Consider the following 55,908-nt stretch of genomic DNA (forward strand, 5'->3'; position numbering starts at 1 on the left):
GTGCCCCGCCTCGCCACCGGACCCGTCACCGCCCCAGCCGCCGCCCCCGCCACCGGACCCACCACCCCCGCCGTCGCGGTGACCCGGCGGCCCGCCGAGGGGTCGCTGCACTCCTGGGACCTGTCCACCGGAGTCGACGGGCCCGGCACCCGCTTCGTCGCCTTCCTCTCCGGCTGCCCCCTCACCTGTCTCTACTGCCACAACCCCGACACCTGGCGGATGCGGGCCGGCCGGCGCACCTCCGCCGACGACGTGATCGCCGAGGCCGCCCGGTACGTCCGCTTCATCTCCGCCTCCGGCGGCGGCGCCACCGTCTCCGGCGGCGAGCCCCTCCTCCAGCCGGTCTTCACGGGCGAACTCCTGCACCGCCTGAAGCACGAGCTCGGCCTCCCCACGGCCCTCGACACCTCGGGCTTCCTCGGCACCCGCGCCACCGACGCCCTGCTGCGCGACACCGACCTGGTGCTCCTCGACATCAAGGCCTGGAACCCCGCCACGTACCGGAAGGTCACCGGACGCCCGCTGGGACCCACCCTGGACTTCGCCCGGCGCCTCGCCGACCTCGGCCGGGAGGTCCACGTCCGCTTCGTCCTCGTCCCGGGCCTCACCGACGACCCCGCCGAGGTCGAGGGGATCGCCGCCTTCGCCGCGGGTCTCGGCAACGTCTCCCGCGTGGACGTCCTGCCCTTCCACAAGCTGGGCGAAGTGAAGTGGCGGGCACTCGCCATGCCGTTCACCCTGCACGGCACGCCGTCCCCGACCTCCGGTCAGGTCGCCGGGGTCCGTGAGGTCTTCCGCTCCCACGGTCTGAACGCCGTCTGAGCGACGCCCACACCACGCCGCCCCGCAAAAGGGGCGAAAGGGGCCATCCGGCCTTAACGTGGCCGCGTGACCGAGCCACCGCAGACCGCCGAGCCGACCCCTCCGACGGGCGGGCCCGCCCCCGCCTCCGGCGCCACCGACGCGGCCGCGGCGGACCCCCCGACCCAGAGCCCCGGCGCCGTGCGGCGCCGTGCCTCCCTGGTCGGCGCGGTCGTCTCCGCCCTGCTGATCGTCGCGATCGTCCTCGGCAGCCGTCTGCTCCGCGACTTCGACTCGGCCCTCCTGCCCTACGCCGTCGCCACCGTCTTCCTCGCCTTCGGCGTCGCCTACCGCTACACCGTCTGGATCTCCGCCCCCGGCGCCCGCCGCCTCTTCCGCAAGGGCTGGGGCTCCTTCTTCTCCGTCGCGAACTTCCGCCGGGCACCCACCGCGCTGCCCCGGATGATCGCCACCTACCTCGGCTTCCAGAAGTTCCTCGGCGCCCGCTCCCACGCCCGCTGGGCCGCCCACCAGCTCATCTTCTGGGGCTGTCTGCTCGCCGCCGCGATCACCTTCCCACTCACCTGGGGCTGGTTCACCTTCACCTCCTCCACCGGCGCCGGCCCCGGCTACGAGATGCGGATCTGGGGCTTCAAGGTCCTCGGCTTCGACTCGCTCGGCATCCTCGGCTGGCTCATGTTCCACGGCCTCGACATCGCCGCCGTCCTCGTCATCCCCGGCGCCGGCTACTTCCTCTGGCGCCGCATGAAGGACCGGGGCGCCATCACCGGCCAGCGCTTCGCCTACGACCTGGTCCCCCTGCTCGCCCTCATCGTCATCTCCGTGACCGGGCTGCTGCTGACCTTCTCGTCGATCTTCCTGCACGGCGGCGGCTACGAGTTCCTCGCCGTCCTCCACATGGTGTCCGTCGTCTTCACCCTGATCTACATCCCCTTCGGGAAGTTCTTCCACATCGTGCAGCGGCCCGCCGCCGTCGGCATGCAGCTCTTCAAATACACCTCCCGCCGCAAGGACGAGGGGGGCGAGGTCTTCACCTGCCGCCGCTGCGGACAGGCCATCGACACCGCGCCGTACGTGGAGAACCTCCAGGGCACCATGCGCGACCTCGACCTCGGCTTCGAGGACTGGGCCGAGTACTGCCCCCGCTGCAAGCGCGTCCTGCGCGGCACCGCCTACCTCGACCACGTGAAGAAGGGCTTCAAGTGAGCGCCACCGACCCCGCGGCCGCCCCCGGTGCCGTCCCCGGGCGGACCCTGCCGCTCGACCCCTCCCTCGCCCCGCCCGGCTCCCGCAACTTCCGCGACGCCGGAGGCATCCCCGCCGACCGCTGGCACGCCGACCAGAACGGGGAGACCCTCGTCCCCACCCACTGCTGCTTCTGCGGCGTCCAGTGCGGCATGTACCTGCGCGTCGACCGCCACGGCAAGGTCTTCGGCGTCGAACCCCGCAACCACGACATCAACCGGATGCGGCTCTGCCCCAAGGGCATCAACGCCTACCAGCAGGTCAACCACCCCGACCGGCTCACCGCCCCCCTCATGCGCCTGCGCCGCGACGAGGAGTTCCGCGAGGTCAGCTGGGAGGAGGCCCTCGACCACACCGTCGCCGAGATCCGCCGCATCCAGGCCGAGTACGGCGACGACGCCTTCGGCCTCCTCGGCGGCGCCAGCCTCTTCTCCGAGAAGACCTACCTCGTCGGCAAGTTCGCCCGGGTCGCCCTGAAGACCAAGCACGTCGACTACAACGGACGCCTCTGCATGGTCTCCGCCGCCGGCGCCAACAAGCTCGCCTTCGGCATCGACCGCGCCGGCAACCCCTTCTCCGACATCCTCCTCAGCGACTGCCTCCTCATCGCCGGATCCAACGTCGGCGAGTGCTTCCCCGTCATGACCCAGTACGTGTGGGGAGCCCGCGACCGGGGCGCCGCCCTGATCGTGATCGACCCCCGCGAGACCGCGATCGCCCGCACCGCCGACATCCACGTCGCCCTCAAGCCCGGCACCGACTCCGCCTTCTTCAACGCCGTCCTGAACGTCGTCGTCGCCGAGGGCCTCACCGACGAGGCCTACCTCGCCGCCCACGCCACCGGCTGGGACGAGGTCAGGCGGACCGTCGCCGAGTACCCGCCGTCCCGCGCGGCGCGGATCTGCGGCGTCCCCGAGGAGCAGATCGTCCAGGTCGCCCGGGTGTTCGCCGGCGCCGACCGGGCCATGGCCTGGCACGCCCGGGGCATCGAGCACCACTCCCAGGGCGTCGAGAACTGCCTCACCGTCATCAACCTCTGCGTCGCCACCGGCAACATCGGCAAACCCGGCGCCGGATACGGCACCATCACCGGCCAGGGCAACGGCCAGGGCGGCCGCGAACACGGCCAGAAGTCCGACCTCCTGCCCGGCGGCCGCTCCATCACCAACCCCGAGCACCGCCGCCAGATCTGCGAGATCTGGGGCATCGACGAGACCGAACTCCCCTCCGCCGGCACCTCCATGATGGAGATGGTCTGGCAGATGCAGCGCGAGGAGATCCGCGGCCTCATCGGCGTCTGCAACAACCCCTTCGTCTCCCTCCCGAACTACGCCACCGTCAAGAACGGCTACGACACCCTCCAGTTCCACGCCCAGTTCGACTTCTTCCTCTCCGAGACCGCCGCCAACGCCCACGTCGTCTTCCCCGTCACCGTCTGGGCCGAGGACGAGGGCGTCATGGCCAACGCCGAGGCCCGCGTCGTCAAGCACAACAAGGCCCAGGAGCCCCCCGCCGGCGTCCGCACCGACACCTGGGTCATGTGCGAGCTCGCCCGCCGGCTCGGCGCCGGCGACAAGTTCGACTTCCCCGACTCCCGCTCCGTCTTCGAGGAGCTCCGCGTCGCCTCCGCCGGGACCGTCAACGACTACTACGGCATCACCTACGAGCGGCTGGAGGAGACCGGCGGCATCGCCTGGCCCTGCCCCACCACCGACCACCCCGGCACCCCCCGGCTCTTCGAGGACGGCCGCTCCTACCACCCCGACGGGAAGATCCACCTCCAGGTCGTCGAGTGGCACCCGCCCATGGACCCGTACAGCGAGGAGTTCCCCCTCTCGCTCACCACCGGCCGCACCGTCGCCCACTTCCTCTCCGGCAACCAGACCCGCCGCCTCGCGGGCCTCGTCGAACAGACCCCCCGCCCCTGGGTCGAGGTCCACCCCTCCCACGGCTTCCGCAACGGCGACCCCGTCCGCGTCGTCACCCGCCGCGGCAGCGAGGTCTTCCCCGCCCTCGTCACCGACGCCATCCGCCCCGACACCGTCTTCGTGCCCTACCACTGGCCCGTCCCCACCGCGGCCAACGCCCTCACCATCGACGCCCTCGACCCCCGCTCCAAGATCCCCGAGTACAAGGTGTGCGCCGCCCGCGTCGAGGCCGCCGAACGCATCGACGAGGTCCCCGCCCCGCCCACGCCCCCCGGACAGCCGGCCTACCCCGAGGCCCAGGTCTCCCGCACCGACCCGCTGCCCCCCACCTCCCCCCAGGGCCGCGGCACCGCCGAGAGGAGCTGACCCGCACATGATGGGCCGCACGATCTTCATCGACCCCGGCCGCTGCATCGGCTGCCAGGCCTGCGTCTCCGCCTGCCGCGAATGCGACTCCCACCGCGGCAAGTCGATGATCCACCTCGACTACCCCGACGAGGGCCACTCCGTCGCCTCCCTCCCCACCGTCTGCATGCACTGCGAGGACCCCGTCGCCCCCTGCGCCGAGGTCTGCCCCGCCGACGCGATCCTCGTCACCCCCGACGGCGTCGTGCAGCAGGCCGACACCACCCGCTGCATCGGCTGCGCCAACTGCGTCAACGCCTGCCCCTTCGGCGTGCCCAAGATCGACCTCCAGGCCAAGCTCCAGCTGAAGTGCAACCTCTGCTACGACCGCACCGCCTACGGCCTCGCCCCCATGTGCGCCACCGTCTGCCCCACCGGCGCCCTCTTCTACGGCACCGTCGAGGAGCTGCGGGCCGAACGCCCCGGCGTCCAGGTGGCCGACTCCTTCACCTTCGGCACCACCACCGTCTCCACCGGGGTCGCGATGGTCGTCCCCGCCGACAAGGTCCAGTGGCCGGTGCCCGGCGGGCTCCCCGTCGTGGAGATCAACGGAAGGGACGTCCGTTGAGCGTCACCGATCCCCAGCCCCCCGCGCCGGACCCCCGCACCGACGCGGCCCAGGACGCGCTCCACGACCGGATCGCCGCCGACTCCCTCACCACCCGCCGCGACTACCTGCGGATCGTCGCCACCGTCTCCGGCGGCCTCGCCGTCGGCGGGATCGGCGTCGCCTCCGGCATCCTGCACCGGCACGGCGACGGCGAAGGCGCCCCCGAGCCGAAGCGGATCGCCGACCGGATCCTGCCCGGCGACTCCCTCGCCTTCCGCTACCCCGGCGCCGACGACCGCGCGGTCGCCGTCCGCCTGGAGGACGGCACCCTCGCCGGCTACTCCGCCGTCTGCACCCACCTCGCCTGCGCCGTCCTCTGGCGCAGGGACCGGGGGAGCGAGGGCGAGCTGTACTGCCCCTGCCACGAGGGCGTCTTCAACGCGCGTACGGGAGAGGTCACCGCCGGCCCGCCGCCCCGGGGACTCCCGAAGGTGCTCCTGGTGGAGGAGGCCGACGGCAGCGTCTGGGCGGTCGGCACCGCCCGCTCGGGCGAGAGCGCCCGCGAGGGCCTCTGCCGCGAACTCGGCCCGGACCGCCCGGACCTCGCCGCCCGCCTGGGCTGCCCCGGAGCCTCCGCCGAAGGCGCGGGCGCGGGGACGGGATCGGGCGCGGGGACGGGATCGGGTACGGGTACGGGCGCGGGATCAGGTGCGGGTACGGGCGCGGGATCAGGTGCGGGCGCTGGCGCCGGCACGGGCGCGCGGGTGCCGGAGAGGAGCGAGCGGACATGAGCGAGAGCGCCTTCCCCCGCGATCCGGAGGTCCCGGGACCGGCGGAGCCGCCCCGGCCCCCCGCCTACACCCCGGGCAGCGTCCAGCCGCGCCTGAACCGGCCCCTGCACGAGCGCTACCCGCAGATCCGGCCCACCAGCGGCTACGGCGACCCCCGGATCCGGCACACCGGACCGGGGCCGGGAGCCGGCGCGGAGCAGGAGCCCGAGCGCTCCTCGAAGCTGAACGCCCGTCTCGCCCTGGCGCTCTCGGTCGTCGTCGGCCAACTCTGGGGCCTGACGATCGTGGTGAACGAGTGGATGTCGGGCGACACCGGCACCGCCTGGTGGGGTGCGGGCTTCCTCGTCCTGTCGTTCCTCGTGGTGCTCGGCCTCTGGCTGCTCGACCCGAAGGACCGCTGAGGCCGGGCGGAGGACCGGGTGGAGGACCGGATGGGGCGGGGCCCCGGATCTGACGGGCGCGGAGCGGGGCGGCGGGCGTACCCTGAAAGGATGAGCACCGCCCCCGCCCACGGCCCGCGAGACACGGAGCGACCCGGCACGCCCGCCCGCCCCCAGGGCAGGCCCCGGCCGGCCATCGTCTTCGACGATCCGCTGGACCGCCAGTCCGCGGACGACACGGACCGCGGGTGGGGCGAGCGGCCTCCCAACGGCGGCGACAGCGCCGCCGACCTCGCGCGCTTCCTCGACGAGAAGCCGCCGCACCACCTCTGAACCCGGCGCACGACGCCGGTCAGGAGGTGGGGTGTGTCCCCGTGCCGCCACCGGAGCCCGAGCCGGGACCCGTTCCCGCGCCCGTCCCCGTCGAGGGGCCGCGCTGGGCGACCAGGTGGTCGCGGATCTCCTTGAGCACCTCCAGCTCGCTGACCTCCAGGGTCTCCTGCACGCCCTCCTTCGCCCTGTCGTGCGCGGCGCGCTTCGCGAGGATCTTCGCCATCGGCAGGACCATCAGGAAGTAGACGACGGCCGCGGTGATCAGGAAGCTCAACACCGCGCTGAGCACCAGGCCCCACTGGAGCTGGATGCCCTGCACCTCGCCGTCGACCACCTCGCAGGTGCCCTTGATGCAGGACGAGTAGCTCTCCAGGTCCTTCGTGCCGAAGGCGCCCACGATCGGGTTGATGATGCCCTTGACCACCGAGTTCACGATGTTCGTGAACGCGGCGCCGATGACGACCGCCACCGCCAGATCGATCACGTTGCCGCGCATGAGGAAGGCCTTGAAGCCTCCCAGCACACTTTCCTTCTTCTCGGCCACCGAAGTGCCTTTCGTCTCCGTCACTCGTGCTGCGTGCCGTGCCATTACGCCGTGCCCGGCGCGAGGGCGTCCAATCCGTACACACGGGACGGTTACTCGGCAGGCTGTCCGTGCGAATCAGCACACCGTCACCGCCAGCCGGGACGTGACCCCGGCGCCCGCCAGCGTCGCCGCCGTCGCCCGGGGCACGGAGAGGACGACGAGCGCCCCTCCGTCCGGACCGTCCCCGTCCGCCCGCGGGACCTCGGCGACCCGGGCGCCCGACGCGACCACCCGGGCCCCGCCGTCCCCGCCGGGCGGCGCGTGGGGCGCGGCGATCACGTCGACCCGGTCCCCGGGCCGCAGCAGCCGTACGGTCGCGGCGTCGGCGATCCGTACCGGAGCGGACACCAGGGGAGCGGCCGGCACGGGGCGTGCGGGGGAGACGGCGGTGGCCCTCGTGCCCCCGGGGGACGGCCCGCCGCCCGGGACGGCCGCCGCCACGGCGAGCGCCGCCGCCATCAGCGCCAGGAGCACCACCGGCATCCGTCGCCCCCGGCGCAGCGCCCCGCGCAGTCGCGGCCGGGCGCCCCGTACCCGTACGGGCTCGAAGGGCGGCACCGCGCACGGCGCCGGCACGGAGACGGGGGAGGCGGGAAAGGGGAGGAGGGAGCTGTTCGTGGTCGTCACGGGACACCGCCTGTCCGGAGTGGGAAGGAAGGAGGGGAAGCGGCTCCCACTCTCCCCGCCCCGCTCCCACCCCGCTCCGGCCTGGGGATCACCCGGCCCCTGTGGAAAACTCCCTCACTCCCCCGAGGGAACTCCGGACCTGCCTGAGGCGACTCCGGACATACCTGAGGGGACTCCGGACACGCCTGAGGGCCCCGTCGCATGCGACGGGGCCCTCAGGAGGAACAGAGATCAGGCGGCCGAGCTTCCGGTGCTCGACGAGGACGCCGAGGAGGAGGAAGAGGACGACGACGCGGTCGAAGCGGCGGGCTTCGCGTCCGACGACGAGCCGGACGAGCCCGAAGAGGCCGTCGTGGACGTCGAGGGCTTCGACGAGGCCGGCGAGCTGCTGGACGAGGAGCCGCGGCTGTCGTTCCGGTAGAAGCCGGATCCCTTGAAGACGATGCCGACGGCCGAGAACACCTTCTTCAGGCGGCCCTTGCAGCTGGGGCACTCGGTCAGCGCGTCATCGGTGAACTTCTGCACCGCCTCGAGGCCTTCGCCGCACTCGGTGCACTGGTACTGGTAGGTCGGCACTTGACTTCCTCCTGGCACTCACACTCATCGAGTGCTAACGACGATCCATAGTGACGCATTCCGTGGCCTCAGTCCACCGCCACCGGCACGCGGTGACCGATACCACGCGCCGCGACCCGGCCCGACTCGCGCGGCTTCAGCCGCGACCGCAGCAGCACCAGCGTGGTCAGGGCCAGGGCCGTGCCCGCCATCGGCACCAGGAATCCGGTGCTCGCGCCGTGGGCGTCGGCGAGGCGTCCGGCGACCGTGACGGCCGCCGCCTGGCCCAGCGCGACGGCGCCGGTAAGCCAGGTGAAGGCCTCCGTGCGGGCCGAGGCCGGGATCAGGGTCTCGACGATGGTGTAGCCGGTGATCAGGGCGGGGGCGATGCACAGGCCCACGACCAGGCCCAGGGCGCCGAGGAGCAGCACCGAGTGCGCGGACCACAGCAGGGACGCGGCGACGGTGAGGCCCGCGTAGCCCAGGATCAGACGGCGGCGGGGGCCGGTCTTCCAGGCGACGGCGCCCATGGCGAGGCCCGCGAGCATGTTGCCGGCGGCGAAGACCCCGTACAGCAGGCCGTTGGCGCCGGGGTTGCCGATCTCCTCGCTGAAGGCGGTGAGGGAGACCTGCATGCCGCCGAAGACGGAGCCGATGCCGAGGAAGGCGACGATCAGGACGCGGACGCCGGGCACGGAGAGCGCCGAGCGGTGGGGCCCGGCGGCGTGGGCCGCGGCCAGGCCGTACGCGGGCTGGGTGGCGCGCTGCGCGGCGAAGAACAGGCCGCCGACGAGGGTGAGGCCGGCCTCGGCGATCAGACCGGCGGCCGGGTGGACGCCGGTGCACAGCGCGGTCGCGAGGACCGGGCCGACGACGAAGGTGAACTCGTCCGTGACGGACTCGAAGGCCGCGGCCGTCGGCATCAGCGGGGTGCCGTCGAGCTTGGCCGCCCAGCGGGCCCGGACCATCGGTCCGACCTGCGGCACGGAGGCGCCGGCGGGCACGGCGGCCAGGAACAGCGCCCAGAGCGGGGCGCCGGCCAGGGCGAGGGCCACGAGCAGCGAGACGGACGCGGTGTGGACGAGGACGCCGGGGACCAGGACGGCGCGCTGGCCGAAGCGGTCGGCGAGCTTGCCGCTCTGCGGCGCGAAGAGCGCCATGGAGACGCCGGTGACGGCGGCGACCGCGCCGGCGCTGCCGAAGGAGCCGGTGGTGTGCTGGACGAGCAGGACGATGCCGATGGTCAGCATCGCGAAGGGCTGCCGGGCGGCGAAGCCGGGGAGCAGGAAGGACAGCGCACCGGGGGTGCGCAGCAGCTGCCCGTAACCGGGTCGCTCGTCCGTGCCGGGCCGCTCGTCCGCGCGGGTCTTCTCCGCGTCGACCGTGCCCGTGTTGACCGTGGACACCACGGTCCTTGCCTTTCCGCCGCCTGGTAGCGCGCCCCGTGCACGGTGGTGCGGGTGTCGCCGAGAGCTGTCCTCATGCGCGGAACTGCGGTAGATACCGGGCCGGCCCCACTGCGGAGGGGCGCCACGGCCGCCATACGGTCGCGCCAGCTCTGCGTCAGGCAGAGTTGGTTCGATCAGGTGTGCCTTCATGGTACAGGGAGGGAACGCCTCCCGCCTGGGAAACGCTCCCTCCCCCGAATCGATTCCTGCGATCGCAGGGCTCGTGTGCGCCATGTCTCAGTCGTCAGCCGGTCGGCTTCTTCTGGCGCTGACCGGACCCGGCCCGCTGACCCGACCCGGCCCTCTGACCGGTCCCGCCCCGCTGACCCGACCCGCCCCGCTGACCGGACCCGCCCCGCTGCCCCGCCCGGTGGAAGCGCGTCTCCGTGCCCGGTGGCGGCCCGAGCGCCGTCGAGCCGCCCCCCGTGCCGAGCCAGCCGGCGAGCTTGCCGCCCTGGCCGACCGCCCGCAGGCGCCGTTCCGTGGCGTCCCGTACGGGATCGGTGGCGACGACCAGCAGTTCGTCGCCGTGCCGCAGGACGGTCGCGGGCCCCGGTACGAAGCTCTTCTCCTCCCGTACGACGAGGGTGACCGCCGCTCCCGCCGGGAGGCGCAGTTCGGCGACCTCCACGCCGTGCATCCGGGAGCCGTCCGGGATGGCGACGGAGAGCAGGTGGCCGCGCAGCCGCTCCAGGGGGGCGGACTCGACGCCGAGGTCGGAGGCGTCCGAGGAGGCGCCGAGCCTGAGCGCCTTCGCCAGCCAGGGCAGCGTCGGGCCCTGGATGAGGGTGTAGACGACGACCAGGACGAAGACGATGTTGAAGATCCGTTCGCTGCCCTCGACCTTGGCCACCATCGGGATGGTGGCGAGGATGATGGGGACGGCTCCGCGCAGGCCGGCCCAGGACATGAGGGCCTGCTCCTGCCAGGGGATCCGGAACGGCAGCAGGCTGACCAGGACCTCCAGGGGCCGCGCGACCATCGTCAGGATCAGGCCGATGACGACGGCGGGCCAGAAGTCGTTGACCAGGTCGTGCGGGGTGACGAGCAGGCCGAGCAGGACGAACATGCCGATCTGCGCGATCCAGCCGAGGCCCTCGGCGAAGCCGCGGTTCGCGGGCGCGTGCGGCAGCTTGGCGTTGCCGAGGATCATCGAGGCCAGATAGACCGCGAGGAAGCCGGAGCCGTGGGCCATGGCTCCCGCGGCGTACGCGACGACGGCGATGGCCATGACGGCGATCGGGTAGAGGCCGGAGGCGGGCAGGGCGACGTGCCGCAGCCCGTAGGCGCCGAGGAAGCCGACCGCGATGCCGACGGCCGCGCCGATGGCGAGTTCCAGGGCGATCTCGCCGAGGAGCACGTACCAGTGGTCGATCGGTCCGGCGGTGGAGAAGGCGACCACGAGGATGACGACGGGGGCGTCGTTGAAGCCGGACTCGGCCTCCAGGGTGCCGGTGACCCGTGAGGGCAGGGGCACCTTGCGCAGTACGGAGAAGACCGCGGCGGCGTCGGTGGAGGAGACGACGGCGCCGATGATCAGGGCCTGCCGCCAGTCCAGGCCCACGAGGTAGTGGGCGCCGGCGGCGGTGACGCCGACACTGACCGCGACGCCGACGGTGGAGAGGACGGCCGCGGCCGGAAGGGCCGGCCTGACCTCCTTCCACTTCGTGCCGAGGCCGCCCTCGGCGAGGATCACGACGAGGGCCGCGTAGCCGATGACCTGCGTCAGCTCGGCGTTGTCGAAGGCGATGTTGCCGATGCCGTCCTGCCCGATGGCGACGCCGATCCCCAGGTACAGCAGGAGGCTGGGGAGGCCGCTCCGGGACGAGATCCGCACGGCCGCGACGGCGATCAGCAGCACGAGCGAGCTGACGAGCAGGAGTTCGTTGAGCTGGTGGACAGTCAGTGGCCGATCCTTCCCCTCACATGCAGCTGGATCGTTCCTCCAGCGGACGACACTTCGTTACCTTACCTAATCTTTAACGTTTTCTTGACGGCTTCCGTGTGGCCCGTCCGCTCACCAGTACGGTTCTCTTCCTGACACCGCGTCCGAGCCGTCCGGACGCTGCGCCTAAGGTGGCACCCGTACTCCAGGACCACCCTGCCCCTCGAAGGACAGCGATGCCCTCCAACACGTCCGCGCCCCCCGCCAAGAAGAAAGGGCGGCGTGCCCGCCTGCTCCTCGTCCTCCTGGTCCTCGTGCTGGTCGCGGGCGTCGGGGCCGGCGGCTACTGGGGTGTCAGCACCGTCCGGGGCTCGTTCCCGCAGGCGACCGGCGAGATCCGCCTCGACAGCCTCTCCGGTCAGGTGGAGGTGAAGCGGGACGCCCAGGGGATCCCGCAGATCTACGCCGACAACGAGACGGACCTCTTCCGCGCCCAGGGCTACGTCCAGGCGCAGGACCGGTTCTACGAGATGGACGTCCGCCGCCACGTGACCGCGGGCCGGCTCTCCGAGATGTTCGGCGAGGGCCAGGTCGAGACGGACTCCTTCCTGCGCACCCTCGGCTGGCGCCGGGTCGCGCAGGAGGAGTACGACAAGGTCCTGTCGGCGGAGACCAAGAAGTACCTCCAGGCGTACGCGGAGGGCGTCAACGCCTACCTGAAGGACCGGGAGCCGGGCGACGTCTCCGTGGAGTACGCGGCCCTGGCCCTCACCAACGACTACGCGATCGAGCCGTGGACGCCGGTCGACTCGGTGGCCTGGCTGAAGGCGATGGCCTGGGACCTGCGCGGCAACATGCAGGACGAGATCGACCGCTCGCTGCTCACCAGCCGGCTGACCCCGGCGCAGATCAAGCAGCTCTACCCGGAGTACCCGTACGCGCTCCACCAGCCGATCGTGGACGGCGGGAAGGTCGACGGGTCCACCGGCAAGTTCGACCCCGCGGGCGGGGGCGACGGCGACGACCCGGGCACGGGCGAGACCCCGGGCACCGACCCGGCCGGCTCCGGCGACTCCTCGCAGGGGATGTCGTCCCAGCTCGCCGCCCTCTCCGAGGTCCTCGACGGCGTCCCGGCCCTGCTCGGCCCCAACGGCAACGGCATCGGCTCGAACTCCTGGGTCGTCGCCGGGAAGTACACGACCTCCGGCAAGCCGCTGCTCGCCAACGACCCGCACCTCGCGCCGCAGCTGCCGTCCCTCTGGTACCAGATGGGCCTGCACTGCCGCTCGGTCTCGGCCACCTGCCGCTACGACGTCTCCGGCTACACCTTCTCCGGCATGCCCGGTGTGATCATCGGACACAACGACAAGATCGCCTGGGGCCTCACCAACCTCGGCGCCGACGTCACCGACCTCTACCTGGAGAAGATCGGCCCCGACGGCTACCTCGTCGACGGCAAGGTCAAGCCCTTCACCGTCCGCGAGGAGACCATCAAGGTCGCCGGCGGCGCCGACCGCAAGATCACCGTCCGCTCCACCGAGCACGGCCCGCTGGTCTCCGACCGCTCCACCGAACTGGAGACGGTCGGCCAGAAGGCCCCCGTCGGCAACGCCGCCCCCGACCGCGGCACCGGCTACGGCGTCTCCCTCCAGTGGACCGCCCTCCAGCCCGGGAAGTCGATGGACGCGATCTTCGCCATCGACCGCGCCAAGGACTTCGACACCTTCCGGGCCGCCGCCAGGAACTTCGAGGTCCCCTCGCAGAACCTGATCTACGCCGACACCGAGGGCCACATCGGCTACCAGTCGCCGGGCAAGATCCCGCAGCGCACCAAGGGCGACGGCACCCTGCCCGCGCCCGGCTGGGACTCCTCGTACAGGTGGAAGGGCTACATCCCCTTCGAGAAGCTGCCCTACGAGCTCGACCCGGAGCGCGGCTACATCGTCACCGCCAACCAGGCCGTGATCGACCCGAAGAAGTACCCCGACCTGCTCACCAAGGACTGGGGCTACGGCTCGCGCAGCCAGCGGATCAACGACCTGATCGAGTCGAAGACCAAGGACGGCGGGAAGATCTCGCCGGACGACATGCGGACCATGCAGACGGACAACCGCAGCGAGATCGCGACCCTGCTCAACCCGCTCCTGCTCAAGATCGACATCGCCGACCCGCACGTCCGCGAGGCCCAGAAGCTCCTGGAGGGCTGGGACTACACCCAGGAGCCCGACTCGGCCGCCGCCGCCTACTTCAACGCGGTCTGGCGCAACGTCCTCAAGCTCTCCTTCGGCAACAAGCTGCCCAAGGAGGTGCGCGCCGAGGGCGACTGCGTCAACGTGCGCCCGGCCGACGCCACCGGCCCGGTCGACGAGCAGAACAAGCTCGTCCGCGAGTGCGGCCAGCGCGACCCCGACTCGGCGCAGCCGGACGGCGGCGACCGCTGGTACGAGGTCGTCCGCCCGCTCCTCAAGCAGGAGAAGAGCGAGTGGTGGGCCACCCCGGGCAGCCGCACCGACCAGGCCACCGAGACCCGTGACCAGCTGCTCGCCCGCGCCATGAAGGACGCGCGCTGGGAGCTGACCGCCAAGCTCGGCAAGGACGTCTCCACCTGGAGCTGGGGCCGGCTGCACCAGCTGACCCTGAAGAACCAGACCCTCGGCACCGCCGGGCCCGGCGTCGTGCAGCAGCTCCTCAACCGCGGCCCGTGGAACCTGGGCGGCGGCGAGGCGGCCGTCGACGCCACCGGCTGGAACGCGGCCGGCGGCTACGAGGTCATCTGGGTGCCGTCGATGCGGATGGTCGTCAACGTCGGCGACTGGGACAAGTCCCGGTGGATCAACCTGACCGGGGCCTCCGGCCACGCCTTCCACTCGCACTACACCGACCAGACGGACGCGTGGGCGAAGGGCGAGCTGTACGACTGGGCCCACGGCAGGGCCGCGGTCGACGCGGCGACGAAGGACACGCTGGTCCTCAAGCCGTAGCCGCGGGGGCGGCCCGGAAGCGGATCACCGCCTCCGGGGTCACCACCGCGTGCACGGGGTGGTCGTGCGGTTCCTCCGGGACCCGCCCGACCACCTCGTCCGCGTAGAGGAGGACCACCAGGGCGGGATCCCGCCCGGCCCGTACGAGCCGGGCGAGGACCCGGTCGTACGAGCCGCCGCCCCGCCCGAGCCGCATCCCGCGCGCGTCCACCGCGAGCCCCGGCAGCAGCACGGCGTCCGCCGCGCACACCGCCTCCGGGCCGAGCCGGGGACCGACCGGTTCGAGGAGCCCCCGGCCCGCCCGCGCGAGCCGGTCCGGCCCCTCGTACGCGGCCCAGTCCAGGTCGTTGTCGGGGAGCAGCACCGGGAGCAGGACCCGCACCCCGCGCGCGTGGAGCGCGTCGAGCAGCGCGCGCGTGCCCGGCTCGCGGCCCACGGACACGTACGCGGCGACGGTGGACGCCCCGGCGAGCTCGGCCAGTTCCACCCCCTGGCGGGCGAAGGCGCCGGCCGACTCCACGAGGAATTCGGGGAGCAGCGCGGCGCGGGCGCCCAGAAGTCGGCTGCGCAGCAAGCTCTTTTCGGACGTTTCCGATGTCATGGCGGTCCTCCGTGAAGGGGCGAAGCTCATGTAACTGCCTTTATGTGGAGGAAGTTAACCGGAGCCACATCTTTCTCTCATTCCGAACCGTTAGGGTGCACCGCATGAATCAGTCGCTCCCCAGGCTCGGCCGGATCAGCAAGGCTGTCATCCCGGCCGCCGGCCTCGGCACCCGCTTCCTCCCGGCGACCAAGGCGACGCCGAAGGAGATGCTGCCGGTCGTCGACAAGCCGGCCATCCAGTACGTCGTCGAGGAGGCCGTCGCGGCCGGCCTCTCCGACGTGCTGATGATCACCGGACGGAACAAGCGTCCCCTGGAGGACCACTTCGACCGGAACTACGAGCTGGAGGAGGCCCTGAGCCGGAAGGGCGACGCGGAGCGCCTCTCCAAGGTCCAGGAGCCCAGCGACCTCGCCACCATGCACTACGTCCGCCAGGGCGCCCCGCGCGGCCTCGGCCACGCCGTCCTGTGCGCCGCCCCGCACGTCGGCGACCAGCCCTTCGCGGTGCTCCTCGGCGACGACCTGATCGACCCGCGCGACCCGCTGCTCGCGCGGATGGTGGAGGTCCAGGAGCGGGAGGGCGGCAGCGTGATCGCCCTGATGGAGGTCGAGCCCTCGCAGATCCACCAGTACGGCTGCGCGGCGGTCGGGGCCACCGCCGACGCGGACGTCGTCAAGGTGACGGACCTGGTGGAGAAGCCCGAACCGGGCGAGGCGCCCAGCAATTACGCGATCATCGGCCGCTACGTCCTGGACCCGGCCGTCTTCGGCACGCTGCGGGAGACCGAGCCGGGCCGCGGCGGCGAGATCCAGCTGACCGACGCCCTGCAGAAGCTCGCCTCGGACGAGAAGATCGGCGGCCCGGTGCACGGCGTCGTGTTCAAGGGGCGCCGCTATGACACCGGCGACCGCGGCGACTATCTGCGTGCCATTGTCAGACTCGCGTGCGAACGTGAAGATCTGGGACCGGACTTCCGGGCCTGGCTCCGGAGATACGTCAGCGAGGAGATGTAGGCCTTGAGCAGCAGCACGGCACCGTCGCCGTCCCACGACGACCACGACGAGGACCGGGAGGAGGGCGCGCCCGACCCCTGCGCGGGCCCGGCCCGCGACCTGTGGACGGTCGACGAGCACCTGGCCGACGTCCTCGCGTCCGTGACCCCGCTCGAACCCATCGAGCTGCAACTCCTCGACGCCCAGGGCTGCGTCCTCGTCGAGGACGTGACGGTGCCGGCCGCGCTGCCCCCCTTCGACAACAGCTCCATGGACGGGTACGCGGTCCGGGTCGCCGACGTCGCCGGGGCCACCGAGGAGTTCCCCGCCGTCCTCACGGTGATCGGCGACGTCGCGGCCGGCGCGGACGGCCTGCCCGAGGTCGGACCCGGCCAGGCCGCCCGGATCATGACCGGCGCCCCGCTGCCGCCCGGCGCCGAGGCCGTCGTCCCCGTCGAGTGGACCGACGGCGGTACGGGCGGGGGCGCGGCCACCGGCATGAGCGCCGCGAGCACCGCCCCCGAGGGCGCGGCCGGCGAGGTCCGGGTGCACCGCGCCGCCGAGGCCCGCGCCCATGTCCGCGCGCAGGGCAGCGACGTGCGCGCGGGAGAGCTCGCCCTCGCCGCCGGCACCGTCCTCGGGCCGCCGCAGATCGGGCTCCTCGCCGCGATCGGGCGCGGCACGGTCCGGGTGCGGCCCCGCCCCCGGGTCGTCGTCATCTCCACCGGCAGCGAGCTGGTCCAGCCGGGCGAGCCGCTGGGCCCGGGGCAGATCCACGACTCCAACAGCTTCGCGCTGGCCGCCGCCGCCCGGGACGCCGGAGCCCTCGCCTACCGGGTGGGGGCCGTCGCCGACGACGCGGAGTCGCTGCGCTCCGCCATCGAGGACCAGCTCATCCGGGCGGACCTGATCGTCACCACGGGCGGGGTGAGCGTCGGCGCGTACGACGTGGTGAAGGAGGCGCTGACCGCCGACGGCGAGGTCGACTTCCGCAAGCTGGCTATGCAGCCGGGCAAGCCGCAGGGCTTCGGCGCGATCGGCGCCGACCGGATCCCGCTGCTCGCCCTCCCGGGCAACCCGGTCTCCTCGTACGTCTCCTTCGAGCTGTTCGTCCGCCCCGCGATCCGCGCCCTGAGGGGCGTGGAGGACCTGCACCGGCCCCGGGTGCGGGCGGTCCTGGACGCGGACGGCCCCCTGCGGTCCCCGGCGGGCCGCCGCCAGTTCCTGCGCGGGCTGTACGACCGGGAGACCGGCGCCGTCACCCCCGTGGGCGGTGCCGGCTCCCACCTGATCGCGGCCCTCGCGCACGCGGACTGCCTGCTCGTGGTCCCGGAGGAGACGGAGGAGGTGGCTCCGGGCGCCGAGCTGGAAGTGGTCCTCCTCGGCTGAGGGGGCGAGTGTGGGGGTACGGTGTCTCGTCCCACACAGCGACCGGGAGTGTCACGGCCATGAGCACGCAGCAAGGTCTCACCCACATCGACGAGGCGGGGGCGGCCCGCATGGTCGACGTCTCCGCGAAGGACGTCACGGCCCGCACGGCGCGTGCCAGCGGACGGGTCCTCGTCTCGCCGCGCGTGATCGAGCTGCTGCGCGGCGAGGGCGTCCCGAAGGGCGACGCCCTCGCGACCGCGCGGATCGCCGGGATCATGGGCGCGAAGAGGACCCCCGACCTCATCCCGCTCTGCCACCCGCTGGCCGTCTCGGGCGTGACGCTCGACCTGTCGGTCGCGGACGACGCGGTCGAGATCCTGGCGACCGTGAGGACCACGGACCGCACGGGCGTCGAGATGGAGGCCCTGACGGCGGTCTCGGTGGCGGCCCTGACGGTCGTCGACATGGTGAAGGCGGTCGACAAGGGCGCGGTCATCTCCGACGTGCGGGTGGAGGAGAAGACGGGCGGCAAGTCGGGCCGCTGGGCGCGGGGCGAGTCGTGACGGGCGCCGGCCGGGCGGCGGGGACGCCCGGGCACCCGGAGCCCGCCGCACCGGGGGAGACCCCGGCGGACGTCTACTCGGCCCTGGTCGTCACCGCCTCCAACCGGGCGTCGGCCGGGGTGTACGAGGACCGGGGCGGTCCGCTGATCGCCGAGGCCCTGGCCGCGCTGCGGTTCGCGGTCGAGGGGCCGCAGGTCGTCCCGGACGGCGAGCCCGTCGAGGCGGCGCTGCGGGCGGCCGTGGACGCCGGGTACGACCTGGTCGTCACCACCGGCGGCACGGGCGTCTCGCCCACCGACCTGACCCCCGAGGTGACCCGCCGGGTCCTGGAGCGGGAGATCCCGGGCATCCCGGAGGCCATCCGCGCGTACGGCCGGGAGAAGGTGCCGACGGCGGCGCTCTCCCGGGGCCTCGCCGGGGTCGCGGGCCGCACCCTGATCGTGAACCTGCCCGGCTCGACCGGCGGGGTGCGGGACGGCCTGGCCGTCCTGGAGCCGCTCCTGAGGCACGCCGTCGACCAGATCCGCGGCGGCGACCATCCGAGACCGTCGTGATCCCGTCCTGGCCCGCGGTCCTCGTCGACGGCGACGTCGTCCTGCGGCCGATAAGGATGCGGGACCACGCGGCCTGGCGCGAGGTGAACCGGCGCAACCGCGAGTGGCTGCGCCCGTGGGAGGCGACGGTCCCGCCGACGTCCCCGGGCGGCCCGGTCGCCCAGCGCCCCACGTACCGTCAGATGGTGCGCCACCTGCGGTCGGAGGCGAACGCGGGCCGGATGCTGCCGTTCGTGATCGAGTACCAGGGTCGGCTCGTCGGTCAGTTGACGGTGGCCGGGATCACCTGGGGCTCGATGTGCTCGGGGCACGTGGGGTACTGGGTGGACAGCGCGGTGGCCGGGCGCGGGGTGATGCCGACGGCGGTCGCGCTCGCCGTCGACCACTGCTTCCGCACGGTCGGCCTGCACCGCGTCGAGGTGTGCATCCGCCCGGAGAACGGGCCCTCGCGCCGGGTCGTGGAGAAGCTGGGCTTCCGCGAGGAGGGGCTGCGGCCGCGCTATCTCCACATCGACGGGGCGTGGCGGGACCATCTGGTGTTCGCGCTCACGGCGGAAGAGGTGCCGGAAGGGCTTTTCCGACGCTGGCGCCAGACGAGAATGAAATAAGTGTTCGAATTCGATCGGTAGTTGACGGCCAATCGATCTGAACAATCACAAAAAAGTTCAGTGATATCAGCCAGATCGTGCGACACACCGGGCCAATTGGCCTATGCCCTCCCGCGAACCCCTCTACCGTGTGAAGCGTGAGCAGCAGCGGCCTCATCTACGCAGTCATCGTCGGGGCCTGGGCCGCCTACTTGGTACCGATGTGGCTCCGCAGGCAGGACGAGCTGAACGAAGCCCGTCCGACGGAACGCTTCAGCACCGCCATCCGGCTGCTTTCCGGACGGGCGGGCATGGAACGCCGTTACGCCAAGGAGCTCAAGGAGCGGGACCGTACGGCACAGGGCCCGACGCCCGACGTGGACCCGGACGCGGCGACCGAGCACCTCAGCTCGGTCGACGTCCGGGCCTTCTCCGCGCCCGCGGCCAGGACGGAGGCGCGCCTGGAACTCCCGGACCGCGACCGCGACCGCGACCGTACGCAGGACCGCGCGCCGGACCACGAACCGGACCGCGAACCGGAACCCGCGTCCGCCCCGGCCCGCCCCGCCCCGGGCGCCGCCGAGCGCGCCCGCCGCGGCAAGGCACTCGCCCGCCGCCGCCGCACCACGATCGTCCTCTTCCTGGCCTTCACGCTCGGCGCGGTCGTCGCGGCCGTCGGCGGCGTCCCCTTCCTGTGGGCGCCGGCCGTCCCCGCCCTGCTCCTCAGCGCGTACATCGTCCACCTGCGGGTCCAGGAACGGCGCCGCTTCGTGTACGTGATGGACCGGCGCCGCGCCGAGGCGGCGGCCGCCCGGCTGCGCGAGAGCCGCCGTCCCGCCCCGACGCCCGAACCGGAGGCCGACCAGGCGCCCGCGACGGCCCCGGCGGTCTCCCCGCAGGAGGCGGACCGGCGCGCCCTGGTCGAACAGACCGATCACGCCGAATGGGTGGACCAGCAGCGCGAGCGCCGCCCGGCCCGGGGCGACAGCTGGGACCCGGTCCCGGTCCCGCTCCCCACCTACGTCACCGCCCCGGTCGCCCCGCGCGCGTCGAGCGGCGTCGACGTCACGGACCCGGAGACCTGGAGCGCGGCCCGCTCCTCCACGGCGGCCGACCCGGCCCCCGCCCCGGCCCCCCGCCGCCGCCCCGCCGCCCCGACCCGCGACCACGGCCGCACCCCGCTCTTCGACCAGTACGCGGACGACGACCGCCCCCGGGCCGCCAACGAGTGACCCCGGCGGGCGGACCTCCCCGGGCTCCGCCCGCGGTCGCCCTGTCCGGCGACGAGGACGCGGCGGTCCTGGAGTCCGCCCTGCACGCCGTCTGCACGGCGGGCACGCGCTACGCGCTCCCCCTCCCGCCGGTGAAGCCGCTCGCCGACGCGGCGGACCGCTTCGAGCGCCCGCTCCTCCGGGTGGTCCCACCAGCCGCTCACCGGGCCGCCGCCGTGTTCGTCGCGCGGCGAGGGCGCCCGGGGCCGGGCGGCCCCCGACCCCCTCGGCTGACCTGCGGCGGAAGCGATTTTTGTTCTCGTCGGTCGGAGTGCTAATGTTTCACACGTCGCAAGGGCCTGTGGCGCAGTCTGGTAGCGCACCTCGTTCGCATCGAGGGGGTCTGGGGTTCAAATCCCCACAGGTCCACAGACGACGGGAATCCCGTCCGATCGGAAGATCGGGCGGGATTCCTGCTTTTCCGGCGAGGCGGCACGGTGCCGCGCACCGGCCCGGGGCACCATGCGGAGCGTGACCCACAGCTCGAAGAACCGGTGGAACGAGCTCGCGCTGTTCCTGGTGGTGACGGGTGTCAGCGTCTTCGCTCTGTCCTCGCTGGTGGCGTTCCTGATCGACGATCAGGGGGTGAGCGTCGACGGGGTCCTCGTCGTCCTCCCCAGCGTCCTCATCGGACTCGGCACCGCCCGGGCCTACCGTCGCCGCCGCACCGCCGGCGAGGGCGGCGGCTGACGGGCCCCGGTGCGGGTGCCGGCGCGTCAGGCCAGGGGCTTCGCGTAGCAGCGGCTCTCCGGGTGGTTCCGGTAGTGGCCGAACTTGGTGCACGGGGCGTAGCCGCTGGAGGCGTAGAGGGCGATGGCCTCCGGCTGGGCGGTGCCCGTCTCCAGGACCATGCGGGTGCGGCCGGCGGCGCGGGCGTCGGCTTCGAGGGCCGCCAGGATGCGGCGGGCCAGGCCCAGGCCGCGGGCCTCGGGGACCACGTACATGCGCTTCAGCTCGGCGTCGCCGTCCGCGTACCCCTGGTCGTTCGCGTCCTGGGTGCGCCAGCCGCCGGTGGCGAGGGGCTGCCCCTCGGGGTGGTAGGCGAGCAGGTAGAGACCGCGGGGCGGGACGAACATCCCGGCGTCCAGCGGTGTGACGTCGCCCTCGTCGCCGTAGCGGACGGCGTACTCCGCCTGGACCGCGTCGTTGAGTTTGACGGCGTCGGGGTGGTCATAGGGGGTGGGACGGATGTTCATGCGTTTCATCGTACGTGCGTGCGGATGACGGGTGTCGGTATTCTCCCGGGATGCTCACTGTCACGTCCGTGAATGTCAATGGTCTCCGTGCAGCCGCCAAGAAGGGCTTCGTCGAGTGGCTGGCCGGGACCTCCGCCGACGTCCTCTGCCTCCAGGAGGTGCGCGCCGAGGAGGCCCAGCTGCCCCCGGAGGTGCGGGCGCCCGAGGGCTGGTTCGCCGTGCACGCCCCCGCCGTCGCCAAGGGGCGCGCCGGCGTCTCCCTCTACACCCGGCGCGAGCCCGACGCGGTGCGGGTCGGCTTCGGGTGCGCCGAGTTCGCCACCGGCGGCCGGTACGTCGAGGCCGACCTGCCCGGCGTGACCGTCGCCAGCCTCTACCTGCCCTCCGGCGAGGTCGGCACCGAGCGCCAGGACGAGAAGTACCGCTTCATGGACGCGTTCCTGCCGTACCTGAAGGAGCTCCGGATCCGGGCCGCCGCCGACGGGCGCGAGGTCGTCGTCTGCGGCGACTGGAACATCGCCCACCGCCGGGCCGACCTGAAGAACTGGAAGCTCAACCAGAAGAAGGCCGGCTTCCTGCCCGACGAGCGGGAGTGGCTGAGCCGGGTCCTCGCCGGGGAGGACGGCGGGTACGTGGACGTCGTGCGCGAGCTCCACCCCGACCAGGAGGGGCCCTACTCCTGGTGGTCCTACCGCGGGCGCGCCTTCGACAACGACAGCGGCTGGCGCATCGACTACCAGATCGCCACGCCGGGGATCGCAGCCAAGGCCGTGAAGGCGTACGTCGAGCGGGCCGCCACCCACGACGAGCGGTGGAGCGACCACGCGCCCGTCACCGCCGTCTACGACCTGTAGGACCCGGCCCCCTCAGGGGCTGTCGCGCAGGCGGCGGTCCAGGGCCATCGACAGCTCCGCCTCCACCACGCTCTTCGCGAGCGGGCGCAGCCGCCACAGGTCCTCCTCGGCCGCGTGGGCGCGGAGCAGGTCGGTGAAGAGCTCCGCGAGCGCGTCCGCGTGCTCGCGGACGCGGGCGCCCGCCTTCAGGACCTCCGCGAGCGGCACGCCCTCGCGGACGAGCGCGGCGGAGACGTCGAGCAGCCGGCGGCTGATGTGGACGATCTCCTCGCCGTCGGTGACGAGGTAGCCGAGGTCGAGGGCGGCGGCCAGGTTCTCGGGCGTGACCTCGCCCGCGAAGTGGTCGGCCAGCTCCTCGGGGGTGAGGCGGACCGGCTCCTCCTCGCTGGGGACGTCTATGGCGAGGACCTCGCGGACGTTCCGGCCGCTCTCGAAGGCGGTGGTGAGGTCGGCGATGCCGTTGAGGGTGTGGCCGCGCTCCAGGAGGGCGGCGATGGTCCGCAGCCGGGCCAGGTGCTGCTCGTCGTACCAGGCGATCCGGCCCTCGCGGCGGGGCGGCGGGATCAGCCCGCGCTCGCGGTAGAAGCGCAGGGTGCGCACGGTGATGCCGGCGGCGGCCGCCAGCTCCTCCACGCGGTACTCGCGGAGGCCTTCCGGGGCGGGGGCGGTGGCGTGCGTGCCCGGTGCGCCCGCCGGTCCGCTCGTGCCCGCTCCCGTACCCGCCGCGTCGTCCGTACCCGCGCCCGTCACGTCGCCGCTCGCCCCCGTATCCGCGCCCGTCGCGCCGCCCGCGCCCGTCCCGGGACTCGATCCTTCTGCCACGCCCGCCAGCCTATGTTGTACCGCCGGTAACTTTCCCTCGTCGTACCCCTACCGCTCGGTAGGGAGCTGCTCTACAGTCCCCACCATGCCAGTGATTGCTGGCGGAATCAGCCGGGCGCACGGGAGGCGGCATGGCGAAGCACGAGCACGTACGGGTGGCGGTGATCGGATCGGGATTCGGCGGCCTGGGGGCCGCCGTCCGGCTGCGCCGCGAGGGCATCACCGACTTCGTGGTCCTGGAGCGGGCCGACTCCGTGGGCGGCACCTGGCGCGACAACAGCTACCCCGGGTGCGCCTGCGACGTCCCCTCCCACCTCTACTCCTTCTCCTTCGCGCCCAACCCGGACTGGCCCCGCACCTTCTCCGGGCAGCGGCACATCCGCGCGTACCTGGAGCACGTCACCGACACCTTCGGGATCCGGCCCCACCTGCGGCTGAACCACGAGGTGCTGCGGATGGAGTGGGACGCCGACGCCTTGAGGTGGGAGATCGAGACCTCTTCCGGCTCCTTCAGCGCCGAGGTCGTCGTCTCCGCCACCGGCCCGCTCTCCGACCCCAGGATTCCCGACGTCCCGGGGCTCGACGGCTTCCCCGGCAAGGTCTTCCACTCGGCCCGCTGGGACCACGACTACGACCTCACCGGCAAGCGCGTCGCCATGATCGGCACCGGCGCCTCCGCCATCCAGATCGTGCCCGCGATCCAGCCGCAGGTCCGCAGGCTCACGCTCTTCCAGCGCACGCCCCCGTGGGTCATGCCCCGCATGGACCGGAACATCACCGGCGCCGAGCGCCGGCTGCACCGCGCCCTGCCCGCCACCGCCACCCTGCGCCGCGGCCTGCTCTGGGGCATCCGCGAACTCCAGGTCGGCGCCTTCACCAAGCACCCCGGCGAGCTGGGCCTCGTCGAGAAGCTCGCCAAGGCCAACATCGCCAGGGCCGTCAAGGACCCGGCGCTGCGGGCCAAGCTGACCCCCTCGTACCGCATCGGCTGCAAGCGGATCCTGCTGTCGAACGCGTACTACCCGGCGGTCGCGCGGCCCAACGTCGACGTCGTCGCCTCCGGCCTGCGCGAGGTCCGCGGCTCGACCCTGGTCGGTGCCGACGGCACCGAGACCGAGGTCGACGCGATCGTCTTCGGCACCGGCTTCCGCGTCACCGACATGCCGATCGCCGACCGCGTCTTCGGGGCCGACGGGCTCTCGCTCGCCGACGCCTGGAAGGACGGCATGGAGTCGCTGCGCGGCGCCACCGCCGCCGGCTTCCCCAACTGGATGACGATCATCGGCCCCAACACCGGCCTCGGGAACTCCTCGATGATCCTGATGATCGAGTCCCAGCTGAACTACATGGCCGACTACCTGCGCCAGCTCAACGTCCTCGGCGGCCGCGCCGCCCTCGCCGTCCGGCCCTCCGCCGTGCACGCCTGGAACCGCAAGGTGCAGGCCCGGATGGAGCGGACCGTCTGGAAGGCCGGCGGCTGCGACAGCTGGTACCTCGACGCCAACGGGCGCAACACCACCCTCTGGCCGGGCACCACCCGCGAGTTCCGGCGCGAGACCCGGCAGGTCGACCTCTCCGAGTACGAGGTGATCCGCGCGCCCAGGACCGCTCCCGCCGTCACGTCCCGCTCCTCCCGCACGAAGGAGACCACCCAGTGAGCCGGCACCTGACCCCGCTCCCCGCGGCCCGTGAACTCACCGTCACCTCCGCCGACGGTTCCCGCGTCCACGTCGAGGTGTACGGCCCCGAGGGCGCCCCCGCCGTCGTCCTGGCCCACGGCTGGACCTGCTCGATCGCCTTCTGGGCCGAGCAGATCCGGGCGCTCGCCGCCGACCACCGGGTCATCGCCTACGACCAGCGCGGCCACGGCCGTTCGCCCGACCCCGGGCCCGGCGGCTACTCGACGACGGCGCTCGCCGACGACCTGGAGGCGGTGCTCTCCGCCACCCTCGCCACCGGCGAGCGGGCCGTGCTCGCCGGCCACTCCATGGGCGGCATGACGATCATGGCCGCCGCCGAGCGCCACGGGCTGCGCGACCACGCCGCCGCCGTCCTGCTCTGCTCCACCGGCCCCTCCCGGCTGACCGCCGAGGCCACCGTCGTGCCGCTGCGGCCCGGCGGCCTGCGCACCCGGCTCACCGCGGCCGTCCTCGGCTCCAGGGCGCCGCTCGGACCGGTCAACGCCGTCTCGAAGAAGGTCCTCAAGTACGCGACCATGGGACCCGGTTCGGCCCCCGACCGGGTCGACGCCTGCGCCCGGATCGTGCACGCCTGCCCGCGCGGCCCGCGCCACGGCTGGTCGCAGGTCCTGGCCGGACTCGACCTCGAACACGGCGTGCGGGCGCTGCGGCTGCCGGTCGCCGTGCTCGTCGGCACCGCCGACCGGCTCACCCCGGCCGCCCACTCCCGCGCCCTCGCGGAGGCGCTGCCGCACTGCGCGGGCTTCGTCGAGCTGCCCGGCATGGGCCACATGACCCCGGTGGAGGCCCCGGAGGCCGTCACCGCGCAGATCCGCGAACTGACCCTCACGTACCTGGGCGTGAAGGACACCGCCACCGTGAACGCCAAGGAGGACGCATGAGCAGGGTCAGTCTCGAAGGACAGGTCGCGGTCGTCACCGGAGGGGCCCGCGGCGTCGGCGAACTCCTCGCCCGCAAGCTCTCCGCGCGCGGCGCGAAGATCGCGCTCGTCGGCCTGGAGCCGGAGCAGCTCAAGGAGGTCGCGGGCCGGCTCCACACGGAGGCCGACTGGTGGCACGCCGACGTCACCGACCACGAGGCGATGTCCCGGGTCGCGGCCGAGGTGAAGGAGCGGTTCGGGAAGGTCGACATCGTCGTCGCCAACGCCGGTGTCGCGTCCGGCGGTCCGTTCGTCGGCTCCGACCCGGTCGCCTGGCGGCGGGTCATCGAGGTCAACCTGATCGGCGGCGCCGTGACCGGCCGGGCGTTCCTGCCCGTCCTCATGGAGTCCCGCGGCTACTTCCTCCAGATCGCCTCGCTCGCCGCGATCACCCCGGCCCCGATGATGACGGCGTACTGCGCCTCCAAGTCGGGCGTCGAGGCCTTCGCGCACAGCCTGCGCGCCGAGGTCGCGTACAAGGGCGTGAAGGTCGGCGTCGGCTACCTCTCCTGGACCGACACGGACATGGTGCGGGGCGCCGACGAGGACGACGTCATGCGGGAGCTGCGCCAGCGGCTGCCGTGGCCGTCGAACCGCACGTACCCCCTCGGCCCGGCCGTCGACCGGATCGTCGAGGGCATCGAGCGGCGCTCGCCGCACGTCTACGCCCAGTGGTGGCTGCGCGGGATGCAGTCGATCCGCGGCTACCTGCCCGGCGTGATCGCGACCGTGGGGCAGCGCGAGATGAGGCGCTTCGGGCCGCGCCTCGACACGGTCTCCAAGGGTCTCGTGGGGGCGGGCGGCGCGGCCGACGAGCAGGAGCGCACGGAGCGGGTCTGACCCCCCGGCCCCGCGTCCGACCTCCGGTTCTCACCGTCCGTAACTGATCGAAATGCGCGGAATGTTCACTCGTGCGAGGCTGATCGAGGTCGGGGACACCACGTCCCCCACCTCCCCCCCACATCTCTCACAGGAGTGAACTTCCATGGGCGTGCAGGACCAGTTCAAGGACAAGGCCGAACAGCTCAAGCACCAGGCCAAGGAGGCCATGGGCAAGGCGAAGGACGAGGCGTCCGAGCGCGCCTCCCAGGGCCGTGAGCGCCCCCAGGACGCGCAGGACCGCGCCCAGCAGGAGGTCCAGGACCGCCGCAACCAGGGCCGCCAGGCCTGACGTTCCGCCGGTTCACGCCGGAGGCGCACCCGCGACACCGGGTGCGCCTTCGCGCGTTTTCGGCCACCGCCCGCAACTCCCGTGCGTCCGCCGCCGGATCTTCGTACGGTGGCGCCCATGGCCGTACTCGAACGACTGCGCTCCGACCACGCCCCCGCCCTGCTCGTGTTCGAGCGGGAGAACCGGGCCTACTTCGCCGCGTCCGTGCCCGACCGGGGCGACGCGTACTTCAGCGGGTTCGCGGAGCGGCACCGGGCGCTGCTCGACGAGCAGGAGACCGGGACGATCCACTTCCACGTGCTCGTGGGGGAGGGCGGGGAGGTCCTCGGGCGGTTCAACCTGGTCGACGTCGCCGACGGGGCCGCCGAGCTGGGCTACCGGGTCGCCGAGCGCGCCGCCGGGCGCGGGGTGGCGACGGCCGGGGTGCGGGAGGTGTGCCGGCTGGCCCGCGAGGAGTACGGGCTGAGCCGGCTGACCGCCGCCACGACCCTCGACAACACGGGATCGAGGGCCGTCCTCGGACGGATCGGGTTCGGCGCGGTCGGGAGCGTGGTCCTGGACGGCCGGCCGGGCACCTCGTACGAACTCGACCTGGTGTACGGGGTGACGGAGGCGGACTCCAGGACGCGCCCGGCGGAGGATCCCGGGCCGGTGCGTGGCTCCGGGGGATGAGAGGGGCGCCGCGAGCGCCGACAGGGCGGCCGACAGGCCGGAGGCCGAAGAACGGCAGCAGGCCCGGGGGACGGACTCCACCGCCGAGTACGTGCCGACCGCGGACGAGGGGTCCCTCCTCGTCACCGCCATGCCCGAGAACGTCTTCCGAGAGGGGCTGACCCGGACGGTCGCGCGACCGCCGGCCGTCCAGTTCCCGCTGTCGTCCGAGGGGCCGGGGCCTTGAGCCCCGGCCCCTCGGATCCGGCCTATCCCTCCGGCCTCGGCGGCAGCTTCGGGCGGGAGCGGTCCGGCAGTTCCTCGTACGCCGGGGGGCTCGCCGCCGGGGTCTTCTCCAGGAGCGCGAGGGCGACGTGGACGGCGTCGTCCAGCTGGGCGTGGCGGCCCTCCGCCCAGTCCAGGGGGGTGCGCAGGACCGCGAGGTCGGGCTCGACGCCGTGGTTCTCCAGGGACCAGCCGTACTCGGGGAACCAGGCCGCGTTCATCGGCACCGTGATCTGGGTGCCGTCCCCGAGCCGGTGGCGGCCGGTCATGCCGACCACCCCGCCCCAGGTGCGCTGGCCGACGACCGGACCGAGGCCCAGGAGCTTGAAGGCGGCGGTGATCATGTCGCCGTCGGAGGAGGTGGCCTCGTCGGCGAGGGCGACGACGGGGCCGCGCGGCGCGTTGGAGGCGTAGCTGACGGGCTGGGCGTTGCGCGTGAGGTCCCAGCCGAGGATCCGCCGGGTCAGCTTCTCGATGACGAGCTCGCTGATGTTGCCGCCCGCGTTGCCGCGCACGTCCACGATGAGGGCCGGCCGGGAGACCTCCATGCGCAGGTCGCGGTTGAACTGCGCCCAGCCCGAGCCGCCCATGTCGGGGATGTGGAGGTAGCCGCAGCGCCCGCCGCTGAGCTCGCGGACCACGGTCCGGCGCTTGGCGACCCAGTCCTGGTAGCGCAGCGGGCGCTCGTCGACGAGCGGGACGACGGCGACCCGGCGGGCGCGCCCCTCGCCCTCGGCGGGGGTGAAGGTCAGCTCGACGGTGGTGCCGCCGGTGCCGGAGAGCAGCGGGTACGGCCCGGTGACCGGGTCCACCGGACGCCCGTCGACGTGGGTGAGGACGGCGCCCTCGCGGATGCCCGTACCGGCCAGCGGGGAGCGGGCCTTGGAGTCGGAGGACTCGCCGGGCAGGATCCGCTTCACCGTCCAGCCGGCCTCGCGGAGCACGAGGTTGGCGCCGAGCAGGCCCATGGGCCGCTGGTAGTGCGGCGGGCCCTCGTTGCGGCGGGCCGGGGTGACGTACGCGTGCGAGGTGCCCAGCTCGCCCATCACCTCGCGCAGCAGGTCGGCGAACTCGTCGGGGGAGGAGACCCGTTCGACCAGCGGCCGGTACTGGTCGAGGACCGCCGTCCAGTCCACCCCGCCCATGCCGGGCTCCCAGAAGTAGGCGCGGACGATCCGCCCGGCCTCGTCGAAGGCCTGCCGCCACTCGGCGCCCGGGTCGACCTCGTGCAGGATGCGCCGCAGGTCCAGGTAGACGGTCGAGTCGCCGTCGCCGGCCTCGGTGGCGGGCACCGCCCGCAGCTCGCCCTCGTCCGCGACGACGAGCCGGGTGCCGTCGCCGCTGACCGCGAACCAGTCCAGGTCGGAGGCGAGTTCGCTCTTGCGGGCCTTGGTGATGGAGAAGTGCTCCAGGGTGGGCCGGCCCGAGGTGTCGGCCGGGTTGGCGAAGGTCTCGCCGAGCGCGCCCGAGATGGGCCAGCGCAGCCAGACCAGGCCGCCGCCGCTGACCGGGTGCAGCGCGGAGTACTTGGAGGCGGAGACCGGGAACGGCGTGACCCGCTCGGCGAGCCCCTCGATCTCCACCGTCACCGTGCCCTCGGCCGGGGCCGTGTCGTCGTCGGCCGGGTCGAGGCCGCCGGCCGCCGGGCGCCCGTCCGGGAGCAGCGCGAAGGGGGACGGGGTCGCGGAGGAGAGCGGGACGAGGTAGGGGCGGCAGCCCAGCGGGAACGACAGGTCGCCGGTGTGCACGTCGTACACCGGGTCGAAGCCGCGCCAGGAGAGGAAGGCGAGGTAGCGCCCGTCCCGGGTGAAGACCGGGTTCTCGTCCTCGAAGCGCCCGTTGGTGACGTCCACGACCGTGCGGGCGCCGGGGCCCGAGATGCGGGCCATCTTGATGGAGCGCAGGGAGCGGCCGATGCCGGGGTGGGACCAGGTCAGCCAGTCGCCGTCGGGGGAGAAGGCGAGGTCGCGGACGGGTCCGTTGACGGACCTGATCAGCTCGGTGACCCGGCCGTTCGGCTTCCCGTCCGGTTCTCCGTCCGGTTCTCCGCCCGGCTCCCCGTCCGACTCCTCGCTCGCGTCGAGGAGCAGGAGCCGGCCGTCGTGGGAGGCGAGGGCGAGCCGCTCGCCGTCCGGGTCGGCGACCAGTTCCTCGACCCGCCCGAGGCCCCCCGTGGCGAGCCGGCGCGGCGGCCGGTCGCCGCTGGCGCGCGGCAGGTGGGCCACCTCCACGGCGTCCTCGCCGTCGGCGTCGGTGACGTACGCGACCTGGCCGCCGCTGCCGAGCATCTCGGGCAGCCGGACCCGGACGCCGGGGGAGTCGATGATCGTGCGGGCCGGGCCGTCGCGGTGCGTCAGCCAGTACAGGCTGCCCCGGACGGAGACGGCGCTGGCCCGGCCGGTCTCGTCGACGGAGAGGGAGTCGATGTGGTGGGCGGCGGGCACCTGGTAGCTCCGCCGGCCGACGCGCTGGCCGCCGAGCCGCACTTCGAGCCTGCGGGGGCGGGAGTCGGGGGTGAGGGCGTCCACGGTCCACAGCTCGCCCGCGCACTGGTAGACGACCCGCCGGCCGTCGCTGGAGGCGTGCCGGGCGTAGAACTCGGCGTGGTCGGTGTGGCGGCGCAGGTCGGTGCCGTCGGGCCGGCAGGAGTACAGGTTGCCGACGCCCTCGTGGTCGGAGAGGAACGCGATCCGGCCCCCCACGGCCATCGGGCAGTCCAGGTGCCCGCCGATGTCGGGCAGCAGCCGCTCGCCGTGCAGCCAGAGCCGGCCGGTGGCGCCGCCCCGGTACCGCTTCCAGGCGGCGGGCTCGTGCGGCGGCTTCCCGGTGAGCAGCAGCGTGCACCGCTCGGTCTCGTTGCCGGGGGCGGTGATCCCGTCCGTGACCGTGATGTCGGAGACCGGACCCCAGGGCAGCCGGCGGCCCGGGGTGCCGTCGGTGGGGACGGTGTAGGCCCAGGAGTAGTACGAGAAGGGCTGCCCGTGCGAGGAGACGGCGAGGATCTCGGAGCGGCCGTCCTTGTCGGGGGGCGTCCAGCCGCAGACCCGGGTGTCGGTGGAGCCCCAGTGGGTGAGCCGCCGGGCGGCCCCGCCGTCGACCGGGACGAGGTGGATCTCGGGGTCCAGGCTGCGCCAGTTCGTGTACGCGATGTGGCGCCCGTCCGGCGAGAAGCGCGGGTGCCCGACCCGGGTCCGGTCGACGGTGAGCCGCCAGGCCCGGCCGGGGCGCTCCCCCTCGAAGGCGAGCGGGGCGACCCAGAGGTCGTCCTCGGCGACGAAGCACAGCAGGTCGTCGTGGAGGTGCGGAAAACGGAGATACGCGACGTCGTCACTCACCTCCCCATGCTTTCGGGGCGGAGGGGGCGTGGCAACTCGTACGTGTATGCGGGCGCGTCCCGGGGGTCCCGCCGGTGTGGGCCAGAACACGTACGAAACGGTTTCGTTTCGCTGGAGGGCGGGAGTATCTTCTTACTGTACGAAACCGTTTCGTTCGCTCCCCGTCGGTCCACCGGAGCGGAAGCGGGAGCGGAAGAAGAAGCAGGAGGCACGGCATGGCACGCAGCAGGCTCACTCCCGAGCGGGAGTCCGAGCTGTACGCGGCCGTGCTCGACCTCCTGCGCGAGGTCGGCTACGACGCCCTCACCATGGACGCCGTCGCCGCCCGCACCCACTCCAGCAAGGCCACCCTCTACCGCCAGTGGGGGAGCAAGCCCGAGCTGGTCGCCCGGGCGCTGCGCGCCAACAAGCCGGCCGACCTCTCCGAGATCGACACCGGTTCGCTGCGCGGCGACTTCCGGGCCATGCTCGAACGGACCGACGACTGCCAGATGGAGAAGGACTCCGCGCTGATGCGGGGTCTGGCCCATGCCGTCCACGACAACCCCGACCTGCACCGGGCGCTGCGCGAACTGATCGTCGAACCCGAGATGAACAGCTTCGAGGAAGTGCTGCGCCGGGCGGTCCGCAGGGGCGAGGTCGACGCCGGCAATCCGGCGCTGAAGCTCGTCCCGCACATGCTGATCGGCGCGTTCGTCGCCCGCCCGCTGATCGAGGATCAGCCGGTCGACCACGCGTTCCTCAGTGCCTACGTCGACGCCGTCGTGCTCCCCTCACTCGGCGTCTGAGCCCCACGGGACCTCCCCGGAGGACCCCGCACCACCTCTCCACCTGACGTCGCGCCGCTCACGCCGTCGGGCCGGCTCCCCATGCCCTTGTCCCTCAACACCGGGAGTACGCCCCCGTGGCCACGTTCCTGTACAAACTGGGTCGCTCCGCCTTCCGGCGCCGACGGCTCGTCGCCCTCCTCTGGGTGGCGCTCCTCGCGCTCGCCGGCGTCGGCGCCGCGACCGCGCCCGCCGCCACCTCCAGCTCCTTCTCGATCCCCGGCACCGAGGCCCAGCGCGCCTTCGACCTGCTCGAAGAGCGCTTCCCGGGCGCCGGAGCCGACGGGGCCACCGCCCGCGTCGTCTTCAAGGCCCCCGAGGGCCAGAAGGTGACCGACCCGGCGCACAAGGCCGTCGTCGAGGAGACCGTCGCCGCGCTCAAGTCCGGCTCGGACCAGATCGTCTCGGTCGCCGACCCGTACACCGCGCGGGCCGTCTCGCAGAACGGCTCCACCGCCTACGTCTCCGTCGCGTACAAGGTCAACGCCATGGAGCTGACCGACGAGACGCGCGAGGCCCTGAAGCAGGCCGGGCACCAGGCGCAGGGCAAGGGCCTGACGGTCGAGGTCGGCGGCGACGCCCTCCAGACCATGCCCGAGACCGGCGCGGGCGAGATCGTCGGCGTGGTCATCGCCGGCATCGTGCTCGTCGTCACCTTCGGCTCGCTCGTCGCCGCCGGACTCCCGCTGCTCACCGCGATCATCGGCGTCGGCATCGGCGTCTCCTCGATCGCGGCGCTCGCGAACGTCCTCGACCTCGGCTCCACCACCTCCACCCTCGCGATGATGATCGGCCTCGCGGTCGGCATCGACTACGCCCTCTTCATCGTCTCCCGCTACCGCGCGGAGCTCGCCGAGGGCCGCGACAAGGAGGAGGCCGCGGGCCGCGCGACCGGCACGGCCGGCTCCGCCGTCGTCTTCGCCGGGCTCACCGTCGTCATCGCCCTCGTCGGCCTGGCCGTCGTCAACATCCCGATGCTGACGAAGATGGGCTTCGCCGCCGCCGGCACGGTCGTCATCGCCGTCCTCATCGCGCTCACCCTGATCCCGGCCCTGCTCGGCTTCGCCGGCGACAAGGTCGTGGGCCGCAAGCAGCGCAAGGGCGCGGAGTCCGGGACCGGCGAGGACGGCGAGGGCGGCAAGGGCGTCAAGGAGGAGAAGCCGAACGGCGGCACCCGCTGGGCCCGGTTCGTCATCCGCCGCCCCGTGATGGTGCTCCTCGTCGGCGTCCTCGGCCTCGGCGCGATCGCGGTGCCCGCCGCCTCCCTGGAGATGGGCCTGCCGGACGACGGCGTGAAGCCGGTCTCCACCACCGAGCGCCGCGCGTACGACGCCCTGTCCGACGGCTTCGGCCCCGGCTTCAACGGCCCGCTGCTCGTCGTCGTCGACGGCGACAGGGCCACCGCCGACAGGACGGTCTCCACGATCAAGAAGCTCGACGGCTGGGCCGCCGTCACCCCGGCGACCCCGAACAAGGCCGGCGACGCCGCGATGATCACGGTCGTCCCGAAGGACCGCCCGTCCTCCGGCGCCACCGAGAACCTCGTCCACGACATCCGCGGCGCCACCGGCGACGACGTCCTCGTCACCGGCGCCACCGCGATGAACATCGACTTCTCGCAGAAGATGAACGACGCCCTGGTGCCCTACCTGGCCCTCGTCGTCGGCCTCGCCTTCCTGCTCCTGACCCTGGTCTTCCGCTCGGTCCTCGTCCCCCTGAAGGCGGCCCTCGGCTTCCTGCTCTCGGTGGTCGCGGCCCTCGGCGCGGTCGTCGCGGTCTTCCAGTGGGGCTGGCTCGGCAGCCTCTTCGGGGTCGAGCAGACCGGCCCGATCATGTCGATGATGCCGATCTTCATGGTGGGCGTCGTCTTCGGCCTCGCGATGGACTACGAGGTGTTCCTCGTCACCCGGATGCGGGAGGCGTACGTCCACGGCGAGCGTCCCGGCGAGGCGATCGTGACCGGCTTCCGGCACAGCGCCCGGGTGGTCACCGCCGCCGCGGTGATCATGATCGCGGTCTTCTCCGGCTTCATCGGGATGACCGACCAGATGATCAAGATGATCGGCTTCGGCCTGGCCGTCGCGGTCCTCTTCGACGCCTTCGTGGTCCGCATGGCGATCGTCCCGGCCGTCCTGGCCCTGCTCGGCCACAAGGCCTGGTGGCTGCCGAAGTGGCTGGACCGGGCCCTGCCGAACGTGGACGTGGAGGGCGAGGGCCTCGCCGAGCACGTCGACGGGACCGGCTCGCAGGAGAAGCCGGACCTCGTGAAGGTCTGATCCGGTGAAGCCTTCACCTCGTGAAGGTCTGACCTCGTGAAGCCCTGACCTCGTGAAGGCCTGATCTCGCGCAGGTGCGAGTACCGGCCGGGTCCAGCCCCGACGCCGTCGGCGTGTCGTCAGTCAGCGACGCGCCGACGGCGTCCGCGTACCCGAAGCGGTGGAGGGGCCGGAGGAGTACGTGTGGCGGAGGAAGCGGACCAGGGCGGCGGTGTCGAACTGGACGACCTCCACCCCCTCCTCCGTGTGGAACTCGACCACCGTCTGCACCCGGCCGCAGGGCCAGACGCCGATGTCGCCGCGCCGGGTCGGGGTGCGCAGGCCCGTCTCCAGGAGGGCGCGCGGAAAGGACCACTCGACGGCGCCGGGGAAGACGAAGCGGACGGTCGCGGGGGAGTAGCCGGGGTCGTAGCGGAGGGCCACCGGGACGGGTCGGGTGAGCGGGGCGTCGCTGACGATCCGGCCCTTGGCACGGTCGTCGACTGCGGGGGCGGGTGCGGCGGCCATCGGTGGCTCCTGACGTTTCGTCCTCTTATAAGCCAATGTGGCACTTCTTCCCCGTGATCGCACGCCTCATGCGGGCACAGCTGCGGCCATGATGTGACCCATGCGCTCTTGCAAGCCCTTCGCAGGAGCGCCCATCATTCCGACGTGCATGTACCTGACGGATTCATCAACGCCCCCGTATCGGCCGTCGCCGGTGTCGTCGCCGCCGGCGCCGTCGCCGTCAGCCTGCGCGGAGCCCGCCGCGAGCTGGATGAGAGGACCGCGCCGCTCGCCGGCCTCGTCGCGGCCTTCGTCTTCGCCGTCCAGATGCTGAACTTCCCGGTCGCCGCCGGGACCAGCGGACACCTCCTCGGCGGCGCGCTCGCCGCGATACTCGTCGGCCCCTGGACCGGCGTCCTGTGCATAGCGGTCGTCCTGCTCATGCAGGGCGTCCTCTTCGCGGACGGCGGCCTCACCGCGCTCGGCGTGAACATCGACGTCATGGGCGTCGTCACCGTCGTCGTGGCCTACGCGCTCTTCCGGGGCCTCGTCCTGGTCCTGCCGCGCACCCGCCGCTCGGTGACCGCGGCCTCCTTCGTCGCCGCGCTCGTCTCCGTACCGGCCGCGGCCGCCGCCTTCACGCTGGTCTACGCGGTCGGCGGCACCACCGACGTCCCCCTCGGCAAGGTCCTCACCGCGATGGTCGGCGTGCACGTCCTCATCGGCATCGGCGAGGCCGTCATCACCATGCTGACCGTCGGCGCGGTCCTCGCCGTCCGCCCCGACCTGGTGTACGGCGCGCGCGGCCTGACCGCCCCGCTCAAGCTCCGGGTGGACGGCGAGCTGGTCGACGCCGCGCCCGCCGCCCCGGCCGCTCCCGCCCAGGGCTCTCCCAGGAAGCTGTGGACCGCCGGCGTCGTCACCGCCCTCGTCCTCGCCGGCTTCGTCTCCTTCTACGCCTCCGCCAGCCCCGACGGCCTGGAGAAGGTCGCCGCCGACCAGGGCATCGACGCCAAGGCCGACGCGTACGAGCACGCCACCGCGGACTCCCCGCTCGCCGACTACGGCGTCAAGGACGTCGGCGACGCGCGCCTCTCCGGCGGCCTGGCCGGCGTCATCGGCGTGGGCACGACCCTGGCCGTCGGCACCGGCGTCTTCCTGGTCGTCCGCCGCCGCCGCCGCGACGCCGTACCGGAAAGCGTCTGACGTGGGCGCGGGACACGCCCACAAGCTCTACCGGCACGGACACTCGCCGGTCCACGGGCTGCCCGCGCACACCAAGCTCGTCGCCGTCCTCGGCTTCGTCCTGGTCGTCGTCTCGACGCCCCGCGAGGCCGTCTGGGCCTTCGCCCTCCACGCCGCGCTCCTCGCGGCCGTGGCGGCGAAGGCCCGGATCCCGGCCGGCTTCCTGCTCAGGCGGCTGCTCGTCGAGGTGCCGTTCGTCGCGTTCGCGCTGCTCATGCCGTTCGTCGTGCCCGGCGAGCGGACCGAGGTGCTCGGGATCTCCCTGAGCGTCCCCGGCCTGTGGGGCGCCTGGAACGTCCTCGCCAAGGGCACCCTCGGCGTCGCCGCCTCCGTGCTCCTCGCCGCCACGACCGAGCTGCGCTCCCTGCTCCTCGGCCTCCAGCGGCTGAGGCTGCCGCCGCTGCTCGTCCAGATCGCCTCCTTCATGATCCGGTACGGCGACGTCATCACCGACGAGATGCGCCGCATGTCCGTCGCCCGCCGCTCGCGCGGCTTCGAGGCGCGGGGCGTGCGCCACTGGGGCGTCCTCGCCAAATCCGCGGGCGCGCTCTTCATCCGCTCGTACGAGCGCGGGGAACGGGTCCACCTGGCCATGGTCAGCCGTGGCTACACCGGCACCATCCCCGTGCTCGACGAGGTGGCCGCCACCCGCGCCCAGTGGGCGTACGCCGCGGCGCTGCCCCTCACCGCCCTCCTGATCTGCCTCCTGGGACGGACCCTGTGACCACTCCCCCCTCCCTCGAAGTCCGCGGCCTCGCGTACGCCTATCCCGACGGCCACCAGGCCCTCTTCGGGGTGGACCTGACCGTCGGGCGCGGCGAGCGGGTCGCCCTGCTCGGCCCCAACGGCGCCGGCAAGACCACCCTCGTCCTCCACCTCAACGGCATCCTCACCGGCGGCGCGGGCACCGTCGCCGTCGCCGGGCTCCCGGTCGGCAGGAAGCACATGGCCGAGATCCGCCGCAAGGTCGGCATCGTCTTCCAGGACCCCGACGACCAGCTGTTCATGCCGACCGTCCGCGAGGACGTGGCCTTCGGCCCGGCCGCCGCCGGACTGCGCGGCGCCGAGCTCGACGCCGTGGTGCGGCGGGCCCTGGAGCGGGTCGGGATGGCGGAGTACGCGGACCGGCCGCCGCACCACCTCTCCTTCGGGCAGCGCCGCCGGGTCGCGGTGGCGACCGTCCTCGCCATGGAGCCGGAGATCCTCGTCCTCGACGAACCGTCCTCCAACCTGGACCCGGCCTCGCGCCGCGAGCTCGCGGACGTCCTGCGCTCCCTGGACGTCACCGTCCTGATGGTCACCCACGACCTGCCGTACGCCCTGGAGCTCTGCCCGCGCGCGGTGGTCCTCAGCGAGGGCGTCGTCGCCGCCGACGGGCGGACCGGCGAACTCCTCGCGGACGCGGAGCTGATGGCCCGGCACCGCCTGGAGCTGCCGTTCGGCTTCGTCCCGCAGTCGGTGGCCTGAGGGCCCGCCCCCGACGGCCCGAGGGCCCCGGAATCGGCCCTCCGCCCGCCGCGTTGCACCATGGGGGGTCGGAGCACAGGAGAGACGAGGAGCGGGAACGTGGACGTCCGGGGCACGGTGGCGGCGGGCTGGGAGCCCGTCGGGGACGCGTTCCTGCGCGCCTTCGGGCAGCGCGGCGAGCGCGGGGCGGCCGTCGCCGTCCACCGGGACGGCGTGAAGGTCGTCGACCTGTGGGCGGGCACCAGGGACGTCGACGGGGCGGAGCCCTGGACCGAGGACACCGCCCAGGTCGTCCGCTCGGCCACCAAGGGCGTCGCCGCCGCCGTCCCCCTGCTCCTGCACCAGCGCGGCCTGCTCGACCTGGACGCCCCCGTCGCCACGTACTGGCCCGAGTTCAAGGCGGCCGGCAAGGACCGCGCGACCGTGCGGGACCTCCTCGCGCACCGGGCCGGCGTCCCCGTCCTCGACCGGCCGCTCACCCTCGCCGAGGCCGCCGACCTGCCGACGGCGACCGCCGCCGTGGCCGCCCAGGCCCCCGTCTGGGAGCCCGGCACCGCCCACGGCTACCACGCCCACACCTTCGGCTGGCTGCTCTCCGGCCTGGTCCACCGGGTCACCGGCCGGACGATCGGCCGCTGGGTGGCCGAGGAGATCGCCGGCCCGCTCGGCCTCGACCTGTGGATCGGGCTGCCGGACGCGGAGGCCCACCGGGTCGGCCGCATCGGCCCCGTCGAGGAGGTCGAACCGGCCGGGAGCGGCGCGCTCAGGCTCCGCCCCAAGCGCGCGGTCACCGAGGCGTACCGGGACCCGGACTCCCTCACCCGCCGCGCCTTCGGCGTCATCGACCCCCGGCCCGACGAGAACGACCCCGTCTACCGGGCCGCCGAACTCCCCGGCTCGGCCGGCGTCGCCACCGCCCGCGCCCTCTCCCGCTTCTACGCCGCCACCCTCGGCCCGGTCGACGGCGCCGAGCGCCTCTTCGCCCCGGCGACGCTCGCCCTCGCCCGTACCGAGGAGTCCGCGGGCACGGACCGCGTCCTGCTCGTCGGCACCCGCTTCGGCCTCGGGCACATGCTGCACGGCCCGGCCTCGCCGCTCCTCGGCCCGTCGTCCTTCGGCCACCCGGGCCGGGGCGGCTCCCTGGGCTTCGCGGACCCCGACTCCGGGATCGCCTTCGGGTACGTCACCAACGGCATGCGGAAGACGGTCACGGCGGACCCGCGCGCCCAGGCGCTCGTACGGGCGGTCCGCGCGGTGACGGCCTGACGGGCTGACGGGCTGGCGCCTGACGGGCCGGTCGTCGCGGATCAGGCCGCCGACGGCGTCAGCGCGAGCACCACCCCGAGGCCGACGAGCACGGTGCCGATGGCCTTGTTGAGCACGGTCTGCCGCCGCAGCAGCCGGTCCCGCAGCGCCTGCTGGGAGAAGAGCAGCGCGGCGAGCGCGAACCACACCAGGTGCGCGAACGACATGAACAGGCCGTAGCCGATCTGCTGGGGGACGGGGGTGTCGGCGCTGACGACCTGGGTGTAGGTGCTCAGGACGAACAGCATCGTCTTCGGGTTGAGCGCGTTCGTCAGGAAGCCGGTGCGCAGGGCGCCCGCCTTCGACAGGCCCTCGCCGTCCGACAGGTCGACGTCCACCCGGGCCTTGGTGACGAAGGTCCGGTAGCCGATGTACACCAGGTACGCGGCGCCGACCAGCTTCATCGCCGTGAAGAGGGCCGGGCTCCGGGACACCAGGAGCCCGACGCCCAGCATGGTGTACGTGACGTGGACGAGGACGCCGAGCGCGATGCCGACGGCGGCGAGGACCCCGGCGGTCCGCCCGTACAGATAGCTGTTGCGGACGGTCATCGCGAAGTCCGCGCCGGGGCTGATGACGGCCAGGACGGTGATGACCGCCACGGCGATGAGCTGACCCATGTTCCCGTCGTTCCCGTCTTCTCGTGCGGGCCGGGACGGGATGCGGATCCGCGCCGGGCGCCAGGGCTTGCGACAGTAGGTGATCACCGGCGCGCCGCGCGAGGCGTTTTCCCGCCACGCGCCCGCGCCGCCGGGGGGCCTGGTGCGGACGGCGGCCCCGGTGCTGTGATCACCCCATGGAGCACACGGAGCACACGGAGCACACGGAGCACACGGAGCACACGGAGCACACGGAGCACACGGAGCACACGGAACGCACGGAACGCGCGGAGCACGTGGAACGCGTGGATCTCGGGGAACGGCTCGACGGGTACGGGGTACTGATCACGGGCGCGGCGCGCGGCATCGGCGCGGCGACCGCGCGGCGCCTCGCGGCGGAGGGCGCGCGGGTCCTCGTCACGGACGTGGACGAGGAGGAGGCGCGGGCGACGGCGGCCGGGCTGCCGGGGGCGGAGTCCGTACGCTGCGACGTGTCCGACCAGGGTTCGGTAGACGCGGCCGTGGCGTACGCGGTGGAGGCCTTCGGCGGTCTCGACGTCCTCGTGAACAACGCGCTCGGGCCCGTGGCGCCCGACCGGGACCGCTTCGAGGACGAGCCGGACGAGGTCTGGGCCGTCCAGCACGACGTCACGTTCATGGGGGCGGTGCGCTGCTCGCGGGCGGCGCTGCCGCACCTGGCGGCGGGCGGGCGCGGGGCGATCGTCACCATCGGGTCGGTCAACGCGGAGGCGGACTTCGGCAACCACGCGTACAGCGCGGCCAAGGCCGGGCTCGCCTCCTTCACCCGCACCCTGGCGGGGGACGCGGCGGCGCGCGGGGTCCGGGTCAACCAGATCAACCCGGGGACGATCGCGACCAGGGCGTGGGCGGGCAGGGAGGAGGGGCTCGCCGCCCTGGCCGAGCGGGTCTATCCGCTGGGCCGCGTCGGCACCCCCGAGGACATCGCCGCCGCCGTCGCCTTCCTCGCCTCCCGGGACGCCTCCTGGGTCACCGGCACGGTCCTGCGCGTCGACGGCGGGCTCCTCGCGGTGAACAGGCACTTCGCGGAGGTGCTGGGCGACTGAGCGGGAGCGGCGCACGGCCGCCGAGTGGGCCGCCGGTCGCGGGGTACACGGGCCGCGTGTGAGAACGCTCCCGCCGAGCAGACGCGGAGGAGGGGAGTCGGGCAACGGAGGAAGTGAGGATGCGATGAGCACGATCCAACGGCCGGTCCACGGCAGTGCCGCCGACGCGTCGGTGGGCGACCTCGTCTCGCGGGCGTCGCAGCAGATCTCGGACCTGGTCCGCGACGAGATGCGGCTGGCGCGGGCGGAGATGACCCAGAAGGGCAAGCGGTACGGCGTGGGCGGCGGCCTGTTCGGCGGCGCCGGCCTGGTCGGCGTCCTGGCCGCGCAGGCCCTCGTGGTGGCCGTGATCGCGGCCCTCGCCCTGGTCCTCCCGGTCTGGGCCTCGGCCCTGATCGTCACCGTCCTGCTGGCGGCGGGCGCGGCGGGCATGGCCCTGGCCGGGAAGAAGCAGATCGACGAGGCGGGCGCGCCGGCCCCCGAGCAGACCATCGACAACGTCAGGGCCGACATGGCCGAGATCAAGGAGAGGGCCCACCGATGAACCACCAGCCGCAGCGCGACAAGACCGCGAACGACCTCGGCGAGCTGCGCGAGCAGGCCGAGCACACCCGCGACGAACTCGGCCGCACGGTCGAGGCGTTGGCGGCCAAGGCGGACGTCAAGGCGCAGGCCAAGGAGAAGGCGGCGGAGCTGCGGGAGCAGGCGGCCGGCCTCCAGGAGAAGGCCGCCGAGAAGACGGCGGTCGCCACCGGCCTGGTCAAGGAGAAGGCGGCGCAGTCGGCCGTCCTGGTCAAGGAGAAGGCGGCGCAGGCCGCCGGCCTGGTGCAGGAGAAGACCCCCGACCCGGTCCTGGAGAGGGCCGAGGTGGTCGCGGACAAGGCGAAGGCCAACCGCACCCCGCTGCTCGCCGCGGCCGCCGCCCTGGCCGCCTTCCTGCTGCTGCGCCGGGTCCGCCGCGGCCGCCGCTGAGGACACCGCGGGGTCCGGACGTCGCCGCCCCGGGGGTATACCTCCCGGGGCGCGGGGCACACGGAGTCCATGCACGGACACCATGCGCGCCCCAGCAGCAGCACTCTGTTCGGCTCGACCCCCGCCCCGGCGTCCGACCGGGCGACGGGCAGGCACTCGCGACCGGGCAGGATCGCCACCCGTCTCCGCCGCCGGATCATGGTCTACGGGGCGGTCGAGTTCCTGTCCACGCACATCCCGGACGCCCCGGGCCCGGGCGAGGAGTGCCTGCTCCTGGTCCACGACCGCCAGGTCGTCGGCGAGGTCCACTACCGCACGTGCGCCCCGTGCGCCCGGGGCGTCATCACCGACGTCACCCTCGACGAGCGCTTCCACGGCAGCGGCCTGGGCACCCGGGCCCTCTCCCACCTGCGCGCCCGCCACCCGGGAACCGCCTGGCGCAGCACCCTGACCCTCCGCGCCACCCGCGACCTCCTGCGCCGGATGCGCATCCCGACGACGGACTCGGGACCGCTCTGCGCCCACGCGGGGTGACGGCCGGCGCCGTCACCCGGGGACGAGCCGCCCGGTGAACCCCGCGTCCCGGAGCCGCTCGTAGGCCGCGACCACGTCCTCGGGGACCTCCTGCTCGATCATGAACCCCCGGGCCGGATAGACGATCAACCGCTGTACGGCCCCCACGAGCATGTCGAGGACGAGCCGGGCGTCCCCGAGGGACGCGACGTACGCGCCGAGCGCCAGGGGAGCGGACGCGCTGACGACCTCCACCTCCGGCCAGAGCCGCCGGGCGGTGGCGTACGCCCGCCGCTCCTCGTACGGCTTGCTGACGAGCAGCACGGACGACACGTCCACGCCCCGCTCCGCGAGCAGCTCCCGGGAGAACCGGACGTTCTCCCCGGTGTTCCGCGCCCGCGTCTCCACGAGCACGACCTCCTCGGGCACCCCGCTCCCCACCGCCCGCTCCCGGTAGTGCACGGCCTCACCGCGCGGCATCCGGTCCCGGGTGGTCGGACTGGTGGCCCCGGTGAACACGATCAACGGCGCCATGCCCCGCCGGTACAGCTCCACCGTCACGTCGGCCACCCCGAGATCGTGACTCCCGAGCCCGACGGCGACGGAGCAGGGGCGGGGCTCGTGGCCCATCCGCTGGAAGTCCCAGAGGAGTCGGGCGTCGGCCATGACCACGCTGTCGTCCTCCGGCGCTTCGGAATCGTCGTCGTACTCGGCCCGTGCCATGCGCTCAGCCTTCCATGGGCAGGCCGGCAAACACGCCCGGAGCGGTCGCCGTGCGGGCCGGAACCCCGTCCACGCCCCACGAGAGAACAGGCGCGCAGACGGGGCGGTTCACACGTCAGCCCGTCGCGGGGACGGGCCGGTCCGGGGCGTCCAGCCACGGAGTCTCGTCCGTCGCCGTCACGGTCAGCCCGAACCGTTCGGGGCCGGGGCGGTCGTGCGACGTCCACCACGCGTACGCGGCCTCCGTCTCGTCCCAGAGGCGCCGTGGCCCGTGCTGCCAGACCGCGAACCGGTCGTCCGACCCCCCGTCCCAGTCCACGGCCGCCCACGACGTCGCGTCGGTCGTCGCGACCCAGAGCCGGGACGCCACTCCTTCCACGTCGGGGTCGTCGTGCCACGTCCACCACACGTCACGGAGCAGCAGCCCCATGGCGAACTGCGCGGCGAGGTCGTCGCCCGCCACCCGCCACGGCGGGAGGCCGGTGCTCGACTCGGCGGGCCGATGGGCGTCGCTCACCACGTCCCGGAAGATCCGCAGGTCGGTGCGCTGCGCCCGCATGAGCATGAACGCGGAGTGCGGCGAGAAACGACCCGACGCGGTGCCGGCGTCGTCCACGGTCATGCGGAGCAGCCCGTAACAGATCCAGGGGCTTTCCCACGGGGTCAGGACGACGCCCCCGGGCCTGACCTGTGCGAGCCACGGGCGGGGGACGGAGCGCACGGAACACGTGGCCACGAGCCGGTCGTACGGGGCGCTCCCCGCGTGGCCCAGGGCGCCGTCCCCGGCGACCACCTCCGCCCTGAGGCCCTCCTTCCACAGTCGGTCCTTGGCCGAGGCGGCCAGCACGGGGTCCACTTCGACGGTCGTCACGTTCTCCGGGCCGACCACGTGGGACAGGAGTCCCGCGTTCCAGCCCGTGCCGGTGCCGATCTCCAGGACCCTGTGTCCTTCGCCCACGTCTGCCATGCGCAGCATGCGGAACACGATGCCCGGCGCGCTCGCGGACGACGACGCCCACCGTTCGCCGTCCTCCCCGGGATCCCGGCCGTCGTTGACCTGCGTCACCACGGAGTCGTCGGCGTACACCGCCCGCAACCACGTCTCCGGGTCACCGGCACGGTCGCACGGCTCCAAGTCGTCACCCAGGTAGATGCGTCCGGGTACGTACGCGGAGCGGGGCACGGCCCGTGCGGCACGCTCCCACTCGGGCGACAGGAGCCCTTCCCGCTTCAGCGTGCCGAGCAGGGCGCGGAGCGCGGCCCGCTCGGCCGTCGCGAAGTCCTCCGGCATCGTCACCTTTCCTTCTTGTGCTTCGGCGGGTCCTTCGGCTTGGCCGTGTCGGAGGACGGCTTGGACGTCCCCGGGTCCTTACCGCCGGAGTGCTGCCCGGTACCGCCGCTTCCGCCCTTGCCCGTTCCCCATCCCATGCTGCTTTCCTCTCTCGGTCGTGAACCCTCTGTGGTGAAACCCGCCCCGGGCGTCGCTGTCCTTCCGCGCCCGGGGCGGGGCGTGCCCCGTTCCTACCGGAGGCCCGAACGGTCGCGTCCGGCAGGAACGGGAGCCTCGGCGCGGCGGACCCGCCGCGAGTGGCGCGCCAGCGCTTCGAGCTGTCGGCGCTGGTACGGCGTGGCGGGACGAAGCCGCGAAGCGGCTGCCTGCCACCGGTAGCCGGAGGGCCGTTGGAGGGACACGAGCGCTCCCTTCACGGACCGCACCACACCCACCATCTCCGCGCCCGGATCGAACACGGGGGAGCCGTTCACCAGGAACGCGGGGGGTGATCCCTGCTCCGGCGGTTCAGCTCGCGCACCTGCGGGGACATCGCGTCGGTCCGTACGGGTGCCCCGGGCGATCTCCCCGGGCTCCCAGTGGCGCGGGTGCCCCCGGTTCTCGCCCGCGAGCCGCTTGAGCCCCGCGTGCACCTGTTCGATCAGGGCCCTCGTCGGCTCCGCGTACTCGCGCGGTACGGACTCCGGAACGAGCCGCCAGAACGCCCCCGCGCCTATCTGCGCGTCGAGCTCCGTCACGCTGTTCTGCTCGGGGGCGGTGGCTCTCTCGTCCATGGTTCGGTCCCTCGCGGTGACGTCGTTCCGTGCGGTGATCCCTGCTCGCTCTAGGCAACCGCGTGGCTACCGACAGCGGTACTGTTGTGAAGGGGGTGGGGGCTTAAGAGCTTTAAGTTCGTGCACGTCATGGGGAGTTGAGGGCTTGTGGCCGACCCGAAGCCGAACGAAGGACTCGTGCGCCTCTACCGGGAGACCGGCTGGACGCTGCGGCAGTTCGCCCGGGAGATCAACCGGCTGGGCACGGAGAGGGGCACGCCCCTCCGGTACCGGGAGCCGTCGGTCCACCAGTGGCTCAAGGGGCACCTGCCGAAGGAAGCGGTCCGGCCGCTGGTCCTGGAGGCGCTCGCCCGCAGGCTGCGTCGTCCCGTGACACGCGGCGAAGCGGGATTTCCGGTGGCTTCCGCGGATCGGCTGCCCGAACACCCCAGTACGGTGGAGGGGTTGCTGGACCTGGGGAGGCAAGACATGGATCCGTCCCGCCGCAGCGTTCTCGGGGTCGGCCTCTTCTCCGTCGCGCTGACCATTCCCCACTGGCCGGACGTCATCGGTCGAATGGAAGCGGCGCAGAAGGGTCACGTGCGGCGCATAGGGATGGCGGACGTCCAGGCCGTGGCCGCCATGACCGAGCGGATCTCCGACCTCGACGACCAGTTCGGCGGACGGACCGCCCGCCCCCTGGCCGCGGCGTTCCTCGTGAACACGGCGGCCCCGTACTTGCGCGCGGAAGCCCCTGACGACGTGCGCAAGGCGATGATGGGCGCCGTCTCGGACCTCTGCTACCTCACGGGGTACATGGCGGTGGACGAGGGGCTGCACGGGTTGGCGCAGCGGTATTACCTCAAGGCGCTCGAACTCGCGGGCGCCGCCGAGGACCACTTGACGTTCTGCACCACCCTGCGGGGCATGAGCGTCCAGGCCGTCGACCTGGGGCACGGCGCGGAGGCGATGCGGCTCGCGGACGCCGCTGCCGCCGCCTCGCCGAAGGCGGGCCCCCGGATGCGGGCCTTCCTCGCCGGCCAGCAGGCCCACGCGGCGGCGCAGACGGGGGCGCGAGCCGCGGCGCGGACTTACCTCGGGGAAGCCGAAGTGGCCATGGAAAAGGCCGAGTCGCAGTCCAAGGCCTTCGGCTCCTACGACCCTTCCTCGCTCCTCTACCACACCAGCCAAGTACGTTTCGAACTGGGCGACGTCGCCGGATCGATCGCGGCCATGCGGGAATCGGACAAGGTCCGCCAGAGCGTCTATCGGCGCGCTCGCGTCCGGCACCGCTGCACCCTGGCAGAGAGGCAGCTCGACCTGGGGCACCTCGAAGCGGCGTGCGCCACATGGGCCCTCGCGCTGGAGGATTACCCGAGCCTCCAATCCGGGCGGGCGGACGAGCGCATCAAGGTCATGCACAGCCGCATCAAGCCGTACCTCAAGAACCCCGTGGCGCGGGACCTCTTCGAGCGGGCGCGAGGAGTGACGCCGCCCGGCCTCCTCCCCCGGTGAGGGGAGGCGGGCCCCCGGCCCCGTCGGCGTGACGCCCCGTCACCCCGCGTGCAGCATCAGCCCGATCCCCACCGCCATCAGTGCCGCCGCCGCGACGCGCGGGCCGCCGAAGCGTTCCTTGAAGAGGAGGGCGCCGATGGCCGCGCCCACGATGATCGAGGACTCGCGGAGGGCGGCGATCGGGGCGAGGGGGGCCTTCGTCTGGGCCCAGAGGACCAGGCCGTACGCGGCGACCGAGAGGGCCGCGCCGAGGAGGCCGCGGGCGGCGTACGGGCGGAGCTGGGGGAGGAGGGCGGCGCGGCGGCGCCACAGGGCGTACGCCGGGATCGCCAGGCCCTCCAGGACCATCAGCCACGCGATGTAGCCGAGCGGGGTGCCGGAGGCGCGGACGCCGACGCCGTCGACGACCGTGTACAGGGCGATCGAGACGCCCGTCGCGCCCGCCGCCAGGAGGGCCGGGCCGTGCGGCCGCGCCCCCTTGCCCCGGACGCCCCACAGGGCGAGTCCGGTCAGGCCCGCGCAGGCCACCGCGACCCCCAGCAGCTGCCACCCGTCCGGGACCTCGTGGACGAAGACGGCCGCGAGGAGGGTCACGATCAGCGGGGCCGTACCGCGCGCGATCGGGTACATCTGCCCGAAGTCGCCCAGCGTGAACGAGCGCATCAGGAGCACGTAGTAGCCCACGTGCAGGAGCGCGGACACGGCCAGGTACGGCCACGCCCCCGCCGCCGGGAGCGGCACGAAGGGGACGAGGGCCAGGCCGATCAGCGCCCCGCCGCCCGCGATCAGGGTGAAGGAGAGCAGCTGGTCCTCGATGTGGTGCGCGAGGGCGTTCCAGCCGGCGTGCGTGACGGCCGCGACCAGGACCGCGAGCGTGACGAGCGGAGTCACGCCGAGGGCTCGCGGACGTCCACCAGGGTCCCGCCCGCGTGCGCGACCAGCGACTTCGGGTCGATCGCGAAGACGGTGTGCGGGGTGCCCGCCGCCGCCCACACCACCTCGTGGTCGAGGATCCCCCGGTCCGCGAGGACCCGGGTCCGGGTGCGGTGGCCGAACGGCGGGACGCCCCCGATCGCGTACCCCGTCGTCTCCCGGACGGCCTTCGCGTCGGCCCGGGTCACCTCCGCCGCGCCCAGCGCCTCCCGCACCCGCTCGACGTCCACCCGTGACGCGCCGTCCATCAGGACGAGCACCGGCACCCCGTCCGCCGCGAAGACCAGCGACTTCACGATCTCCGCGACCTCGCAGCCGATCGCGTCGGCGGCCTGCCGCGCGGTGCGGGTCTCGTCCGGGAAGCGGCGTACCTCGACGTCGAGCCCCAGCTCTTCGAGCGCGGCGGCGAACAGGGGGTGGGCGGTGCTGTGGGTCGTCATGGGCGCACGCTAGCGGTCCGTGTACGGGCCACGCGACCCGTTTCGGCCCTCGGGAACCTCCGGCGGATCAGCCCGCCCTCAGGACCTTCGCCACCACCTTGCCCGCCGAGTCGCCCCCGTGCCCGCCCGACTGGACCACGGCCCCCGCCGCGAGGTCGCCGGAGTAGCCGGTGAACCAACTGTTCGACTCGCCCTGGTTGTCGACCTCCGCCGAACCCGTCTTCGCGCCCTTCGGGGACGGCACGCCCGCCATCGCCGGGGTCGCGGTGCCGTCCGACGCGGTCGCCGCCGCGTTCATCATCGTGCGCAGGCCCGAGGCGATCCCGTGCGGCAGCGGCTCGGCCGTGACGAACGTCCGGTCGCCGTACTTCTTCGGCACCAGGTACGGCTGGAGGAAGCCGCTGTTCTTCACGGTCGCGGAGAGCGAGGCGACGTTCAGGGCGTTCATCGTGATCCTCCCCTGGCCGATGTACGAGGCGGCCGTCTCGGGTCCGTCCGACGCGGGGACGCTGCCGTCCGTCGGCGTCGTCGGGACGCCGACGTCCCAGACGGCGCCGATGCCGAAGTAGCGGCGGGCGGTCTCGCCGAGGGCGGTGTCCGCGACGCCCTTCTCGTTGAGGGGGGCGATCGCCTTGATGAAGGCGGTGTTGCAGGAGCGGCGGAACGCCTCGGTGAGGGTGCCGTTCTTGATCTCGAAGCGGTCCAGGTTCTGGAAGGTCCTGCCGAGCCACTGCACGGTGGGCGGGCACTCCACCCGGCTGCCGGGACCGGCGATCCCGTGCTGCATCATCATCGCCGCCGTCACGATCTTCATCGTGGAGCCGGGTGCCTGCTGGCCCTGGAAAGCCGCGTTGAAGCCCTCCGCCGGGCTGTTGGCGACCGCCCGTATCGCGCCCGTGGACGGCTCGACCGCCGCCACGGAGGCCTGGCCGTACGCCTTGACCGCCTTCTCGGCCGCCGCCTGCACCCCCGCGTCGAGGGTGGTCTCTATCGTGCCCGGCTTCCCCTTCCGCAGGACGAGGAGGGGGGTGTCGGGGACGGTCCCGCCGTCCGACTCGATCCAGGTCTCGACCCCGGTCGTGCCGCCCGCCTGCGCCCCGTACCGCTGCCGCAGGGTGTCGATGACCACGCCGAGCGAGGGGTACTTCTCCTTGGTCAGCTCCACCCCGTTCCGGTCGACGGCCCGGACGGAGGCGACCTTCGCGGTGCCGGTGCGCAGGGTCGCGCCGGCGGTCAGCTTCGGGTGGAGGACGGCCGGCCGCCACCGCACCAGCGGCCGGCCCGTGGTCTGCCCCCGGACCACGGTCAGCTCGGAGGCGTACGACAGGTCCTTGGACACGCCCTCGTACGAGACCGTCGCCTTCACGGTGAACGGCACCTTCGTGCCGACCGGCGCCCCCGGGGTGATGACCGCCCCCGAGACCTTCGCGCCCTCCTTGTAGGCGAGCAGCGCGGACCCCGCCGCGACCGGGTCGTTCGTGAGCTGGGCGGCCCGGTCGGACTCACCGGCCGCCCAGGCCGCCAGGAAGTCCTTCGCGGTGGCCGTCGTCTCCTCGGGGGTGACGGGCCCCGATCTCTTCTCCGGCGCGGCCCCGCTCCGGGTGTTCACGGTCGAGTCGCCGCCCGTGACCCCGTTCCACAGGTTGTAGCCCCCGTAACCGACCCCGCCCGCGACGACCGCGAAGACCCCTCCGACGATCGCGACCTTGGCTCCACTGCGCATGGCTGCGTTTCCCCTCCCCCAGACGACCGTCCAGTCAAGCAGCGCCCCTTGCGTGTGTCGAGCAACTTCCGTCATGTCCGTCAGGCCGCCGGGCCTCCCGCCGCATTCCCCGACCGGTCGTACAACCTTTCGACTCCTGAGGATGTCGAAGGGGTGAACGGCGCGGGTGACGGTCCGTCACCCGCGCCTCCCGACGTACACGCGGCATGTGTTCGAGGCATGCCGAAACAGGGGGATCCCATGGCACGCGTACGCAAGGCCGTCGTGATCGCGACGACACTGGTGGCCGGTCTCGGGCCGGTGGCGCTGGGCGGGGCCTCCGCCTTCGCCGCACCGGCTCCCGTTCCGGCGACCGCACCGGCAGCTGTGGCCGAGGTGGGGACGGTCGAGCAGGAGGGGGGCCGGCTGACCGTTCCCGCCGGCGAGGAGGGGCCGGTCACGCTGTGGCTGAAGGCCTCGCTCCCGGCCGGGGTCACGGGTCCCGTGAAGGCCCGGGTGGAACTGCCCATCACCAACTGGCCGCCCGGTGGCTGGACCGACCACCGGACGGCGGCCCAGATCGACTCCACCTGCGCGGTCGACGGGGGCGTGCCCGAGCGGTGCAACTGGGTCGGGACGAGCTTCACCGGCGAGCCCGGCCCCTACCGGGTGCTCCTCGACCTGCCGGCCACCGGGGCCGCCACCACCCTCACCTACGCCGTGACGATCGACCTGCCGGAGACACTCGGGTGGATCGGCTCCCTCGACGCGCCCGTCACGCTGAAGGACGCCGCCGGCACCGTGGTCGCCGAGGGCAAGGCCGGACTCGACGTCGTCCCGGGCCGCCCGGCCTCCTGGAACCGGGGCGCCGTGCACGCCCGTGACAAGGCCGGCGTCCTCTGGCGTCACGAGGGCACCGCCGACCCCGCCAAGCCGCTGGCGGAGCCCAAGAGGGTCGGCGGCGGCTGGGGCGTCTACAGCACCGTCGTCCCGGTCGACACCACCCGCGCGAGCGGGCACGGCGACCTCGTCGCCCGGGACAAGGCCGGGGTCCTCTGGTACTACAAGGGCACCGGCGACCCCGACGCCCCCTTCGCGCCCCGCGTCCGCGTGGGTGCCGGCTGGAACGCCTACACCGCCCTCGTGGGCCGCTCCGGCGACCTCGTCGCCCGGGACGAGGCCGGAGTCCTCTGGCTCTACCGGGCCACCGGCAAGGTCACCGCCCCCTTCGCGCCCCCCGTCCGGGTGGGCGCCGGCTGGAACGCGTACGACCGGCTCACCTCCCTGGGCCTGGACGGCGCCCTGGCCCGGGACACGGCCGGCGTGCTGTGGAAGTACGACCCGAGGGCCCTCGTGGGCTCCTCCGACAACCAGCCCTACAAGCCGCGGTTCCGGGTGGGCGGCGGCTGGAACGCCTACACCGCCGTCGTCGGCACGACCGACCTCGGCCGCGACCGGACCCCCGACCTGGTGGCCCGTGACAAGGAGGGGAAGCTCTGGCTCTACCAGGGCGTCGCCGGTGAGAGCGTCGTCCCCGGCCCCGCCCGCACCCTCGTCGGGAACGGCTGGAACGCGTACGACCTCCTCTTCTGAGCCGTACGGATCCTGAGCCGTACCGATCCTGATCCGCACGGATTCCGAGCCGTACGCCCCCTCGTGCGAAAGGCCGCGGGCCCCGGGAGATCCCCGGGGCCCGCGGCCCTGCCGTGTCCGGTCTCACACCGCTCTCACACCGCTCTCACACCCACGTGTCCAGCCACATCCGCCCCCGCCAGTCCTCCGGCGGGATCGGCGTGCCCGTGTAGATGGGCCAGAAGTAGACGAAGCCTCGTGACTCTCGGCCCGTACGGCCCTGACCAGTGACTCCTTCGGCGTCTGGGGCCGCCGTGCCGAGGCCGGGCCGTCCCTGGGCCGTGACGGTCGCAAGCGGGGCGACCTCGGCGACCTTCGTCCGGTAGCTGTTTCGTCGGCGGGCAGATGGTTTTCGTCCTGGTACGACAGCGGACTTTGCCGGGTGTGGGAAGGGCCCCCGCGCGGAAGCGGAGGCCCTTGCGAGGGTCAGAAGGCGCCGTTCAGGTCCTGCCAGTCGCCGCCGCCGAGCCAGTCGCCGGCTCCGAGGCCGCCCCTGCCTGTACCCGCGTACCGGTACAGCATGCCGTCGGCGGCCTTCGTCGCGATGAGGTCCGGGCGGCCGTCGCCCGACCAGTCGCCGTTGGCGATGATCGTCGGCATGCCGTTCCAGCCGCCGCTGCCGACCAGCACCCGCGCACCGAGCGCGCCGGCCTTGCCCGGGTAGAGCCAGAGCTTGCCGGTCGACGCCTCGCGGGCGTACAAGTCGGCCCGGCCGTCGCTGTTCATGTCGCCGACGCCCGCCAGGGCGTTCATGCCGTTCCAGCCTCCGGTGCCGATCAGCTTGCGCGCGCCCAGGGTGCCCGTGGAGGTGCCCGGGTACAGCCACAGCTTCCCGGTGGACTTCTCCACCGCGAGCAGGTCGGAGCGCGCGTCGCCGGTCAGGTCGCCGAACGCGGCGATCCGGCTCATGGCGTTCCAACCGCCGGTGCCGATCAGCTTGCGCGTGCCGAGGCCGCCGGTCCCGGTGCCGGGGTAGAGCCACAGCTTGCCGGTGGCCGCCTCGCGGACGATCACGTCCTCGCGGTTGTCCCGGCTGAAGTCGCCATGCCGGACCATGGCGTTGAAGGCGTTCCAGCCGCCCGTGCCGACGAGTCGGGCGCTGCCGTCGACGCCGGGCAGGAACCACAGGCGTCCGACCAGGTCGCGGACGAGGACGTCCGCCCTCCGGTCGCCGTTCATGTCGCCGAATCCGGCAGCCTTGGGCGAGGTCTCCGAGATCCAGTGGGGGTACGCCGGCCCCTCGCACTCCCGGATCGTGCGGACGATTTTCACCGAGCTGACGGACCTGCTGGCGATGTTGGTGGTGTAACCGTCGTTCCCGTACCGTCCGGCGCCGTCCTCGTAGTTCGGCTCGTCAAACGTGCAGGCGAAGCCCGGCGTGCGGTTGATGATCAGGCGGAACTTGTTGTCCCACGTGCCCAGCGTGGCTTTACTCGACTGCGTCTTGAACATCGACCCCGTGCTGTCGGTGTTCGCCCACGCACAGAAGTACCCCGTGGGGCAGTCGCTCACCGCAGCCTGCGCGGGCGCGGCGCCCGCGCCGAGCAGGCCGAGCGAAGTGAGTCCCAGCGCGGCGGCCGTGGCGGCCAGACGTCGGAACAGGGGTGTACGCATGAATTCCCTCCCTGATGTGACGCGTGCATGATTCAACGCGCCACAGCGAGGACCGTATCCGCAGGCTTCCGCCCGCTGCTACACGGGTTCATCACCCCATCGGCCCTCACTGGCGGGTACGACAGCAGAAGGCCCGCATACACGACCTTACGTGACCGGGGTCGTCCCGGCCGGGAGGGTCAGCTCCACGGCAAGGGCACGGCCCTCGGCGCCGACTCGGCGGACGGCCTGGAGCGGGATCCGCTCCTCCTTGCGCCGCCGGCTCAGGACGCGGACGTCGTCCTGAGCCTGGAGGGTGGTACCAGCGCGGCCCCGGAGTATGGGTATCGGAGGCAGGGGAACGTCGCGGACCTTGCCGCCCTTCGGGGGAGCGAAGACGAACTTCCCTCGGATGCGCTTGAGTTGGTGGCTCACGGAGAGCCATCCGCCCTCGTGGTCCACCTCGTCCTCGGAGAGCCCGAACACCTCCCCCTGGCGTAGCCCGCACCCGCCGGCCACGTCGACCGACGTTCGCGGGAACTCCGGCAGAGCCGCCCGGACGGCGAACACCTGGTCCACGGTCCAGGGAGCGATCCGGGTGGGGGCCCCCTTCGGAACCTGGACCGACCGCGCCTTGCACGGACCTGCTTCGTTCCAGGAGACCCGTGGGGCTGTCCAGGGCACGCCGCCGGCGGCGGCTTCGTCGTTGGCGATCGCTGCTCCTGCCTGCGCGGTAGCGGAACCGGTGGGCCGGCTCCCGGGCCGTCTGTGGGCCGTCCGAGAGCCGCCGGCAGCCACCGTGAACCACCAGTAACAACCAAGAGGGCGCGACCACCGGTCGCGCCCTCTCCTCACGTTCTCCCAGTTAGACCCACGTCTCCAGCCACATCCGCCCCCGCCAGTCCTCCAGCGGGATCGGCGTGCCCGTGTAGATCGGCCAGAAGTAGATGAAGTTCCAGACGACGAGCAGGACGAGGCAGCCCGCCGCCACCGCGCCGAAGGTGCGGCGCCTCTCCGAGGAGCCCCGGGGGCCGACGAGCGCGCCCAGCATCATGGCGACCGCCAGACAGAGGAACGGCACGAAGACGACCGCGTAGAAGAGGAAGATGGTGCGCTCCTGGTAGAGGAACCAGGGGAGCCAGCCGGCCGCGATGCCGCAGGCGATCGCGCCCGCGCGCCAGTCGCGGCGGAAGGCCCAGCGCCACAGGACGTACAGGATCGCGAAGCAGGCGGCCCACCACAGGAGCGGGGTGCCGAGGGCCAGGACCTCCTGGGCGCACTTCTCCTTGGCGTCGGCCGGGCAGCCCCGCGTGCCGGGCGCCGGGGACTCGTAGAAGTACGAGACGGGGCGGCCGAGGACGATCCAGGACCAGGGGTTCGACTCGTACGTGTGCGGCGAGGTCAGGCCCACGTGGAAGGAGTAGACCTCGGTCTCGTAGTGCCAGAGGCTGCGCAGCCAGTCCGGCAGCCAGCTCCAGGTCCCGCCGCCGTTCAGCTTGTCCTGGTCGGCGGCCCAGGAGCGGAAGTAGCCCTTGTCGCCGACGATCCAGCCGGTCCAGGTCACCAGGTACGTCACGATCGCGACCGGCACCACCGACACGAACGCCGGGACCAGGTCCTTCCTGATCACCGAGAAGTGCGGGCGGACCGCGCCGGCCGTGCGCCGCCCGGCCACGTCCCACAGCACCGTCATCAGGCCGAAGGCCACCATGACGTACAGGCCGTTCCACTTGGTCGCCGCCGCGAGCCCCAGCATCACGCCGGCCGCGATCCGCCACGGCCGCCACCCGAGGCGCAGCGTCTCCGCGATCTCCGCGTCCGGCCGCAGCACCCCCTCCTCGTCCTCCGGGAGCGCCGCCGCCAGCCGTTTCCTGACCCGGTCGCGGTCCAGGACGAGACAGCCGAAGGAGGCCAGCACGAAGAACATCAGCACCTGGTCGAGGAGCGCGGTGCGGCTCATCACGAAGTGCAGCCCGTCGACCGCGAGCAGCAGGCCCGCCAGACAGCCCAGGAGCGTCGAGCGGAACAGGCGCCGCCCGATCCGGCACAGCATCAGGACCGACAGGGTGCCGAGCAGGGCCACCATGAAGCGCCAGCCGAACGGCTCGAAGCCGAACAGCTTCTCGCCCGCGCCGATCACCCATTTGCCCATCGGCGGGTGGACGACGTAGCCCGGGTCGGTCGGCACGAGGACCGATCCCGGGTCCTTCAGGACCGTCTTGTCGATGTCCTTCGGCCAGGCCCCCTCGTACCCCTGGTTGATCAGGGCCCAGGAGTCCTTGGCGTAGTACGTCTCGTCGAATATCACCGCGTGCAACTTGCCCAGGTCCCAGAACCGGAGCAGCCCCGCGACCGCCGTGACCAGGAGCGGGCCGCCCCAGGCCAGCAGCCGCCACAGCCGCTCGGCCGGGCCGGGGCCGACGCCGAGGAGCGACCACACGCGTGCGGAGGGCCGGGTGTACGGGGGGTCGAGCCGCTCCCGCAGCCCGATGGGGGCGGCACTTCCGGCGGGGGGCGCGTAGCCGAAGCGCCGGAGCCGCTGCTGCCACGAAGAGGGCTCTGCCACGGACTGCCGGCCCTCCAGGGTCTCGGGTGCGGTACTGGTCACCGCGCCATCGTAGGGAACGCGCCTGTGCGCGTCGCCCGTCCGGGCTGGGAGGATGGCACCCGTGACAGGAACGCTGGTACTCGCAGGGACCCCCATCGGCGACATCGCGGACGCCCCGCCCCGGCTCGCCACCGAGCTGCAGAACGCGGACATCGTGGCCGCCGAGGACACCCGCAGGCTGCGCGGCCTGACCCGGGCCCTCGGCATCCACACCTCCGGGCGCGTCGTCTCGTACTTCGAGGGCAACGAGTCCGCCCGTACGCCCGAGCTGGTCGAGGCGCTGGTCGGCGGGGCGCGGGTGCTGCTCGTGACCGACGCGGGCATGCCGTCCGTGTCGGACCCCGGCTACCGGCTCGTCGCCGCCGCCGTCGAGCGGGACGTCAAGGTCACGGCCGTCCCCGGGCCGTCCGCCGTCCTCACCGCCCTCGCCCTCTCCGGCCTCCCCGTCGACCGCTTCTGCTTCGAGGGCTTCCTGCCGAGGAAGGCGGGCGAGCGCCTCGGGCGGCTGCGCGAGGTCGCGGACGAGCGGCGGA

At 73.1% G+C, this 55,908-nt stretch carries 56 protein-coding genes and 1 tRNA gene (1 of these 57 only partly in view); 36 read left to right on the plus strand and 21 right to left on the minus strand.

Annotation, left to right across the window (positions count from 1 at the left end; all coding sequences use genetic code 11):
- The 7 genes from pflA (at position 1) to ADL08_RS14320 (ending at position 6,454) form a co-directional block, all read left to right on the plus strand.
- On the plus strand, positions 1–822 hold the full coding sequence (gene pflA, locus ADL08_RS14290) for a pyruvate formate-lyase-activating protein (protein ID WP_078968159.1): 822 nt from the start codon (positions 1–3) through the stop codon (positions 820–822).
- Between the two features lie 66 nt (positions 823–888).
- Positions 889–2,028, plus strand: coding sequence for a hypothetical protein (locus ADL08_RS14295; RefSeq protein ID WP_053642782.1), 1,140 nt, complete (start codon positions 889–891; stop codon positions 2,026–2,028).
- Positions 2,025–4,361: a molybdopterin oxidoreductase family protein gene (locus ADL08_RS14300; RefSeq protein WP_053642784.1), complete on the plus strand. Its 2,337-nt coding sequence runs from the start codon at positions 2,025–2,027 to the stop codon at positions 4,359–4,361. Before ADL08_RS14295 ends, ADL08_RS14300 begins: the two co-directional genes overlap by 4 nt.
- Before the next feature lie 7 nt (positions 4,362–4,368).
- Positions 4,369–4,968, plus strand: coding sequence for a 4Fe-4S dicluster domain-containing protein (locus ADL08_RS14305; protein WP_053642786.1), 600 nt, complete (start codon positions 4,369–4,371; stop codon positions 4,966–4,968).
- Positions 4,965–5,741, plus strand: a complete 777-nt coding sequence (locus tag ADL08_RS14310) for a Rieske (2Fe-2S) protein (protein ID WP_053642788.1) — start codon at positions 4,965–4,967, stop codon at positions 5,739–5,741. Before ADL08_RS14305 ends, ADL08_RS14310 begins: the two co-directional genes overlap by 4 nt.
- Positions 5,738–6,142: a hypothetical protein gene (locus ADL08_RS14315; RefSeq protein WP_053642790.1), complete on the plus strand. Its 405-nt coding sequence runs from the start codon at positions 5,738–5,740 to the stop codon at positions 6,140–6,142. The genes ADL08_RS14310 and ADL08_RS14315 overlap by 4 nt, the downstream gene beginning before the upstream one ends.
- Positions 6,143–6,232: 90 nt before the next feature.
- Positions 6,233–6,454 carry a hypothetical protein gene (locus tag ADL08_RS14320; RefSeq protein WP_053642792.1) on the plus strand — a complete coding sequence of 74 codons (222 nt, stop codon included), beginning with the start codon at positions 6,233–6,235 and terminating at the stop codon, positions 6,452–6,454.
- Positions 6,455–6,473: 19 nt separating this feature from the next.
- Here ADL08_RS14320 and mscL read toward each other — a convergent pair whose 3' ends face one another.
- The 5 genes from mscL to ADL08_RS14340 form a co-directional block, all read right to left on the minus strand.
- Positions 6,474–7,043, minus strand: coding sequence for a large conductance mechanosensitive channel protein MscL (mscL, locus tag ADL08_RS14325; protein ID WP_420709599.1), 570 nt, complete (start codon positions 7,041–7,043; stop codon positions 6,474–6,476).
- A 72-nt stretch (positions 7,044–7,115) separates the two neighbouring features.
- Positions 7,116–7,667, minus strand: a complete 552-nt coding sequence (locus tag ADL08_RS14330; protein WP_053642796.1) for a hypothetical protein — start codon at positions 7,665–7,667, stop codon at positions 7,116–7,118.
- 231 nt (positions 7,668–7,898) lie between these two features.
- Entirely contained in the window at positions 7,899–8,243 is a 345-nt protein-coding gene (locus ADL08_RS35535) for an FmdB family zinc ribbon protein (protein ID WP_078968153.1), read from the minus strand.
- 68 nt (positions 8,244–8,311) lie between these two features.
- Positions 8,312–9,538, minus strand: coding sequence for an MFS transporter (locus tag ADL08_RS14335; RefSeq protein WP_053642900.1), 1,227 nt, complete (start codon positions 9,536–9,538; stop codon positions 8,312–8,314).
- A 376-nt stretch (positions 9,539–9,914) separates the two neighbouring features.
- The gene (locus tag ADL08_RS14340) at positions 9,915–11,531 is read right to left on the minus strand and encodes a potassium/proton antiporter (RefSeq protein ID WP_053642798.1); all 1,617 of its coding nucleotides are present in this window, start codon (positions 11,529–11,531) and stop codon (positions 9,915–9,917) included.
- Between the two features lie 260 nt (positions 11,532–11,791).
- On the opposite strand from ADL08_RS14340, the gene ADL08_RS14345 reads away from it, so the two are divergent.
- Positions 11,792–14,536: a penicillin acylase family protein gene (locus tag ADL08_RS14345; RefSeq protein ID WP_053642800.1), complete on the plus strand. Its 2,745-nt coding sequence runs from the start codon at positions 11,792–11,794 to the stop codon at positions 14,534–14,536.
- On the opposite strand, the gene ADL08_RS14350 is transcribed toward ADL08_RS14345, so the two are convergent.
- Positions 14,526–15,137 (minus strand): 5-formyltetrahydrofolate cyclo-ligase, encoded by a 612-nt coding sequence (locus tag ADL08_RS14350; RefSeq protein ID WP_053642803.1) that lies wholly within the window; start codon positions 15,135–15,137, stop codon positions 14,526–14,528. The two genes, ADL08_RS14345 and ADL08_RS14350, sit on opposite strands and share 11 nt — an antisense overlap.
- Positions 15,138–15,241: 104 nt before the next feature.
- Here ADL08_RS14350 and galU point away from each other — a divergent pair, with 104 nt between their 5' ends.
- The 8 genes from galU to ADL08_RS14390 all read left to right on the plus strand — a co-directional run bounded on the left by galU (position 15,242) and on the right by ADL08_RS14390 (position 21,168).
- Positions 15,242–16,153, plus strand: a complete 912-nt coding sequence (gene galU, locus ADL08_RS14355; RefSeq protein WP_053642804.1) for a UTP--glucose-1-phosphate uridylyltransferase GalU — start codon at positions 15,242–15,244, stop codon at positions 16,151–16,153.
- 3 nt (positions 16,154–16,156) lie between these two features.
- On the plus strand, positions 16,157–17,521 hold the full coding sequence (gene glp, locus ADL08_RS14360) for a gephyrin-like molybdotransferase Glp (RefSeq protein WP_420709600.1): 1,365 nt from the start codon (positions 16,157–16,159) through the stop codon (positions 17,519–17,521).
- A 59-nt stretch (positions 17,522–17,580) separates the two neighbouring features.
- Complete coding sequence (gene moaC / locus ADL08_RS14365; protein WP_053642806.1) at positions 17,581–18,066, plus strand: cyclic pyranopterin monophosphate synthase MoaC; 486 nt, start codon at positions 17,581–17,583, stop codon at positions 18,064–18,066.
- Positions 18,063–18,620: a MogA/MoaB family molybdenum cofactor biosynthesis protein gene (locus ADL08_RS14370; protein ID WP_078968155.1), complete on the plus strand. Its 558-nt coding sequence runs from the start codon at positions 18,063–18,065 to the stop codon at positions 18,618–18,620. The genes moaC and ADL08_RS14370 overlap by 4 nt, the downstream gene beginning before the upstream one ends.
- Positions 18,617–19,228: a GNAT family N-acetyltransferase gene (locus ADL08_RS14375; protein ID WP_053642808.1), complete on the plus strand. Its 612-nt coding sequence runs from the start codon at positions 18,617–18,619 to the stop codon at positions 19,226–19,228. Before ADL08_RS14370 ends, ADL08_RS14375 begins: the two co-directional genes overlap by 4 nt.
- A gap of 137 nt (positions 19,229–19,365) precedes the next feature.
- Positions 19,366–20,439, plus strand: coding sequence for a gephyrin-like molybdotransferase receptor GlpR (gene glpR, locus ADL08_RS14380; RefSeq protein WP_053642809.1), 1,074 nt, complete (start codon positions 19,366–19,368; stop codon positions 20,437–20,439).
- Between the two features lie 334 nt (positions 20,440–20,773).
- Positions 20,774–20,847: transfer RNA gene (locus tag ADL08_RS14385), tRNA-Ala, on the plus strand.
- Positions 20,848–20,949: 102 nt separating this feature from the next.
- Positions 20,950–21,168, plus strand: coding sequence for a hypothetical protein (locus ADL08_RS14390; RefSeq protein ID WP_053642811.1), 219 nt, complete (start codon positions 20,950–20,952; stop codon positions 21,166–21,168).
- Between the two features lie 26 nt (positions 21,169–21,194).
- On the opposite strand, the gene ADL08_RS14395 is transcribed toward ADL08_RS14390, so the two are convergent.
- Positions 21,195–21,674 (minus strand): GNAT family N-acetyltransferase, encoded by a 480-nt coding sequence (locus ADL08_RS14395; RefSeq protein WP_053642813.1) that lies wholly within the window; start codon positions 21,672–21,674, stop codon positions 21,195–21,197.
- A 50-nt stretch (positions 21,675–21,724) separates the two neighbouring features.
- Here ADL08_RS14395 and ADL08_RS14400 point away from each other — a divergent pair, with 50 nt between their 5' ends.
- Entirely contained in the window at positions 21,725–22,528 is an 804-nt protein-coding gene (locus tag ADL08_RS14400) for an exodeoxyribonuclease III (RefSeq protein WP_053642815.1), read from the plus strand.
- A 12-nt stretch (positions 22,529–22,540) separates the two neighbouring features.
- Here ADL08_RS14400 and ADL08_RS14405 read toward each other — a convergent pair whose 3' ends face one another.
- Positions 22,541–23,161 carry a MerR family transcriptional regulator gene (locus tag ADL08_RS14405; RefSeq protein ID WP_053642907.1) on the minus strand — a complete coding sequence of 207 codons (621 nt, stop codon included), beginning with the start codon at positions 23,159–23,161 and terminating at the stop codon, positions 22,541–22,543.
- Positions 23,162–23,481: 320 nt separating this feature from the next.
- Between ADL08_RS14405 and ADL08_RS14410 the strand changes: the two genes are divergently transcribed.
- From ADL08_RS14410 to ADL08_RS14435, 6 genes are all read left to right on the plus strand, one after another.
- Positions 23,482–25,008 (plus strand): flavin-containing monooxygenase, encoded by a 1,527-nt coding sequence (locus ADL08_RS14410; RefSeq protein WP_053642817.1) that lies wholly within the window; start codon positions 23,482–23,484, stop codon positions 25,006–25,008.
- 8 nt (positions 25,009–25,016) lie between these two features.
- Complete coding sequence (locus ADL08_RS14415) at positions 25,017–25,931, plus strand: alpha/beta fold hydrolase (RefSeq protein ID WP_053642908.1); 915 nt, start codon at positions 25,017–25,019, stop codon at positions 25,929–25,931.
- Positions 25,928–26,809 (plus strand): SDR family oxidoreductase, encoded by an 882-nt coding sequence (locus tag ADL08_RS14420; protein WP_053642819.1) that lies wholly within the window; start codon positions 25,928–25,930, stop codon positions 26,807–26,809. Before ADL08_RS14415 ends, ADL08_RS14420 begins: the two co-directional genes overlap by 4 nt.
- A gap of 145 nt (positions 26,810–26,954) precedes the next feature.
- The gene (locus tag ADL08_RS14425; RefSeq protein ID WP_053642821.1) at positions 26,955–27,140 is read left to right on the plus strand and encodes a hypothetical protein; all 186 of its coding nucleotides are present in this window, start codon (positions 26,955–26,957) and stop codon (positions 27,138–27,140) included.
- A gap of 117 nt (positions 27,141–27,257) precedes the next feature.
- Positions 27,258–27,812, plus strand: coding sequence for a GNAT family N-acetyltransferase (locus ADL08_RS14430; RefSeq protein ID WP_053642823.1), 555 nt, complete (start codon positions 27,258–27,260; stop codon positions 27,810–27,812).
- Positions 27,796–28,038: a hypothetical protein gene (locus ADL08_RS14435; protein ID WP_053642825.1), complete on the plus strand. Its 243-nt coding sequence runs from the start codon at positions 27,796–27,798 to the stop codon at positions 28,036–28,038. Before ADL08_RS14430 ends, ADL08_RS14435 begins: the two co-directional genes overlap by 17 nt.
- A gap of 22 nt (positions 28,039–28,060) precedes the next feature.
- On the opposite strand, the gene ADL08_RS14440 is transcribed toward ADL08_RS14435, so the two are convergent.
- The gene (locus ADL08_RS14440; protein WP_053642827.1) at positions 28,061–31,411 is read right to left on the minus strand and encodes a S41 family peptidase; all 3,351 of its coding nucleotides are present in this window, start codon (positions 31,409–31,411) and stop codon (positions 28,061–28,063) included.
- 215 nt (positions 31,412–31,626) lie between these two features.
- Between ADL08_RS14440 and ADL08_RS14445 the strand changes: the two genes are divergently transcribed.
- Together ADL08_RS14445 and ADL08_RS14450 are read left to right on the plus strand one after the other, a co-directional pair.
- Positions 31,627–32,199 carry a TetR/AcrR family transcriptional regulator gene (locus tag ADL08_RS14445; RefSeq protein ID WP_053642829.1) on the plus strand — a complete coding sequence of 191 codons (573 nt, stop codon included), beginning with the start codon at positions 31,627–31,629 and terminating at the stop codon, positions 32,197–32,199.
- A 116-nt stretch (positions 32,200–32,315) separates the two neighbouring features.
- Positions 32,316–34,514 (plus strand): MMPL family transporter, encoded by a 2,199-nt coding sequence (locus tag ADL08_RS14450; protein WP_053642831.1) that lies wholly within the window; start codon positions 32,316–32,318, stop codon positions 34,512–34,514.
- 123 nt (positions 34,515–34,637) lie between these two features.
- On the opposite strand, the gene ADL08_RS14455 is transcribed toward ADL08_RS14450, so the two are convergent.
- A complete protein-coding gene (locus ADL08_RS14455) occupies positions 34,638–35,021 on the minus strand; it encodes an SsgA family sporulation/cell division regulator (RefSeq protein WP_053642833.1) in 384 nt (127 codons plus the stop codon).
- A 144-nt stretch (positions 35,022–35,165) separates the two neighbouring features.
- On the opposite strand from ADL08_RS14455, the gene ADL08_RS14460 reads away from it, so the two are divergent.
- The 4 genes from ADL08_RS14460 to ADL08_RS14475 are packed head-to-tail and all read left to right on the plus strand — an operon-like array spanning position 35,166 to position 38,978.
- Positions 35,166–36,206, plus strand: coding sequence for an energy-coupling factor ABC transporter permease (locus ADL08_RS14460; RefSeq protein ID WP_053642835.1), 1,041 nt, complete (start codon positions 35,166–35,168; stop codon positions 36,204–36,206).
- A 1-nt stretch (position 36,207) separates the two neighbouring features.
- On the plus strand, positions 36,208–36,969 hold the full coding sequence (cbiQ, locus tag ADL08_RS14465) for a cobalt ECF transporter T component CbiQ (RefSeq protein ID WP_053642837.1): 762 nt from the start codon (positions 36,208–36,210) through the stop codon (positions 36,967–36,969).
- Positions 36,966–37,712, plus strand: a complete 747-nt coding sequence (locus ADL08_RS14470) for an energy-coupling factor ABC transporter ATP-binding protein (protein WP_053642839.1) — start codon at positions 36,966–36,968, stop codon at positions 37,710–37,712. The genes cbiQ and ADL08_RS14470 overlap by 4 nt, the downstream gene beginning before the upstream one ends.
- Before the next feature lie 60 nt (positions 37,713–37,772).
- On the plus strand, positions 37,773–38,978 hold the full coding sequence (locus ADL08_RS14475) for a serine hydrolase domain-containing protein (protein ID WP_053642841.1): 1,206 nt from the start codon (positions 37,773–37,775) through the stop codon (positions 38,976–38,978).
- Between the two features lie 41 nt (positions 38,979–39,019).
- On the opposite strand, the gene ADL08_RS14480 is transcribed toward ADL08_RS14475, so the two are convergent.
- Positions 39,020–39,637 carry a LysE family translocator gene (locus ADL08_RS14480; protein ID WP_053642843.1) on the minus strand — a complete coding sequence of 206 codons (618 nt, stop codon included), beginning with the start codon at positions 39,635–39,637 and terminating at the stop codon, positions 39,020–39,022.
- A gap of 284 nt (positions 39,638–39,921) precedes the next feature.
- Here ADL08_RS14480 and ADL08_RS14485 point away from each other — a divergent pair, with 284 nt between their 5' ends.
- The 4 genes from ADL08_RS14485 to ADL08_RS14500 all read left to right on the plus strand — a co-directional run bounded on the left by ADL08_RS14485 (position 39,922) and on the right by ADL08_RS14500 (position 42,207).
- Positions 39,922–40,701 carry an SDR family NAD(P)-dependent oxidoreductase gene (locus ADL08_RS14485; protein WP_053642910.1) on the plus strand — a complete coding sequence of 260 codons (780 nt, stop codon included), beginning with the start codon at positions 39,922–39,924 and terminating at the stop codon, positions 40,699–40,701.
- Between the two features lie 124 nt (positions 40,702–40,825).
- Positions 40,826–41,245, plus strand: coding sequence for a phage holin family protein (locus ADL08_RS14490; protein WP_053642845.1), 420 nt, complete (start codon positions 40,826–40,828; stop codon positions 41,243–41,245).
- Positions 41,242–41,673 carry a DUF3618 domain-containing protein gene (locus ADL08_RS14495; protein ID WP_053642848.1) on the plus strand — a complete coding sequence of 144 codons (432 nt, stop codon included), beginning with the start codon at positions 41,242–41,244 and terminating at the stop codon, positions 41,671–41,673. The genes ADL08_RS14490 and ADL08_RS14495 overlap by 4 nt, the downstream gene beginning before the upstream one ends.
- A 69-nt stretch (positions 41,674–41,742) precedes the next feature.
- On the plus strand, positions 41,743–42,207 hold the full coding sequence (locus tag ADL08_RS14500) for a hypothetical protein (RefSeq protein WP_234352139.1): 465 nt from the start codon (positions 41,743–41,745) through the stop codon (positions 42,205–42,207).
- Between the two features lie 12 nt (positions 42,208–42,219).
- On the opposite strand, the gene ADL08_RS14505 is transcribed toward ADL08_RS14500, so the two are convergent.
- From ADL08_RS14505 to ADL08_RS14515, 4 genes are all read right to left on the minus strand, one after another.
- Positions 42,220–42,909: a YdcF family protein gene (locus ADL08_RS14505; protein WP_078968158.1), complete on the minus strand. Its 690-nt coding sequence runs from the start codon at positions 42,907–42,909 to the stop codon at positions 42,220–42,222.
- Between the two features lie 115 nt (positions 42,910–43,024).
- A complete protein-coding gene (locus ADL08_RS14510) occupies positions 43,025–44,200 on the minus strand; it encodes a methyltransferase domain-containing protein (protein WP_053642850.1) in 1,176 nt (391 codons plus the stop codon).
- A gap of 2 nt (positions 44,201–44,202) precedes the next feature.
- Positions 44,203–44,337, minus strand: a complete 135-nt coding sequence (locus tag ADL08_RS38745; RefSeq protein ID WP_267889564.1) for a hypothetical protein — start codon at positions 44,335–44,337, stop codon at positions 44,203–44,205.
- A 93-nt stretch (positions 44,338–44,430) separates the two neighbouring features.
- Positions 44,431–44,973 carry a hypothetical protein gene (locus ADL08_RS14515; RefSeq protein ID WP_053642852.1) on the minus strand — a complete coding sequence of 181 codons (543 nt, stop codon included), beginning with the start codon at positions 44,971–44,973 and terminating at the stop codon, positions 44,431–44,433.
- 147 nt (positions 44,974–45,120) lie between these two features.
- Here ADL08_RS14515 and ADL08_RS14520 point away from each other — a divergent pair, with 147 nt between their 5' ends.
- Positions 45,121–46,467 carry a hypothetical protein gene (locus ADL08_RS14520; protein ID WP_053642854.1) on the plus strand — a complete coding sequence of 449 codons (1,347 nt, stop codon included), beginning with the start codon at positions 45,121–45,123 and terminating at the stop codon, positions 46,465–46,467.
- Between the two features lie 39 nt (positions 46,468–46,506).
- On the opposite strand, the gene ADL08_RS14525 is transcribed toward ADL08_RS14520, so the two are convergent.
- The 3 genes from ADL08_RS14525 to ADL08_RS14535 form a co-directional block, all read right to left on the minus strand.
- The gene (locus tag ADL08_RS14525) at positions 46,507–47,358 is read right to left on the minus strand and encodes an EamA family transporter (protein WP_053642856.1); all 852 of its coding nucleotides are present in this window, start codon (positions 47,356–47,358) and stop codon (positions 46,507–46,509) included.
- Positions 47,355–47,840 (minus strand): YbaK/EbsC family protein, encoded by a 486-nt coding sequence (locus ADL08_RS14530; RefSeq protein WP_053642858.1) that lies wholly within the window; start codon positions 47,838–47,840, stop codon positions 47,355–47,357. Before ADL08_RS14530 ends, ADL08_RS14525 begins: the two co-directional genes overlap by 4 nt.
- A 67-nt stretch (positions 47,841–47,907) precedes the next feature.
- On the minus strand, positions 47,908–49,563 hold the full coding sequence (locus tag ADL08_RS14535; RefSeq protein WP_053642860.1) for a penicillin-binding transpeptidase domain-containing protein: 1,656 nt from the start codon (positions 49,561–49,563) through the stop codon (positions 47,908–47,910).
- A gap of 240 nt (positions 49,564–49,803) precedes the next feature.
- Between ADL08_RS14535 and ADL08_RS14540 the strand changes: the two genes are divergently transcribed.
- Positions 49,804–51,135 (plus strand): tachylectin-related carbohydrate-binding protein, encoded by a 1,332-nt coding sequence (locus ADL08_RS14540; RefSeq protein WP_053642862.1) that lies wholly within the window; start codon positions 49,804–49,806, stop codon positions 51,133–51,135.
- Between the two features lie 465 nt (positions 51,136–51,600).
- Here the strand turns inward: ADL08_RS14540 and ADL08_RS14545 are convergent, their stop codons facing one another.
- The 3 genes from ADL08_RS14545 to ADL08_RS14555 all read right to left on the minus strand — a co-directional run bounded on the left by ADL08_RS14545 (position 51,601) and on the right by ADL08_RS14555 (position 55,375).
- Positions 51,601–52,788 carry an FG-GAP-like repeat-containing protein gene (locus ADL08_RS14545; protein WP_053642864.1) on the minus strand — a complete coding sequence of 396 codons (1,188 nt, stop codon included), beginning with the start codon at positions 52,786–52,788 and terminating at the stop codon, positions 51,601–51,603.
- Between the two features lie 147 nt (positions 52,789–52,935).
- Positions 52,936–53,253 carry a hypothetical protein gene (locus tag ADL08_RS37620; protein ID WP_199837006.1) on the minus strand — a complete coding sequence of 106 codons (318 nt, stop codon included), beginning with the start codon at positions 53,251–53,253 and terminating at the stop codon, positions 52,936–52,938.
- A 379-nt stretch (positions 53,254–53,632) separates the two neighbouring features.
- Positions 53,633–55,375 (minus strand): dolichyl-phosphate-mannose--protein mannosyltransferase, encoded by a 1,743-nt coding sequence (locus tag ADL08_RS14555; protein ID WP_053642868.1) that lies wholly within the window; start codon positions 55,373–55,375, stop codon positions 53,633–53,635.
- A gap of 61 nt (positions 55,376–55,436) precedes the next feature.
- Here ADL08_RS14555 and rsmI point away from each other — a divergent pair, with 61 nt between their 5' ends.
- A protein-coding gene (gene rsmI / locus ADL08_RS14560; RefSeq protein WP_420709601.1) for a 16S rRNA (cytidine(1402)-2'-O)-methyltransferase crosses the window boundary here: on the plus strand, positions 55,437–55,908 show its 5' portion. Its footprint extends 476 nt past the window's final position; 472 of the gene's 948 nt are visible here — the first part of the coding sequence; its start codon is at positions 55,437–55,439; the stop codon falls past the right edge of the window.

Origin of the sequence: Streptomyces sp. NRRL F-6492, from assembly GCF_001280125.1 — a bacterium.
In the GTDB taxonomy this organism is placed as follows: Bacteria; Actinomycetota; Actinomycetes; order Streptomycetales; family Streptomycetaceae; genus Streptomyces.

What these genes read in the sequence shown, in the direction of transcription:
- ADL08_RS14320 (WP_053642792.1), top strand. Translation starts at nt 6,233, where the DNA reads ATGAGCACCGCCCCCGCCCACGGCCCGCGAGACACGGAGCGACCCGGC.
- ADL08_RS14305 (WP_053642786.1), top strand. Translation starts at nt 4,369, where the DNA reads ATGATGGGCCGCACGATCTTCATCGACCCCGGCCGCTGCATCGGCTGC.
- ADL08_RS38745 (WP_267889564.1), bottom strand. Translation starts at nt 44,337, where the DNA reads ATGGGATGGGGAACGGGCAAGGGCGGAAGCGGCGGTACCGGGCAGCAC.
- ADL08_RS14490 (WP_053642845.1), top strand. Translation starts at nt 40,826, where the DNA reads ATGAGCACGATCCAACGGCCGGTCCACGGCAGTGCCGCCGACGCGTCG.
- ADL08_RS14505 (WP_078968158.1), bottom strand. Translation starts at nt 42,909, where the DNA reads ATGGCACGGGCCGAGTACGACGACGATTCCGAAGCGCCGGAGGACGAC.
- ADL08_RS14425 (WP_053642821.1), top strand. Translation starts at nt 26,955, where the DNA reads ATGGGCGTGCAGGACCAGTTCAAGGACAAGGCCGAACAGCTCAAGCAC.
- ADL08_RS14430 (WP_053642823.1), top strand. Translation starts at nt 27,258, where the DNA reads ATGGCCGTACTCGAACGACTGCGCTCCGACCACGCCCCCGCCCTGCTC.
- ADL08_RS14445 (WP_053642829.1), top strand. Translation starts at nt 31,627, where the DNA reads ATGGCACGCAGCAGGCTCACTCCCGAGCGGGAGTCCGAGCTGTACGCG.
- ADL08_RS14515 (WP_053642852.1), bottom strand. Translation starts at nt 44,973, where the DNA reads ATGGACGAGAGAGCCACCGCCCCCGAGCAGAACAGCGTGACGGAGCTC.
- ADL08_RS14350 (WP_053642803.1), bottom strand. Translation starts at nt 15,137, where the DNA reads ATGACATCGGAAACGTCCGAAAAGAGCTTGCTGCGCAGCCGACTTCTG.
- ADL08_RS14510 (WP_053642850.1), bottom strand. Translation starts at nt 44,200, where the DNA reads ATGCCGGAGGACTTCGCGACGGCCGAGCGGGCCGCGCTCCGCGCCCTG.
- ADL08_RS14410 (WP_053642817.1), top strand. Translation starts at nt 23,482, where the DNA reads ATGGCGAAGCACGAGCACGTACGGGTGGCGGTGATCGGATCGGGATTC.
- ADL08_RS14500 (WP_234352139.1), top strand. Translation starts at nt 41,743, where the DNA reads ATGCACGGACACCATGCGCGCCCCAGCAGCAGCACTCTGTTCGGCTCG.
- ADL08_RS14345 (WP_053642800.1), top strand. Translation starts at nt 11,792, where the DNA reads ATGCCCTCCAACACGTCCGCGCCCCCCGCCAAGAAGAAAGGGCGGCGT.
- ADL08_RS14480 (WP_053642843.1), bottom strand. Translation starts at nt 39,637, where the DNA reads ATGGGTCAGCTCATCGCCGTGGCGGTCATCACCGTCCTGGCCGTCATC.
- ADL08_RS14495 (WP_053642848.1), top strand. Translation starts at nt 41,242, where the DNA reads ATGAACCACCAGCCGCAGCGCGACAAGACCGCGAACGACCTCGGCGAG.
- ADL08_RS14545 (WP_053642864.1), bottom strand. Translation starts at nt 52,788, where the DNA reads ATGCGTACACCCCTGTTCCGACGTCTGGCCGCCACGGCCGCCGCGCTG.
- ADL08_RS14475 (WP_053642841.1), top strand. Translation starts at nt 37,773, where the DNA reads ATGGGGGGTCGGAGCACAGGAGAGACGAGGAGCGGGAACGTGGACGTC.
- galU (WP_053642804.1), top strand. Translation starts at nt 15,242, where the DNA reads ATGAATCAGTCGCTCCCCAGGCTCGGCCGGATCAGCAAGGCTGTCATC.
- ADL08_RS14535 (WP_053642860.1), bottom strand. Translation starts at nt 49,563, where the DNA reads ATGCGCAGTGGAGCCAAGGTCGCGATCGTCGGAGGGGTCTTCGCGGTC.
- ADL08_RS14400 (WP_053642815.1), top strand. Translation starts at nt 21,725, where the DNA reads ATGCTCACTGTCACGTCCGTGAATGTCAATGGTCTCCGTGCAGCCGCC.
- ADL08_RS14455 (WP_053642833.1), bottom strand. Translation starts at nt 35,021, where the DNA reads ATGGCCGCCGCACCCGCCCCCGCAGTCGACGACCGTGCCAAGGGCCGG.
- mscL (WP_420709599.1), bottom strand. Translation starts at nt 7,043, where the DNA reads ATGGCACGGCACGCAGCACGAGTGACGGAGACGAAAGGCACTTCGGTG.
- ADL08_RS14395 (WP_053642813.1), bottom strand. Translation starts at nt 21,674, where the DNA reads ATGAACATCCGTCCCACCCCCTATGACCACCCCGACGCCGTCAAACTC.
- ADL08_RS14315 (WP_053642790.1), top strand. Translation starts at nt 5,738, where the DNA reads ATGAGCGAGAGCGCCTTCCCCCGCGATCCGGAGGTCCCGGGACCGGCG.
- moaC (WP_053642806.1), top strand. Translation starts at nt 17,581, where the DNA reads ATGAGCACGCAGCAAGGTCTCACCCACATCGACGAGGCGGGGGCGGCC.
- ADL08_RS14540 (WP_053642862.1), top strand. Translation starts at nt 49,804, where the DNA reads ATGGCACGCGTACGCAAGGCCGTCGTGATCGCGACGACACTGGTGGCC.
- ADL08_RS14420 (WP_053642819.1), top strand. Translation starts at nt 25,928, where the DNA reads ATGAGCAGGGTCAGTCTCGAAGGACAGGTCGCGGTCGTCACCGGAGGG.
- ADL08_RS14530 (WP_053642858.1), bottom strand. Translation starts at nt 47,840, where the DNA reads ATGACGACCCACAGCACCGCCCACCCCCTGTTCGCCGCCGCGCTCGAA.